This is a genomic window from Paeniglutamicibacter sp. NPDC012692 (assembly GCF_042901625.1).
Lineage (GTDB): Bacteria > Actinomycetota > Actinomycetes > Actinomycetales > Micrococcaceae > Paeniglutamicibacter.
This window is the reverse complement of record NZ_JBIBDE010000002.1, coordinates 752,551-810,221: the sequence shown is the minus strand read 5'-3', so window position 1 is coordinate 810,221 and position 57,671 is coordinate 752,551. Positions and strand designations below refer to the sequence as shown.

Below are 57,671 nucleotides of genomic sequence, written 5' to 3'. Positions count from 1 at the left end.
GGCAAGATCATGCAGCCAAACCTGATCAAGCGGGTGATCGGCCCGGACTTGAAGGTCCTCTCGGAGACCAAGCCCAAGGAATTCGCCACCGCCACCAGCAAGGACGTTGCCGACCAGGTCACCGACCTGATGCGCGGCCCGGTCAAGAGCGGAACCGCCGTCAGGGCGCAGGTGCCTGGCCTGGACATTGCGGCCAAGACCGGAACTTCGCAGATCGGCGGATCCGATCTGGTGAATTCCTGGATCACCGGGTTCGCGCCGGCGGACGATCCGCAAGTAGCTGTGACAATTGTGTTTGAAAAAATTGATTTTAAGACTGGATCCTCGTTGACCAGTCCCAACCTGAAGAAGATCCTAGAGGCGGTGTTCAACCAGTGAGGCCAATTTCCGGTATCACCCTGGGCGGTCGATACAAGCTGACCGACCGTATTGCCATTGGCGGTATGGGTGAGGTGTGGAGGGCCCGGGACCAGGTTCTCGGTCGCCTGGTGGCTATCAAGATCCTCAAGGAGGAGTACACCGGCGATCCGGGCTTCCTCCAGCGGTTCCGCGTTGAGGCCCGCCACACGGCTCTCCTGAACCACAACGGCATCGCCAGCGTCTTTGACTACGGAGAAGAAGAGGGATCCGCCTACCTGGTCATGGAACTGGTTCCCGGCCAGCCGCTGTCCACCATCATCGAGCGCGAACGCGTGCTGTCTCCGGACCGTGCGCTCTCGATCATTTCCCAAACCGCCAAGGCACTTGCCGCGGCGCATGTCCAGGGACTTGTCCACCGCGACGTTAAGCCGGGCAACATCCTGATGCTGCCCGACGGCCGCGTGAAGATCACCGACTTCGGCATTGCACGCATCGCCGACCAGGTTCCCCTGACTGCCACAGGCCAGGTCATGGGCACCGCCCAGTACCTGGCCCCCGAACAGGCCACGGGCCAGCAGGCCACCGGCAGCTCGGACATCTACGCGCTTGGCGTCATCGGCTACGAGCTTTTGGCCGGCCGCCGCCCGTTCACCGGGGAGTCGCAGATTGCCATTGCCCTCGCGCAGGTCAACGACACCCCTCCGCCGCTGCCCGAATCCATTCCGGTTCCGGTTCGCTCCCTGATCATGTCGATGCTGGCCAAGGATCCCGCGGATCGCCCGGCAGACGCCGAGGCATTGGCCGTTGCGGCCGATGCCATTCGTGCCGGCAACCCGGAGACCGCGACGATGGCCGTACCCGGGATGTTGCTCTTCTCCGGTTCGGATATGGCTACCCAGGCACTGGGGCAGACGCCGATTACGCAGGGCAATGAGACCGTTGCCCTCGAACCCGTCGATGAAACGATTTCCGCTGCGGCCCCGGCCACCAATGCGATGCCCCAGATTCCCGCGCCCGGCTCCGATCAGGCCGCGCCCGAGAACTTCGATTCGCTTCTGGGCGCCTCCCAGCCCTGGGAACCGGAAGAGGAGCCTGCCTACGAGCCGGCCTACCAGCAGGCATACGAGCAGGCCGACAGCCGCACGCCGGTCAAGAAGGGGCGCAGTCCTTGGACCACGCCGCTGATTGCGCTGATCATCTTGGTTGTCTTTGCCGTGATTGGCGCCTTGTTGCTGCCGATGCTGACCGGCGGGAACAAACCCGTGGAATCTTCCGCGAACACCAGCGCATCCGTTTCGGAGACCACCAAGAGCAGCGAACCCACGACCGAACCTACAACCGAGTCGCCTTCCAAGTCGCCCACGGAGTCCCCGACGGCCCAGAAGGTTGGTACGCCCAGGCTCTCCGGACTGACAGTCGAAGAAGCCGAAAACAAGCTCAAGAATCTCGGTCTTGTACCGAAGTCCCTTGATCCCGTCAACGATCGGCGCCCGTTCGGCACTGTCATTGAGCAGTTTCCTGCAGCCGGCGTCAAGGTGGAGCCGGGAACCGTAGTTTCCTATAGGTGGTCATTGGGTCCGGCCGAGACAGTAGAGCCGGAACCAACCGAGACGCCAACGTCGGAACCGACGGACACGTCAGAGACCCCGGAGCCAACCGACGAGTCAGCGACCACGGAAGCACCGGAGACAAGTGCGCCGCCATCGAAGACGTCCGAGTCGCCCAAGGCGAAAGGGGCTGTCGGGGGCATCCTGGGCAAGGACAAGACTCCCGCGCCGCCGGTGACCAACTAGATGATGATGGTGAATAGACGGTGACCGGTGAACGCATTCTGAACGGTCGCTACGTCGTTGGTGAGCTCATCGGCCGCGGCGGAATGGCCGATGTCCACTTGGGAACCGACCAGATCCTGGGCAGAAAGGTCGCAATCAAGCTTTTGCGACCCGAGATGGCGCGCGATCCGATGGTTCAGGCACGTTTTCGACGCGAGGCAAAGGCCGTCGCCGGCCTGAACCACCCCAACATCGTCTCCGTCTACGACACCGGCGAAGAAAACCGCGAAATCAACGGCTCCTTCGTCGATCTGCCCTTTATCGTGATGGAATACGTCTCCGGCCGCACGCTGCGCGACTTGCACCGGGCCGGTGAGATAACCGTCGATTTGGCAGTCGATTACGTCTTGGGTGTCCTTGAAGCGCTCCAACACTCCCACGCCATGGGAATTGTTCACCGCGACATCAAGCCCGCGAACATCATGGTTACGAGCCAAGGCGCACTCAAGGTCATGGACTTCGGCATTGCCCGTGCCTTGGCCGATTCCTCGAGCACCATGACCCAGACGCAAACCGTGGTGGGCACCGCACAATACCTGTCCCCGGAGCAGGCACGCGGAGAAACGGTCGACGCACGAACCGACCTTTACTCCACCGGTTGCCTCCTCTACGAACTGCTTACCGGCCGACCTCCGTTTACGGGGGACTCACCGGTAGCGGTGGCCTACCAGCACGTGGGGGAGCACGCTCCCGCTCCCAGCACCCTGAAGACGACGCTTCCGTTGATCTACGACGATGTGGTGCTCAAGGCTCTGGCAAAGGACCGCGAGGATCGCTTTGCGGATGCCCCTGCCTTTGCCGTGGCCTTACGCAACGCCCGCAACGGGATACCACTGCCTCCTGAAGAGCTCACGGCCGTCCTTCCGCAGGAACCTGCTCCCGCCACAAGCGCCTTTGCCGCGATCGCGGCGGAACCCGAACAGCCATTCCATACGGGTCACCTCGAGCCGGTGGGCGCGGAACACCACTGGGATGAAGAACCCATGTGGGAGCAGAGCCGTTCTGCGCCTGTCGATGACTACCGCGCCAAATCCAAAAAGGCGTGGACCGTGGTGCTCTCGATCATCATGGTTCTGGCCCTTGCCGTTGGCGGCTTGTTCTTCTACAACTGGATGCAGGCCGAAGCGGCACGCAATGCCTTGGTGACCATACCTTCCCTTGCCAATATGACTCAGGTGGAAGCCGAAGCGGCGCTCACCCGGCTGGAACTCACCCCCAAGCCCGAGGACGTCTTCAGCGACACTGTGAAGTCCGGTTCGGTGGTATCCAGCAACCCCGCCGCCCAGGCACAAGTCGTCAAGGGCACAGCAGTGACCCTGATGGTTTCCAAGGGCCCGGAAAGCCTAAAGATCCCAACCTCTCTTGCAGGGGCAACGGAGGTCACCGCCAGGGAAACCTTGAAGGATTTGGGCTTCACCATTGGTTCCGTAACCAGACAGAACGATCCAACGATTCCCGCGGGCTCTTTGGTGGGAACCGAGCCGTCTCTTGGCAGCCAGGTGAAGTCCGGAAGCAAGATCGACCTGATCCTGTCCACGGGTCTTGTCGTTGTTCCCCAACTGCTCAACCTGACTGAAGACGAAGCAAGGGAACTTCTGTCCGACCCCAAGTTTGGACTAAAAATCATCGTGCATGAGGAAGACGCGCCCCTCGGAGCCGAGGTTGGCGCCATCATCCACCAGGACCCCGACAGCGGTTCTACTTCGCCTCAAGGTGGAACGGTGACGGTCACGGTCGCCAAGGAGCCGGTGGTTGAAACCCCCACACCCACTGACGAACCTACGGACGAACCCACTGGCGAGCCGACCGACCAGCCCACTGACGAATCCACACAACCGGAGGATTCCACCGGAACGGATATCGTTCCCGGATCATTCGACGAATCCTCGAACAGGAGTTTCACCGGTACGGGAAATCAGGATAACTGGAGTCGCGGCCACGGGCTCTCGGACGACTAGGGTTCCTTAGCCGCGGTCTGTCAGACCCATCCATGCAGGTTGCAGAAGAACCCGCCAGAATCACTATTCTGGCGGGTTCTTCTGCAACTCGGGGGAGCGGGGCTTCTAGTGCCCGGTCTCCCTGATCAGCGGGCTGAGGGTCGCCGCGTGCGCTGCAGCACCAACGTGTCCCAGGGATTCCAGCCAGTTGCCGAGCATCTGGTAGCCGCCCTCGGTGAGCACGGATTCAGGGTGGAACTGCACGCCCCACAGCGGCGCGGTGCGGTGCGCCAGGCCCATGATGACGCCGTTTTCGGTCTCTGCCGTGATTTCCAGGCATTCAGGGATGCTTGAGCGCACGGCCGCAAGCGAGTGGTACCTGGTGGCGGTAAAGGGGCTCGGGATGTGGGCAAAGATCGGGTGTCCGGTGTGGAAAACCGGCGAGGTCTTGCCGTGCATGAGCTCCTCGGCATGGGTGACAATGCCGCCGTAGGCTTCGGCCAACGACTGGTGCCCAAGGCAGACACCGAGCATCGGCTTGAGTACGGTGCCGCACCACTTGATCATCTCTATGCACACGCCGGCTTCCGCGGGGTTGCCCGGACCCGGGGAAACCAACACGCCGTCGCGGGCCTCGGCCAGTTCAATGACCTCCGCCAGCGACAGGTCGTCGTTGCGCACAACAGTGGTTTCGGCGCCCAGCTCCTGGAGGTATCCCACCAGGGTGTAGACGAAGCTGTCATAGTTGTCGATCACAAGGATCTTGGGTGCGCTCACGGCAGCATCAGGCCAATCGTCGATTCGGTCCACGGGCTGTATTGGCTCAGCCACGGGAAAACAAAGTTCATCAGCAATAGTACGACTGCGACGAGCAATGCCGCTGCCAGGATGACTCGAAACCACAGCGGGCCCGGGAGGTGGTTAAAAATCCACGCATACATTCTTGGGTGCTTCCCTTCCTAGTTTTTCATCGTCTTGTGGACCAGATCGGCAATTTCCGCCGGGGGACCCGCATCGGACGGGCGCCACGATGTGAGTTCCGAATACGCAATGATTCGCATCCGGGTGGTGAACGGCGGATGGCAGCTGGTCATCGTCAGGATTGAGGTGGTTGGCTCCTGGCCGGGCTCGTGCGGAACGGGAAGCAGCACTTCACCCTGGGATGGGTGGACAATCTCCGTGTTGCGCCATTCATACGTATAGAAGCCTTCGCGCGTCTGCAGATAGATCTTGTCTCCGGCTTCGAACTTGTCGATGTCCCAGAACACCTGTCCGTGGGTCTGCCTGTGGGCGGCAACGGCGAAGTTTCCCGGTTCGCCGGGGGCTTGGGTCTCCGGGTAGTGGCCGATGCCGACGGAGTTCAAGACCTCGGGGCCGACCCCGTTGGTCACGGGATGGGCAAAGTCTTTACCGAAACGGGGGATGTAGAAGATTCCGAAGGTTTCGCCGTCCGGGATCTTGGCGATGGGTGCCGGACCGAAGTCCTGACCGCCGGAGTCACCGACCGTGAGCTCTTGGGCAAATTCAGAGGTGACTTCGCTTTGGGCACGGTTTGCGTCGAGGTTTGTCCACCACAGCTCCCAGGCAACAAAGAGGAGCGCGATGATTCCAAGAGTGATGAGAATTTCGCCGAACCCGCCAAGCAGGCGCTGGCCGACGGACGCTTTGGTCCGGAGCCTGGTCTCAGATCGTGTCATGGGGGCTCCCTCGTGCTTCCGCGGAGCAACCGTGAACCCGGAAACCTCCAGCTTGAGCAGATAGTATTAGCTATGGGTGGCACGGGATTCGCTTTCCATACCGCCTCTCTAGCCTACCGTTCGGACAACCACTCGTTGGATCGGTCCGAAGACTGAAGACTCAAGGAGATGCAGTGCCTGAATCCAAGACCCGTCGGAAGAACCGCAAGCCACAGGGCGGCGGCGAAGCCCGGACCTACGACAAGCCCCTGCCCAAGTGGTACAAGCCGGTGATGTTCGGCCTAATGCTCTTGGGCTTGGTGTGGATCATGGTCTACTACATTTCCCAGACGCTCTTCCCCATCCCCATGATTGGTGGATGGAATATCGTGATCGGGTTTGGCGTCGCCATGGTTGGTTTCTTCATGACAACCGGATGGCGTTAGTTAACTGCCTTTAGGCCGATGACGCAGCCGACCAGTCCAAGGATCAAGAGAATCTTGATGGGGCTGATCGATTCGTCACCGAAGATCATGCCGTAGGCCACCGCCAGGGATGCACCGATTCCCACCCACACCGCGTAGGCGGTTCCCGTGGGGATTTCTTTCATGGCCCACGCCAGGCCGACCATGCTGACGATGAGTCCACCGCCAAAGACGATGGAGGAACGAGCTTGGTGAAGCCTTCAGAAGCTCCCAGGGCTATGGCCCAGACTGCCTCAAATACACCAGAAATAATGAGTATGATCCACGACATTGCGCGTCACCGATTCCTTTCGGTGGCCGTCTTGTCGCTGTCCGGGTACGGCTCCATCGTCCGGGGAACGCTGAGGCGCTCCATCACACCAACAGTAGCAACTTCCGGGGTACTGAAATAATCCCGGCAAACTTCCAGAAAGGCAGCAATCACATGGTTCGCCCCGAGTCCACAGTGGATTCATCCCCCGTCCTCAAGCCGTCTCCTTCGAAGCTTTCGCCCAAGCGACTCTATGGCTTCCTTGCGGCTGCCGAGATGGTGACGTGGGCGCTTCTGATCTTCGCCATGATCATGAAGTACGGTGCCGACCAGCCGGAGTTTGTCAGGATTTTCGGAATGATGCACGGTGTGGTCTTCATCGCCTACGGTTTGGTGACCCTCTTTGTTTGGGCGAACGAGCGATGGAGCGTTTCCCGGGGCATTCTTGGATTGGCTACGGCGATCATCCCATTCGCCACTTTGCCATTCGAGCGTTCCGTCTTGCGCCGCGGATTGCTCAGCGATGCCTGGCGTTTGGCTCCAGGGCGCGACGAACCCCGTGGCTTCATTGAGAAGATCCAGGCCACAGCGCTACGCAGCCCGTGGATTGCGGCCGTCGCCGGAATCGTCTTGGTCGCTGCAATCACCACCGTGCTGTTGATCATCGGTCCTCCGGGCGGCAGCAAGTAGTCGCGCCTCACAAAACCCGGCTTCCTGGTCGCCTATTGCGAATCCGAGGCCGGGTTTTTTGTGCGCACATAGACTTCCTTGCGCACTGCTGCCACTACGCCGCCGGCTTCATCAAGGATCTCGACCTCGAACCACGTTGTAGCCTTGCCGCAGTCGGCAACTTCCTTCAGGAGTTCTTCAAGTTGGGCTTCTTCCAGTTCGAAACGACAGGTCAGGGTTCCATGGCCCGGTTTCAGGAACCTGATTTCCGCGGCCTTGTCCCAGACGATATGGCCGGGTCCGACATTGTGAAACACCATCATCATCCAAAACGGATCCGTCATGGAAAAGAGGGACCCGCCAAAGTGGGTTCCCACGTAGTTCATGTTCCACGGCCGTTGCCGCATCAGCACGGTCGCACTGCGCCAGTCTGCTGATATTTCCCGAACCTTGATACCTGCTCCCCAGAACGGTGGCCAGAGGGACATTCCGTGCTTAGCTAATCGCGGGTCGCCTGCAATTTTGGGAATGGACCTGCGGAAGAAATTCAGGATTGAGGCCTTTGGTTTCCGATTCGTGGCGTCCATGGGTTCAGCCTAGGTCCGCTTGTTACTAATAGGTAGATTATTGGTCGCTGTTACGTTGGTGCCATCAAACCGGCACTCCCTGCGGCAGCGATGACCAAGTCCGTCAACGTATCGAGCGCACGAGACGGAATTTTCCAACGTTGCCAATACAGCTGGATCCGGCTTTCCCATTCGGAGTTTATAGGAAGCAGGGAATCGTCCTTGGGGTCCTGGATCTCGGGGATCATGCCCCAGCCCAGCGAAGCGGCAACTGCAGCGACGTATTGCCGCGAATCCGGCACGAAGTGCTCCACCGGGACACCCTGGCGTGCACTTCCCGTCAGGGTCCTCAGCAAAGACAGCTGCAGGTCATCGTTCCTGTCGAAATTGACCATTGGTGCCGCGGCCAGTTCATCGACGGGATCAATTCCCGGGAGCCATTTCCGGATAAAGTCGGCCGAGGCCATCGCACGGTATGACATGGCCCCGAGTGGCTCCGACGAGCATCCCTGCACCGGTGTGGACTTAGTGGTGACCACGCCCATGACTTGGCCTGAGCGCAGCAATTCCGTGGAATGCGCTTCGTCGTGCCGCAAGATCTCACAGGCTACGAGGTCCTGATTCGCCAATCCGTGGAGCACAGGGGTGAACCAGCTCGCGAGGGAATCTGAGTTCACCGCAATGCTGACCTTCGAAGGCGGCAATGACAGTGATTCGTCCTGAGACATCCGAAGTTGTCGCCGGGCCTCGGCGGACAGGAGTTCGGTCTCACGGGCCAGACGCAGCAACACATCACCACTGGAAGTGGGTTTGATGGGCCGCGAGCGAATGAACAGCACGCTTCCCACCTGCTTTTCCAAGCCCTTCAAGCGCTGGCTCACTGCCGACGCGGTGACGTTGAGTTCGCGCGCGGCACGTTCCAGCGTGCCGGCCTCGAGGACCGTCTTGAAGGTTCGGAGTTGTTCGGCGGAGAAGTCCATACTAAGGAATTCTAATGAAGGATAAGAATAATTAGTTCGACATCCGATAGGTGCTCCCATAAATTCAATGGGTGACTCTATTTCCTTTGCTTACCGGTCTTGCCACTGGGCTCTCGCTGATTGTGGCCATCGGCGCACAAAACGCGTTCATCCTGCGGCAGGGCATACGCCGCGAACACGTGGGCGCCGCCGTGCTTATCTGCATGGTCTCGGACATCCTGCTCATTTTTGCCGGCATCGCGGGGCTCGGGGCACTGCTCGGCGTGGCGCCTTGGTTCATCACGGTGGCGCGACTCGGGGGAGCGGGATTCCTTGTTGTCTATGCAATCTTTGCTGCCCGGCGCGCACTCAATCCGCAGGCGCTGACCCCGGTCGCCGATGACTCAGGCAGCACGCTGCGCGCAGTCGTGCTCACAACACTTGCACTCACCTGGCTGAACCCCCATGTCTATCTCGACACGGTGGTTCTGTTGGGGTCTATCGCCGCAGCACAGGGTCCTTCGGGCCGCTGGCTGTTCGGCGCGGGCGCGGCGCTTGGCAGCATTGCATGGTTCAGCGCACTCGGGTACGGCGCCCGCTACCTGCGCGGGTTTTTTGCAAGCCCACTGTCGTGGCGCATCCTAGATGGCATCATCGCCGTCATCATGTTGGCCCTGGCAGTGACCTTGCTGCTTCCGGTATTCACATAGGCCCTAAGCTTGGGCACGATGTTTCAGCGGCCTGAAGGATGACCTTCCGGTACATGGTGCCCGTCCTCGTAACTGAGAAGCCCAGCCTTTCATATACGCTCACCGCCCCGGTTGGGCTCTGGGCGTCAACACTCAACCCAACCTCGGTAAAGCCATCAGCCAGGGCCGCGGCAATGACATCAGACATCAGCCATCCGGCGTATCCCCTCCCGCGGGACCCCCGTGCGGTGCCGACGCGGGCCACATACAACTTGTTTGGGACCCATTCCGAGCTAAGGACATAAGACAACACCGTCGGTCTAAGGCCGCCTGGTTGCTCCTCAACCAATATTCGGGAGCATTCCGCCCGGAACGTCCGGGCTGACGTCATTGCTTCCCATTCCTCAGCCGTCTTTGGTGTGGATCCCCAGTGGTCCGCAAATGCTTCGTTGTCGAGCAAGCGAATTTCCTCCGCCCATTCGGGGGAGTATGGAAACACGGCCAGGGAATCATTTACCCAAAGATCCGTGACTGATTTCCGAAAACCTTCTGCTTTGACGGTCATGTCTTGAAAAAACCGGGCCGGCGCATAGCCCCGGGCTTCGGCCAAGGCACCGGCGCCGTGTCCCGGGGTGTTTCCCCACATGTCGACTGCGGCTGGGGCGCCGGGATGTAGCTGTGCAGACTTTTGCCTGGCGCGGGACTCCATGATGTCCATCAGTCTTGTGCCCACGCCCTGGCGACGATAATCGAGATGGACACCACCGGTAATTGATACGCGGGAAAGTCCTTCGCGCAGCTGGTGCCCCACACGCAGCTGGGCATATCCCACGAGCCTGTTGGCATCCCACACCGCCACGGTGTCGAGTTCCGGCTCCATTCCCGGTTCGTGCAGCTCCTCGAGCAGATCCTCGGCTTCATAGAACTCGTCGGTGCGATCCACAACGGCGAGGTGGTTGGTTAGCTCAGCCCAGGCCTGAACATTCTCGTTTCGAATCCAGTCATAGAGCAGGTTCAACGCTGTTCCCTTTCAATGTCGTCCACCGTGGGATTTGCACCGCATGGAGTCGATTCAAGCTATCGCACCTTCCGCGTCCGCCAAAGAGGATTCCACGGAAACCTGAAGATCGATACCCTGACGAAAACAAGTACGCGTCGACGCACTGTGCACAGAAGTTATCCACAACTGGGGATAAGGCTGTGGGTTATGTCGCATGAAGGCCGAAATTTCCCGGAGCGGCGGCGAGTGCGCACTATCCAAACCCCTGGCCGCGAGTTATTAACACTGTGGACAAGGTGTGTGGAAAACGGATTGCACCAGGGTGGTGAGCGTTAATTTTCCGCGAGTTCTCGCGGACTAGGTCATACTTTCGAACATTCCGCCATGGATCGAGCTACATTCGGAACGCCGATCGATGCACAGGTTGTGCACTAAGTTATCCACAGCTGTGGATGAAATTGTGCATACTGGGGCGAATCTCTCATTGCACGCTCGGAATCTGCGTCATTGCGGCGCGATAACCCCCTGCTGGACACGTGAATTACACCGGTGTGAGTTATTAACAATGTGGATAACGCCTGTGGAAAGCTTTTCGAATCCGCCCCGCTACGACAGCGGCAGTCGAATGTTTGCAGCTCCCCAAAAAGTCATGGCAACTAGGAGCAATACCACGATTGAAAGTCCTGCCCATTGCATCAGCGAGCGATGCGCACCCTTGGGCGCGTATGCAAAGATCCCTGCGCAGGCCGCCCCGAGAACCAGACCGCCCACGTGGGCTTCCCAGGCTATGCCCGGGATGACGAATCCGATCACCAGGTTTATGGCAACCAGGACGGCAACTTGGACCACAGGGATTCCGCGCGATCTCAACAGAACGAACATGGCGGCAAAGAGGCCAAAGACCGCACCCGAGGCTCCAACAACGGAGACCAGAGGGTTTGCTATCAGCAGGACGGCGACTGATCCGCCCAGGGCCGATATCAAATAGAGCGCAAGGAATCTCGACCGGCCCAGCATCGGTTCGAGTACCCGGCCACATATATACAGGGCATACATGTTGAACGCGATGTGACCGATGAAATTGGGGGAGTGCGCGAATGCCGAGGTCAGCATGCGCCACGGTTCGGCAGGAGCATAGGGGCTGGTGAAAATACCCGCATACATGAGTTCGTTGGTCAGCCCGGAGATCAGCATCTGCAGGCCGAACACCACGACATTGATTCCGATGAGTACGTATGTCACCAATGGCCTGCCATCTGTGGCCTTGCCGCCAAACACTGTCCGTGTCGTCGGAATGTTGCGGTTCGCCTCTCGCACGCAATCCACACACTGTGTCCCCACTGCCGCAGTCACCTGGCATTCAGCGCAAACAGGGCGACCGCACCGTTGGCAGGTCACATAGGAGATGCGGTCCGTATGCCGGGGGCATACCGGGGGTGAGAGGGCCGGGTCTTGGTTGGAAAGTCCATACGACATGGAATGATTCTCCTGCTTGTTTACGGTCATCGGCCCTAAGAAGGGTCAATATCCATCCTGCCCCATGAAACTTGGAAGCTTGGTCTACTAAGCACCCATGGGGGGTGCCTCCCGGCGGCATGGGGCTAAGACAAAGCGGCTCCGCATACCCACACGCTGAAGCGAGATTGGTATGCGGAGCCGCCAGGAATCTTGACGCAGAAACCTCTACGTCAACATCGAATCTTTAGAGCTCGACAATGTCGATGCTGGAGATAACAACATCTTCCAGCGGCTTGTCGCGGCCATCGGTGGCGATGGCGTTGAGTGCGTCAACGACCTTGCGTGATTCGGCGTCGGTGACGTCGCCGAAAATGGTGTGCTTGCCCTGCAGCCAGGTGGTCGGTACCGAGGTGATGAAGAACTGGGAACCGTTGGTGCCCTTGCCCATCTGGATTCCGGCGTTGGCCATGGCCAGCTTGTACGGCTCGCGGAAGTCAAGGTCCGGGTTGATTTCGTCGTCGAAACGGTAGCCCGGGCCGCCGATGCCCTGGCCCAGCGGATCGCCGCCCTGGATCATGAAGTCAGCGATGATGCGGTGGAAGATCGTTCCGTTGTACAACGGGGTGTTGACCTTCTCTTCGCCGCTCTGCGGGTCGTTCCAGGTCTGCTCACCGGTGGAAAGTCCGATGAAGTTCTTGACGGTCTTCGGGGCGTGGTTGCCGAAGAGGTTGACGACGATGTCGCCCAAGTTGGTGTGGATGGTCGCGGTATGCGTAGGGATTGCAGTCATAAAGTCATTCTTCCACGAGCCCTGCAAGCCCGTAAACGAATGGCTACGCGCTCAGTGAACACCAGTACATGCCATGGATATATGCCTCGGCGGCAATGGCTGGATGCGTTCACACGTCGTAGGCTAGGACGAAGCTACCGAAACGATCAAAGGGGTTCACTATGAAGTCAGAACGTATCGCTCGAGACTTTGGTGAAAGCGTTGCAACAAGCGCCGAACATGCACTGGACTGGGCAGCGCCCAAGATAGACACCGCTGTTAAGTGGGCTGTTCCACGCATTGAGAAAGGCATCGAGACGGCCTCCCCAAAGATCCAGGAAGGCCTCAGCTGGGCCGCGCATGAACTCTCGGAAACAGTCGCAAAAGTAACCCCACTGTTGCAGGAGTCCCTTGAACGAGTGGGCCCCAAGATTACTGCCGCAATCGATGAAGCCACTCCACGGGTGCAAAAGGCTGTTGACCGCGCCACTCCCGCGTTGAGCGAAGCCATGGACAAAGCGGCCCCGGCCTTGAACCACGCCCGCGAAGTGGTTCTGAACGAGTACATTCCTGCGGCAAATGAAAAGATCAGCCAGGCCGCCCAGTTCACCGCCCGCAAGATTGAAGAGGCCCAGATTCCTGCCGCCTTGAACAGCCTTGCGGAGTCGCTGACCCCTGAGCCGGAAACCATTGAACGAGTGCAGCAGGCAGCGACAGTTGCCATTGAGACGACAGCCAAGGAGCTAGAAAACGTGCAGAAACCAGCCAAGAAGAAAAAAGGCCTGCTGATCTTCGCAATCATCGCTGCGGCCGGCACTGCCGCAGTAGCCGCATGGCGGGCCTCTAAGCCCATTGACGATCCTTGGAAGACTCCGGCTCCCGTGGAGCCGACGACCGTGCGCGCAAACGTCGCGACGGAGACGCCCGCCTCCGTCAATGAAGTTCGCGAACAGGTTGCAAAGTCTGCGGCCGAAGCCAAGGACAAGGCCGAAGACGCCATCAAGGAAGCAACGGACGAAGCAAAGGAAACCCTTGAATCCGTCAAGGAAGAACTGACCGAGGCGGCAAGCGCGGCTAAACACAAGGCCGAAGAAGCCGTCTCTGCCGTCGAGGAAAAGGTCACCGAGGTTGTTTCCGGTATCAAATCCGATACTCCCAAGCCCTCGCCGCGCCCGAAGAAATAGGCGTACAGACGGAAAATTGAAGCAGGGCGGTATGTTTGGCGAATTTCAGGGAGATTCGCGAAACATACCGCCCTGCTTCTTTCTCTGGCGGGCATTTTCTGGACAAGGAACCCGAAACAGCCCATTCAGGTATGTGCAGTCGCAGGCAATAGGGCCTGCGAGCCCTTCAAGGCCCCTTGGAGTGGCGCTAACGGGCCTTTGTGGGGGTCTTTGGCAGCATCCGTCCTTGGCCGCGTACAACCAATACCAAGCCTGCAAGGATGATGCCCAAGCCAAGTGCAGTTCCGGCGGGTAGGTTCTGGCCCAGGAAAAGGGCTGCCAGCAATGCGGCACCCGGGATTTCCAACAAGATGAGGGTCGAGACGGTCAATGGACCCAGGCTGGAAACCAGGTGGTTGAATGCCGAGTGCCCCAGCACCTGTGAGACCAGCGCCAACGCCAGGATCCCGATCCATCCCCTTACATCGAATCCCCAGACCGGGGCGCCGAATATCAGGCAGATGGCCAGGAGGACGATCGATGTCATGCCATAGCAAAGCGTCGTGTATGTGCTCGTGGTCATGGTTGCCCGGGCCTTTGCCCCCGCCAGGGTGTAGGCCGCGGCAAGAATGCCGCCGGCAAGCGCCAGCACATCGCCGATCAGCGCTTCACTGCCCGAACCAATATCGAATCCCGTCATGACCAACACCCCGGCGAAGGCTAGTAGGACCCCCGCGCCCACCTGCCAACCGTATTTCGTTCCCCGCAAGGACTGGAACAACGCGATCCAGGCGGCTTGCAGGCACACCAACGCGGTGGCTGCCGCAACGGTAGTCATTCGGATGGCTGTCATGAAGCAAACAAAATGCAGCGCCAGCGAGACGGCTGCAACCGCGCTCCATCCCCATTCTCGGCGCCTGAGGCGACCAAACGACCGTGGATCCGACGCCACGGCAGGGACGGCCATGACGGCCGTACCGATGGCGTTGCGCCACAAGGCCATGGAAAGGGCCGGAACGGTTGGGAAGGCTGCAATGATCGGCCCCGAAGCGGAAACTCCGAGGATGCCGACGATTGCAAGAAGAATACTCACGAGTCCCACTCTATGGATCCGGCGGCCGCTCTTGAACGCGGGCCCGGGGCGGATTGGTCCTGAACATGCAAAAGGCCCGGAACATTTGTTCCGGGCCTTTTGTTGCTGTGGAGACTAGGGGGGTCGAACCCCTGACCTGAAGCTTGCAAAGCTACCGCTCTACCAACTGAGCTAAGTCCCCGTATGAATTCATAATACCTTATCGGTACCATGTCTCCAGCTGGCCTTATCGGCCGATGATTCCTTCAGTTTACGATAGCCTATTATGCCAGCGGCTATTGCCACCAACACCAGAAGTTTCCGCATGGGACACTTCCTTTCACCTACCGTACGGATGAGGGAATCCGTGGGCGTACCTGGACTTGAACCAGGGACCTCTTCGTTATCAGCGAAGCGCTCTAACCGCCTGAGCTATACGCCCTCTTTGTTCCCGCTGGGAACGAGATAAAACTTTACATGAGGAATGGCCAAAGAAACAAATCGGCCCCCGGGTCGACTTCAACGAAGTGTCCCGAGGGCCGGATTCTAGGCATTTTTGACGATTAATCGTCGGTCAAAGTCACGCCAATTCCGCCAACAAGCGTCGACGAGAGGTTGTAAAGCACTGCCGCAAGCATCGAAAGCACTGTGAGTAATACCACATTCACCACGGCGATGATGGTGGCGAAGGAGGCAACCTGGCCCAATGATGCGATCTTCGTGAGGTCGAAGTCCGATTCGGTTCCGATGACCTCGCGCAGCAAGCCGTTGATGCTGTTGAAGATGCCGGTCAGGTCCAGGACGGACCAGAAGACGACCGATGCGACAACGGTAACGATGCCAAGTGCCACCGAAAGCAGGAACGCCATCTTCAGGACCGACCAGGGGTCGACCTTGGAGATCAGCAGGCGGGCCTTGCGGACCTTGGCCTTCGGTGCGGGACGCACCAGCTGCTGCGGCTGCGGGCGGGCACCCGACGCTCCGGCGGGGCGCTGCCCTGCGGGACGCGGGGCGGAGCCGGCAGGGCGCGGGGCGCCGGCCGGACGCTGTGCCGTTCCGGGACGCGGTGCTCCGCCTGCCGGACGGGGTGCGCCTACTGGGGTCTGTCGTGGCGCTGCGGGACGGGTGCCACCAGTGCCGCCCGCCGGGCGGGGGGTATTCGGGGTGCTCACGCGTTACCTCCGTCGTTGGTGGCCTCGTCGTTTTGCTCAAGGTTTTCCTGATTTTCCGCCGGGTTATCTTCGCCCGATGGAGCCTCGGAGGCCGTTTCTTGTGTCTTTTCCGCGTTCAACGGTACTGCATCTTCCTCGGTGTTCTCTCCGAGTCCGCGTTCGGTGTTCTTTGCCACCGCGATGATGCGGTCCTTCTTGTCGGGCTTGGCAAAGATGACGCCCATGGTGTCGCGGCCCTTGGCCGGAACCTGGTTCACGTCGGAACGGACGACCTTGCCGCCCTCCATGACGACGAGAACTTCGTCCTCGTCGTGCACGATCAGCGCGCCGACCAAATCGCCGCGTTCCTCGGCCAGCTTGGCGACCTTGATGCCGATGCCGCCGCGGGACTGGACCCGGTATTCCTCGACGCTGGTGCGCTTGGCGTAGCCGCCCTCCGTGACGACAAACACATAGGAATCCTCGGTGACGACGTCGGCCGCCAGCAATTCGTCCTCGTCGCGGAACTTCATGCCGGTCACGCCGGAGGTGGCGCGGCCCATCGGGCGCAGCGCCTCGTCGGTGGCCGTGAAGCGCACCGACTGGCCCTTGCGGGAAACCAGCATCAGGTCGTCGGTCTCGGAAATCAGCTGTGCGGAGACGAGCTCGTCGCCCTCGCGCAGGTTGATGGCGATGACGCCGGCCGAACGGTTGGTGTCGTAGTCCGCCAGGCGGGTCTTCTTCACCAGGCCGTTGCGGGTGGCCAGCACCAGGTACGGGGCCTGCTCATAGTCGCGCAGGTCCAGCACCTGGGCGATGTGCTCGTCCGGCTGGAAGGCCATCACGTTTGCCACGTGCTGGCCCTTGGCGTCGCGGCCTGCCTCGGCAAGCTCGTAGCACTTGGTGCGGTACACGCGGCCGTGGTTGGTGAAGAACAACAGCCAGTTGTGCGTGGTGGTGACGAAGAAATGCTCGACGACGTCGTCCCCGCGCAGCGCGGCGCCCTTGATGCCCTTGCCGCCGCGGTGCTGCGAGCGGTAGTTGTCCGAGCGGGTGCGCTTGACGTAGCCGCCGCGGGTGATCGTGACGACCATTTCCTCTTCGGGGATCAGGTCCTCGACGCTCATGTCGCCGTCGTAGCCCATGAGCACCTTGGTGCGGCGGTCGTCGCCGTGCTTCTCGACGATCTCGGCGAGTTCCTCGGAGATGATGGTGCGCTGGCGCTGCGGGTCGGCGATGATCGTCTTGAATTCGGCGATCATGCCCTCGAGCTCGGCGTGGCGGTCCTGGATCTTCTGGCGTTCCAGGGCTGCCAGGCGGCGCAGCTGCATGTCGAGGATGGCGCGGGCCTGGAGCTCATCGATCGACAGCAGTTCCATCAGCCCGTCGCGTGCCGCGTCGGTGGTGGGGGAACGGCGGATCAGCGCGATGACCTCGTCGAGCGCATCCAGCGCCTTGAGCAGGCCGCGCAGGATGTGCGCCTCCTCCTCTGCCTTGCGCAGGCGGAAGGCGGTGCGGCGGATGATGACTTCCATCTGGTGGGTCACCCAGTGGCGGATGAACGCATCCAGCGAGAGCGTGCGCGGCACGCCGTCGACGATCGCGAGCATGTTCGCGGAGAAGTTGTCCTGCAGCTGCGTGTGCTTGTACAGGTTGTTCAGCACGACCTTGGCCACGGCGTCGCGCTTGAGCACGATCACCAGGCGCTGGCCGGTGCGGCCGGAGGTCTCGTCGCGCAGGTCGGCGATGCCGGTGATCTTGCCGTCCTTGACCAGCTCGGCGATCTTCACGGCGAGGTTGTCCGGGTTGGCCTGGTAGGGCAGCTCGGTGACCACCAGGCAGGTGCGGCCCTGGAGTTCCTCGACAGAAACCACGGCGCGCATGGTGATGGAACCGCGGCCGGTGCGGTAGGCGTCGGCGATGCCCTTGGTGCCCAGGATCATGGCGCCGGTCGGGAAGTCGGGACCCTTGATGCGCAGCATCAGTTCCTCGAGCAGCTCCTCGCGGCCGGCCTCCGGGTTCTCCAGGTACCACTGGACGCCGGAGGCGACCTCGCGCAGGTTGTGCGGCGGGATGTTGGTGGCCATGCCCACGGCGATGCCGGAGGAGCCGTTGACCAGGAGGTTCGGGAAACGCGCCGGCAGGATCGTCGGTTCCTGGTTCTTGCCGTCGTAGTTGTCCTGGAAGTCGACGGTGTCCTCGTTGATGTCGCGGACCATTTCCATGGCCAGCTGCGACATCTTGGTTTCCGTGTAACGCGGGGCGGCGGCGCCGTCGTTGCCGGGGGAGCCGAAGTTGCCCTGGCCCAGCGCCAGCGGGTAGCGCATGGTCCAGTCCTGGATCAGGCGCACCAGCGCATCGTAGATGGCGGTGTCGCCGTGCGGGTGGTACTGGCCCATGACCTCGCCGACCACGCGGGCGCACTTGTTGTAGGAGCGCTCCGGGCGGTAGCCGCCGTCGTACATCGCGTAGATCACGCGGCGGTGCACGGGCTTCAGGCCGTCGCGCACGTCCGGCAGCGCGCGGCCCACGATGACCGCCATGGCGTAGTCAAGGTAGGAGCGCTGCATCTCGGTCTGCAGGTCGATCTGGTCGATCTTGTCGTGGCCGGCGGGAACGGCCACGGCGTCGTCGATCACCGCGCCCTCAACGATTTCCTCGTTGGCGCCGGCGCCGTCCTGCGGGTTTTCGGGAGTCTGATCGCTCATCGATTTCTTCCTCTAGTCAAAAGTCTGTGTGTGAACGCGGGGGAGTGGCGGGATCCGGACTAGATGTCCAGGAAGCGCACGTCCTTGGCGTTCTGCTGGATGAAGTTTCGACGCGATTCGACGTCCTCGCCCATCAGCACGGAGAAGATCTGGTCCGCGGCGGCGGCGTCGTCCACGGTGATCTGGCGCAGCGTGCGGTGCTCGGGGTCCATGGTGGTGTCCCAGAGTTCCGAGTAGTCCATCTCGCCCAGGCCCTTGTAGCGCTGGATGCCGTTGTCCTTGGGCAGGCGCTTGTTCTTCGCCGCGCCGGTGGTCAGCGCGTGGTCGCGCTCCTTGTCCGAGTACACGTACTCGTGCGGGGAGTTGGACCACTTGATGCGGTACAGCGGCGGCATGGCCAGGTACACGTAGCCGTTTTCGATCAGCGGGCGCATGAAGCGGAAGAGCAGGGTCAGCAGCAGCGTGGTGATGTGCTGGCCGTCGACGTCGGCATCGGCCATCAAGACGATCTTGTGGTAGCGCAGCTTGGCCATGTCGAATTCCTCGCCGATGCCCGTGCCGAACGCGGTGATCATCGACTGGACCTCGCTGTTGCCCAGTGCGCGGTCCAGGCGGGCGCGCTCGACGTTCAGGATCTTGCCGCGCAGCGGCAGGATGGCCTGGGTGTGCGGGTTGCGTCCGCGCTTGGCCGAGCCGCCTGCGGAGTCGCCCTCCACGATGAAGACCTCGCACTCGGAGGGGTTCTTCGAGGAGCAGTCCGACAGCTTGCCGGGCATGCCGAAGGATTCCAGCGGGGACTTGCGGCGGGCGTTGTCGCGGGCCTTGCGCGCGGCCAGGCGTGCCTGGGAGGCGAGCTGGGCCTTGCGGATGATGTCGCGCGCGGTGTTCGGGTTGCGCTCGAGCCAGTCGCCGAGTTCCTCGTTGACCACGCCCTGGACGAAGCCCTTGGCGATCGAGTTGCCGAGCTTGGTCTTGGTCTGGCCCTCGAACTGCGGCTCGGAAAGCTTGACGGAGATGACGGCGGTCAGGCCCTCGCGGATGTCGTCGCCGGTGAGGTTCTCGTCCTTTTCGCGCAGGATGGTCTTCTCGCGGGCGTAGCGATTGATCAGCGAGGTCATCGCGGCGCGGAAGCCCTCTTCGTGGGTGCCGCCCTCGTGGGTGTTGATGGTGTTCGCGTAGGTGTGGACCGACTCCGAGTAGGCGTTGGTCCACTGCATGGCGACCTCGACGCTGATGCCCTTGGTGGTGTCCTCGGATTCGAAGGCGATGACGTCCTCGTGGACGAGTTCGACCTTCTTGGAGGAGTTCAGGTGCTTGACGTAGTCGAGCAGGCCGTCCTTGTAGAGGTAGTCGACGACGCGGTGCTTCGGGGTGGCGTCGTTGATCTCGTCTTCTTCGGTGGCGATCTCGTCGGCGTCGACGGCAAGCGTGCGCTCGTCGGTGAGCGTGATGCGCAGGCCCTTGTTCAGGAAGGCCATCTGCTGGAAGCGGGCGCGCAGCGTCTCGAAGTCGAACTCGACGGTCTCGAAGATGGAGGCGTCCGGGTAGAACGTCTGCGTGGTGCCGGTGGCTTCGGTGGCTTCGCCCTTGACCAAGGTGCCCTGCGGCTTGCCGCCGTCGGCGAAGGACATGTGCCAGGCGCTGCCCTGGCGGCGGATCTCGGTCTCGACGCGCGAGGACAGCGCGTTCACGACGGAGATGCCCACGCCGTGCAGGCCGCCCGAAACGGCGTAGCCGCCGCCGCCGAACTTGCCGCCGGCGTGCAGGATGGTCATGACGACCTCGACCGTGGGCTTGCCCTCGGTGGGGTGGATGTCCACGGGGATGCCGCGGCCGTTGTCCTCGACACGGACACCGCCGTCGGCCTGCATGTTGATCTTGATGTGGTCGCAGTGGCCGGCTAGGGCCTCGTCGACCGAGTTGTCCACGACTTCGTAGACAAGGTGGTGAAGCCCGCGCGGTCCGGTGGAACCGATGTACATGCCCGGGCGCTTGCGAACAGCCTCGAGCCCCTCAAGGACCGTGATGTCTTGGGCGCCGTAGGTGTGTTCCACCCGTCCACTGACGCTATCTTCAGGTTGCTCGGCCGCGGGTGCTGCGCTGCCTTCGACGGAATCGATTGGTTCCTGGGGTGTGGTGTTATCGGTAGACACAGGTGCTACAGACTCCTCAAACAGTGGAAGGCCGAACACCGGAGGTGCCCGATCGTGAACCAGCGTCTCGCCCGCGCGGGGAAACGCTCTGCTCTCGATTCTACCGTGTGGCACCAAATTTTCCGGGCATTGACCACCCACAACATGCTGTAAATGGCCACCAAATGCGCATAGGAACGATCATTTCATCCTTAAACGGGTGGGTATGTACCCCGAGGCCTCCCGGAGCGCCAGTGAGCCAGCTACGCGCTTCGGGTTTTAGCCGTAGGTGTCGCGCGGACCGCGGCCCTTGACGCTGCGTCCGCCGTGGCGCCAGCTCGGTGCGGTGGGGCCGATGACCCGGATGACCGTGATCACGCCCTGCCCGAGTTCCTTGTCGAAGTGCTTGAGCAGTTCGTGGGAGAGCAGGCGCATCTGGGTGGCCCAGGTCGTCGAGTCGCAGCGCACCACCACGGTGGAATCCTCGAAGGACTCCGGGGTGCAATGCTCGGCGATCTGCGGGCCGACGAGCTCGGCCCAGCGCGAGAGCACCGAACCGACGGCGACCGGGGCGCTCCACCCGCGGTCGCGCACGATCTTGCCAAACAGGTTTCCGATTTCCTGCGGATCGCGCCCGTCCGAGTACTTTGCGGGTGCGCTGCTGGCCTTGCGGCGTTGCTTTCGCGCGGCGGCGTTTTCCTCGAACTTTGCGGCCTTGGCTGCATCGATCCGCGCTTCGCCGCGGCTCTGCGCCGCCTCGCGCATCCTGTTGAGGATGGCGCGCGATGCGTCGAGGGCCTCAGGCTTGTGCGGATCTTGCTCGCTCACGAGTGGACCTGGCCCGGGCTGACCTTCAGGAAGGTTCCGCCGAGTTCCTCGGGAACGTCCCCGGCGACCGCGGCGGTGACGATGACCTGTTCGGCCCCGGCGACGATCGATGCCAGGCGGCTTCGGCGGGTGGCGTCCAGCTCGGCAAACACGTCGTCGAGGATCAGGATCGGTCCGGCACCGGGGCGCGGATCGTCCTGGCCGAACACCTTGTAGGCGGCCAGCCGCAGGGCAAGGCACAACGACCAGGTCTCGCCGTGCGATGCGTAGCCCTTGGCGGGTGCGGAACCCAAACGCAAAAGGACGTCGTCGCGGTGGGGGCCGACCAGGGTGATTCCGCGTTCCAGTTCCTTGCCGCGCTTCTTGAGCAGCGCCGCAATGAACATTTCCTCGAGTTCGGGCTGGGTCGCATCCAACAGCGCGGACGGGGCAACCAGGTTCGGATCTGTTTCGGCAACGGTGTCCGGGTTTGGCGCGGATTCCTCGTCGAAATCGTCGACGATCGTCGATTGGTAGAACGCAGATGCGGTCTTGTTGGCGTCGGCGAGGGATGCGTACGCGGCGGCCATGTAGGGGGACAGCAATTCCAGCATGTCCAACCGCCCGCGCAACAGCCTTGCCCCGGTCTGGGCCAGGTGGGTATCCCACACGTCGAGGGTCGATTCGTGTGCGGTGGAGAGTTTTCCGCCGGCACGTGCCGATTTCAGCAAGGCGTTGCGTTGCTTGAGCACCCGTTCGTAGTCGCCGCGAGTTGCGGCCTCTCCAGGGCGCAGCGCAACCAGCAATTCGTCGAGGAACCTGCGGCGGTTCGAGGGATCTCCCTTGACGAGTGCAAGGTCTTCCGGGGCGAAAAGGACGGTGCGGACGATGCCGAGGATTTCGCGGGCACGGACCGGATTCGCCCGGTTGATGCGTGCCCTGTTGGTCTTGCCGGCGGTGATTTCGACTTCGAGCGTGGTGACCTGCTTTGCCCGATGAATGCGTGCCCGGACAAGGGCCCTTTCGGTCCCGAAACGCAGCAGCGGGCCGTCGTTCGTGACGCGGTGCGAGGACAGGGAAGCCAGGTAGCCGATGGCCTCGACGATGTTTGTTTTCCCGACACCGTTGGAACCGACCAGGACATTGGTGCCGGGCCCCAGCTCTACATCGGCTTGCGCATACGAGCGAAAGTCGGTGAGAGAGACATGTGAGATGTACACCTGGACGTCCTGCTATGAGATCGCACACCCCAGCGGGGATGGTCGGATGATGAAACGTGAATTGTCACTAAAAAGTGTGTTCGACCGCCCCGGTTGGAGCGATCGTGGAGCGGTCGAACACGTGACCACGTGGCGGGAAGATTCCCGCGAGGTGATCTAGTTGGGCAAGTTTGGAAGGCGAACCGGCATGACCAGGTAGCGGTATTCGTCGCTGTCAGATCCGTCGAGGGAAGACTGTGCGGTCATCATCGCCGGCTTGGGTGCGCTGGTGAACGAGAAACGAACGAATTCGCTGTTGAATGCGTTCAGGCCCTCACTCAAGTATGCGGGATTGAACGCGACGGTGATTTCTTCGCCGTCGATCTGCGCCTCGATCGATTCCTCAGCCTGGGCGTCTTCGCCGGTTCCTGCGTCCAGCGAGAGCTGTCCGCCGGTGAAGGATAGCCGAACGGGTGTGTTGCGTTCTGCAACGACTGCGACACGACGAACGGCTTCAACCAAGTCAGAGGTGCGTACGGTTGCGTGGATCGGAGTATTTTCGGGGAAGAGCGAACGAATCTTTGGGTAGTCGCCATCCACCAACAGGGAGGTGGTGCGGCGGTTTCCGCTTTCGAACCCAATAAGTTCGTTACCTTCGCCCAAGGCGATTTTCAATTCACCAGCCGCGCCCAGAGTCTTGGCAACTTCGTTCAGGGTCTTTGCCTTGACCAGCGCGGAGGTGGAAATTCCGGCCTGTGCCGGCTTCCAGCGAACTTCGCGCATGGCCAGACGGTAGCGGTCGGTTGCAAGGAAAGTGATCAGGTCATCTTCGATTTCCATCTTCACGCCGGTGAGGATGGGAAGGGTGTCATCCTTCGAGGCAGCGACGATGACCTGGTTGATTGCGTGGGCAAAGGCTTCGCCGTCGACAACGCCAGTGACTTCCGGGAGAACAGGAAGTTCCGGGTATTCGGTCACTGGCATGGTTGCCAAGTGGAAGCGGCTTCGGCCACACGACAGCGTGACTTTGGTGCCGTCGGTTTCAAGAGTTGCAGTCGACTGCGGCAAGCTACGGCAAATTTCTGCCAGCAACTTTCCCGAAACGAGGATCGTACCTTCCTCGGCGACGTCGGCTGCGATCTCGAGGTGCGCGGAGATCTCGTAGTCAAAACCAGCCAGTGACACCGTGCCGTTGGCAGCCGTGATCAAGATTCCGGAAAGCACCGGAGAAGGCGGACGTTGGGAGAGTGAACGGGCGGTCCAGGATACGGCTTCGGCCAATACATCCTTTTCAACGCTGAACTTCACGAAGTGGTCCGCCTTTCACGACGAAGTCGACAGTACTTGAAAGCAAGCTTAGCGGTTCCCTTGGGACAGGAATAACGAACCGCGGAGCTCTCAAAGTGGTGGGGTGATGCGTTGTCTCACGTTTTCGGGCAACGAATCTTGTGCCCGAACGACAACATGGAGTTTGAGCTTACCGGCTTTTAAGTCTCGACGCTCTTGGATGCGCAGTTTTTTGGATTGTGAGCATAACGTCCTCCGCGAAGGGAGTCGGAGCTCACTATCGAGGGTTCTCCGGATTCCCCGTAGACAGCGCTTGGGGCGAAGCCTCGAATGTTGTGAACCGATTCATTTCACGACGAAAGCTTGTTGGGTCCAGGGCAGGAAACCAGTGGACCAAATTTTCCGTTTGGAATCCGATCCAAAAACTAGGCCCGAGATTTGTTCAGCATCGGCTGTCGGATCTTTCGCCTTCGCTTCGCCGGCATTCCGGTTGAGGTCCTCCGGCGAAGTTCCAATTTTCGTCCCAAAAAGTCCTTTGGGCGTCGTTTCGTCGGATGGGGGCAAAACAGGTCTTGTTATTTGGATGAAGTAGAAATTTGGGGTTAGTAGTGTTAATAACCCCTGTGGATACTGTGGATAAGCCCGCTAGCCCGCGAGGGTGCACCGATTATGCATGTGCACAACATGTGATTGGGCGTGACACTGAGTCTCACAACCCCGTGGACAACTTTCCGCGTGATTTAAGGGATCCACAGCTTGGGAGGTAGTTATCCGCAGGCTTGACGGGGTAGTCCACTTAATGATCCACAGCTTTATCCACACCTGTGGTTAAAGACTTTTCGGTTGGTTAGCCCTCGCGCTGCCGTTGCTTGATGCGGTTGGTCAATTCGGTGACCTGGTTGAAAATGGCGCGGCGTTCGGCCATGAGTTCGCGAATCTTGCGGTCCGCATGGATCACCGTGGTGTGGTCGCGCCCGCCCAGTTCCTGCCCGATCTTCGGCAGGGACATGTCAGTCAGTTCGCGAAGCAGATACATTGCAATCTGTCGGGCGGTCACCAGGGTTCGCGTCCGGGATTTGCTGTTGAGCTCTTCGATCGTGAGGTTAAAGTACTCGGCGGTCTGCGCAACGATGGTCGCCGGGGTGATCTCTTGGGCGCCTTCATCGGTGATCAAGTCCTTGAGCACAGTTTCGGCCAGGCTCATGTCGACGGACTGGTTGTTCAGCGATGCAAAGGCCGTCACTCGAATCAGTGCGCCTTCAAGCTCACGGATATTCGTGGAGATTTTTGACGCGATGTATTCCATGACCTCGTCCGGAGCCGAGAGATTCTCCGCATTGGCCTTCTTACGCAGAATGGCAATGCGGGTTTCAAGCTCTGGCGGCTGAATATCGGTCAGCAGACCCCACTCGAAACGTGAACGCATGCGGTCTTCAAAGCCGGCCAATTGCTTGGGCGGCAGGTCCGAAGTAATCACAACCTGCTTGTTGTGATTGTGCAGCGCATTGAACGTGTGGAAGAACTCTTCCTGGGTGGCGTCCTTGTTGGCCAAGAACTGAATGTCGTCAATAAGCAAGATATCCACGTTGCGGTAGGTCTGCTTGAAGCTGGCACCTTCATCGTCGCGGATGGAGTTGATGAAGTCGTTGGTGAACTCTTCAGAATTTACGTAGCGGACGCGAATTCCGTTGTAGAGGTGCCGGGCGTAGTGGCCGATTGCGTGCAACAGGTGGGTCTTGCCAAGTCCGGAATCACCATAGATGAACAGCGGGTTGTATGCCTTCGCCGGCGCTTCGGCAACGGCAACGGCTGCTGCATGGGCAAAACGGTTCGATGAGCCGATGACAAAGGTGTCAAAAATGTATTTGGGGTTCAGCCGGCCGAATTCCTGGGAATTCGACGGGGGAGCTGGCTGTGGCAACGCGTCGCTGATGCGGGCCTTGGGAACAGGAGGCTGTTCGACAGGCGGAACGACCACTTCTTCGGGGATCAGATCTGAGTCAATGCTGAATGCGCATCGAATGTCGGATTGGAAGACCAACTTCAGCGATTCTTCCAACGGCTCCTTGAGCTGGGTCTGGAGAACATCGCGGGTCAATTCGTTGGGAACTGCCAGCAAGAGGGTAGAACCAATGAGCCCCTGTGGCTGAGCCAGAGCGGCGAAGGCACGCTGCATAGGAGTAACGCGGTCATCCTGTTCGATGTGGCGTACTACCTGGCGCCAGGAACTACCGACGCTATTCGACTCGTCCGTGCTCATATTTTGGCCCCTTCAATCAAATTCGACGACCAAACGGTCGACGAATGGGGACTATAACTACGGAACCCCAACGAATAGATTCTAACGGTCATCCACAGCGTTATGCACAGTCGGTGGATAACTTGTGGTGGATAACGCATGGGAGCTTGCAAATCTGCGGATTTATAAGTAAATATTGAGTCCTAAGATGCGCGTGTCAGGTCTGCTTTTGATGCCGGAACGGTGATTATCAACCGCTGTATCCACAATTAAGATCACATTGTGCACAGGGTGTGTCAGGGCCGGCTTTGGCCCCAATTTGACGTACCTTCTCCGGCTCCCCTATCGTTGTGTAGTCCTATGTGTGCACTTTTGGCTCTGTTGACGCCTTCGAAATTCTTCTGAATCGCGAAAGCTCCCAACAATCCATGAGGCGCCACCGAATACGAGCGTCGGCCTGTTCTTCCCTTTTTAGTAGCAACGGGTAAGGCGCATCACATGATCGTCTTGGAGTTACTACCGTGAGCAAGCGGACTTTTCAGCCGAATAACCGTCGTCGTGCCAAGAAGCACGGTTTCCGACTTCGTATGCGTACCCGTGCAGGCCGCGCCATCCTGGCAGCCCGCCGTGGCAAGGGCCGTACCGAACTTTCTGCATAACCATTAAGCACTACAGTCCTGAAATAGCGCAGGTTTTCGTGGGTTCTTTGTTTATCAGACACGACGCGTGACGTCGTGTTGCCAAAGAATCAACGACTGCGCCTTTCGCAGGACTTTACAGCCACTGTACGTTCCGGCGCCCGCACTGGGCGCCGGAACGTAGTGCTATATGCACGGGTTCGTACTGACGAACCCCAGGGCGATAACCGTTTTGGTTTCATCGTTTCCAAGGCCGTTGGCAATGCCGTGCACCGCAACCTCGTCAAGCGACGAATGCGTGCATTGGCCGCGCAGATTCCTGCGAACGCCAGCGGTCTCGATTTCGTGTTCCGGGCTTTGCCTGGCTCCTCCGAAATCGACTGGAACGAATTAAGCCAGCAGGTCTCTTCCGGACTTGAATCGGTTGTTCGCAAGGCAGGTGCCAAGCATGAAAAAGGACTCTAAACCCCGCACCGGGATTGTTTGGTTCCTGATCGATATCCCCAGGAACCTTCTCATTGGGTTCATCATGGTTTATCGAAAGATCATTTCGCCCGTCTACGGCGATGTTTGTCGATACTTTCCCAGCTGCTCGGCCTACGGCCTCGAAGCAGTGACGGTACACGGCGCTATCAAAGGCATCGGGCTAACGGTCTGGCGTGTCTTAAGATGTAATCCGTTTAGTCATGGCGGGATCGATTACGTTCCCGAAGGCAGACGGATTTGGCCAGAGGGCAAGACCCCAAAGATCATGGTGTTGAATCATCCTCCGATTCCCGCCGACGAAGACGCCGCAGATGCGGCCTGAGGAGCATGACCGGTAATGACAAACTTCTTTGACCTGATACTGAGCCCGTTTCGGTACGTAGTCTCGTGGATCCTGTGGGCCTTCCACGAACTGTTCTCCAAGATTGGCCTTGATCCGAATTCCGGTTGGACTTGGACGCTGTCCATCATCTTCCTGGTGCTGTTGATCCGTACCGCTTTGATCCCCGTCTTCGTCAAGCAGATCAAGGCGCAGCGTGCGATGCAGGCCCTGCAGCCTGACCTGCGCAAGCTTCAGGCCAAGTACAAGGGCAAGAAGGACCAGCTCTCGCAGCAGGCCATGATTGCCGAGCAGCGAGCGTTGTTCAAGAAGCACAAGACCAACCCGCTGTCTTCGTGCTTGCCGATGCTGATCCAGATGCCGTTCTTCTTCGCGTTGTTCACCGTATTGAACAACGCTTCCAAAGCCAGCGGCTCCAACCAGGGCATTGGTGCGCTTTCGGCCGATCACATCAAAAGCTTCGACCAGTCTTCGATTTTTGGCGCGCGTCTTTCTGACACCTTCCTGAATACGATCAACTCCGGCTCCCCGAGTGCCGCAGTGATCATTGTTGCCCTCATCATGATTCTGGCCATGACCGCTTCGCAGTTCATCACCCAGAAGCAGATCATGTCGAAGAACATGACCAAGGAGGCCCTCGAAGGCCCCTTCATGCAGCAGCAGAAGATCATGCTGTACATCCTTCCCCTCGTCTTCGGCGTCGGTGGCATCAACTTCCCGATCGGTGTCCTGATCTACTGGACCGCGACCAACCTGTGGACCTTGGGCCAGCAGTTCTACGTCATTCGGAACAACCCGACCCCGGGATCCCAGGCAGAGCGCGAACTCAACGAGCGCCGCGCCGCCAAGGGACTGCCCCCGCTGGGCCAGAAGAAGAGCGACGAAGCTGCCGCAGCCGCAATCGTCGAAGAACCCAAGGTGCAGCGCGTACAGCCACAGCGTAAGAACAGGAAGAAGAAGTAGCCATGAGCGATATTGATCAGAGCGTAGTTTCAGAGCCTGCAGGTACCGAAGTTGAAGAGCTTGAAGATGCTGTGAGCAGCATTGAAGAGGAAGGCGACATCGCCGCCGACTACCTCGAAGAACTACTTGATATTGCTGATCTCGATGGCGACATCGACATCGAAGTTCGTGGCGGACGCACTTACATTTCCATCGTCGGCGAAGCCGAGGACGAGAAGGCTCTTCAGCGGCTTGTCGGCTCCAACGGAGAGATCCTGGACTCCCTTCAGGAACTGACCCGCCTGGCCGTACTGACCGCCACGGGCAACCGTTCACGTCTTGTGCTGGACATTACCGGCTACCGTCAGGGCCGCGCCGGCGAACTCAAGAGCATCGCCGAAGCTGCAGTCCAGAAGGTCCGCGAGACGGGCGAGGAAGTACCTCTCGAACCGATGAGCGCGTACGAGCGCAAGCTGGTGCACGACTGCGTTGCGGCGCTTGGAATGCACAGCGAGTCCGATGGCGAAGGAAGCCGTCGCCACATCGTCGTTTCAAACGACGACGCCTAAGCACAGAATCAAGGAACTCTCTTTATGAGCAACGAAGTAGAACTTACAGCCGAGGAACGCCAGGCGGCCGAGACCGTATTTGGCGACCGACTGAGCCTTGCGGAGCGATACGTTCAGCACTTGGCGACTTCGGGCATGGAACGCGGCCTTCTGGGCCCGCGTGAAGTCCCACGGCTGTGGTCCCGCCATGTCTTGAACTGCGCGGTCGTTGCCAACCTGATTGACAAGGATGCCCACGTTGCAGACGTGGGCAGCGGCGCCGGTCTGCCAGGGCTCACTTTTGCCCTGGCCCGCGCCGACCTTGAGCTGACCCTTATCGAGCCGCTTGAACGTCGCTGCATCTGGCTGCACGAAGTCGTTGAAGATCTCGGCCTCGACAACGTCACGATCATGCGTGGCCGCGCCGAACAGGTTGTCGATCACGTGAACGCTGACTTTGCTACGGCCCGCGCGGTTTCGGCGCTGACAAATTTGGCCGGCCTGACAATTCCCCTGCTTCATGGCAAGGGCACCGTATTGGCAATCAAGGGTCGCTCGGCGGCCGAAGAAGTAGAAAAAGCCTCAAAGGTCATTCGCCGCTTGGGCGGCAAGAAGACCGAAGTTGTCACCGTCGGCGAAGACATTCTTGCCGAGCCGACCACCGTGGTACGTATCCACGTCGCCTAGCGCTTTAGCGATAGGCTGTATCAGGTGGCATAACGCCACCTACTGGGTTAGTAGAAAGAACCGTTTTGAAGCGAAGCGTCAACAAGATTCCACCGTTTGCAGCCCTTTTCGCTTCATTCAGTTCATCTGACAACAAAGAACAACCAGAAGAGATTGTTTTGTCTAAGGCAAGGCATGTTTCACGTGAAACAATTTTTTCAACGCATCTGGAACTGGATGCGGATGAAGCGGTTGAACTGACCGATTCCGATGGAGAGGACACAGTGGTGACGAGGGAACCTGCGCCAGCACCAAACGTTTTCGATACCACTGACGACAGCTCACCGCTTGCCAGCCAGCTGGCCAGTGAACACAAGCGCCGCGAGCGCTTGAGCAGCCGCAAGTTGCCCAAGCCGCCAACAACTCGGTACATGACTGTCAGTAACCAGAAGGGCGGCGTCGGAAAAACGACGACCACCGTCAATATCGCGGCAGCACTGGCAATCGCCGGACTGAACGTACTGGTGATTGATATCGACCCGCAGGGCAACGCCTCTACGGCCCTTGGCGTTGAACACCACGCTGATGTGGACAGCATCTACGATGTCCTGATCAATGATCTCCCGCTGTCGGATGTCGTTGCCCCATGCCCGGACATCGAGCACCTGACCGTCGCACCTGCGACCATCCACCTGGCCGGCGCGGAGATCGAACTGGTCTCTCTCGTGGCCCGTGAGCAGCGTCTGCGCAGGGCTTTGGACCAGTATGCCAAGTACCGCGAGACCAACGACATGGAACGTCTCGACTACGTTTTCATTGACTGCCCGCCAAGCCTCGGCCTACTCACCGTGAACGCCTTTGTTGCCGCGCGAGAAGTCCTGATTCCGATCCAGTGCGAGTACTACGCGCTGGAAGGCCTGAGCCAGCTTCTCAAGAACATCGAGATGATTCAGAAGCACTTGAATTCGGATCTGACGGTTTCGACGATCCTGTTGACGATGTACGACGGCCGCACCAACTTGGCAGCTCAAGTTGCCAGCGAAGTGCGCGAACATTTCCCGAACCAGGTCCTCCAAGCCTTGATTCCGCGAAGTGTGCGAATTTCGGAAGCTCCGAGCTACCAGCAAACCGTCATTACATATGACTCGAGTTCAACCGGCGCGCTTTCGTACTTGGAAGCAGCTGCTGAAATCGCGGAGCGCGCCAACCACTAATCTTTCACGAGGTCGTGCGGTCAAGTTTGTTGACTGCACGACCTCGAATTTTCTGAATGAGACGTGGATTTTACATAAACACTCAAGCCACGTTGTTTTGTTCAAGATTCTGACGAATCTTGATTCTAAGCACGTGTGGAGCTGCCCCTACCTGGGGTAGGGGCCCAAAGGCCACATTCGGGTGGTCCAAAAGGCCACACCCAAGAGCCGCGTCCAAAACTATCTATCGCTTACAAGTAGAATTGCCTTGAGTTCAAGGTAGCAATGGTGTTGAAAGGGAGATGCATCCAATGTCGGAGAAGCGACGTGGTTTAGGACGAGGTCTTGGTGCGTTGATTTCCAGCAGCCCTGTCGCAGGATCCGAGGAGGAAACTCCCCAAAGTGTTTCACGTGAAACATCAAAGCTGACGGCTGCGAGCAAAACAGCCGCTGTCGGTACCGAAGCTCCGAAACGCAAGGTTTCAAGCGCTTCCGCATCCGGCAAAAAGGTTCGTCCCGTTGACATGTTCTTCGTTCCGGGGAAGACCGAGGAAGAAGCCGCGGCAGAGAAAAACGGCGGATCGTCCAACGGTTCCGCGCAATCCGCCACTGCCAAGAAGCGTCGCGCGCAGATGCCCGGCCTCATTGCCGCCTCGGGTGGACGCGCAGGGGAGAGCGAAAACGAACTGGATCTCAACGATCTAGTTGCTGTTCCGGGTGCCACCTTTGCGGAACTTTCCGTCGATCAGATCCACCCGAACCGCAAGCAGCCGCGTTCCTACTTCGACGAAGAACACATGGACGAGCTCGTCCATTCCATTCGCGAAGTCGGACTCCTGCAACCGATCGTTGTTCGGCCATCCCGTGAAGATGACAAAGAGCCCTATGAAATCGTCATGGGTGAACGCCGTTGGCGGGCAACCCAGGCCGCCGGTCTCACGAAGATCCCCGCGATCGTTCGCGAGACCCAGGACGTGGATCTGCTCCGCGATGCGTTGCTGGAGAACCTGCATCGTTCGCAGCTGAATCCACTCGAAGAGGCCGCTGCTTACCAGCAGCTGCTGAGCGAGTTCGAGTGCACGCAGGAAGTCCTGTCCGAGCGGATCGGTCGTTCACGCTCCCAGATTTCCAACACCATCCGTCTCATGAAACTGCCGGCGTTGGTCCAACGCCGCGTGGCCGCCGGAGTCATTTCCGCGGGCCATGCTCGAGCGCTCCTGGGTCTGGCTGATGCCATCGCAATCGAACAGCTGGCCCAGAGAATTGTCAACGAGGGCATGTCGGTGCGCGCAACGGAAGAGGCCGTCGCTCTCAGCGCAGGGCAGGAAAAGGCAAACAAGACTGCGCCGCCAAAGCAAAGCCCCCGTCATGAGCGTCTCGACTTCTTGGCCAACTCGCTTTCGGATCGTCTAGATACGAACGTGAAGATTACCCTTGGAGCCCGCAAGGGCAAGGTGAGCATCGAGTTCGCGAGTGTTGACGACCTGAACCGAATCATGAGTGTTCTGACCCCGGAAGGCGCAGAGAAGTAGCCGCACTCCATACGCAAATGGTGTGATTGTTTCACGTGAAACAATCACACCATTTGCGTATGGAGGGGCAACCCCGGACTGGCCGGACAAACAGGACCAGGCAATGGAACTCCCCGTAGCATTCCGGACCGGCTCTAGAAAGGGGGCCCAAAAGGATCGGCCGCGACTCCATCGGTGGCGGTTGGAACAACGCGGTGTGACGCACTTTTGAAGAACCACGGGCCGTGCGATATTGGGCAACAACAAGGACGAGTCAGGCTGGAGCTGAGGTCCTTCCGAGTGAATCACCAGCCGTGAATCCATGACCCCGCACATGCTTAGTGGCGACCATTTCCAGATGCCCACACGCGTCTTGCCAGGGAAATAGACAGCCGTGCACACACGTCCCCGGTAATGGAGCAACTGGCGACATCCTCCCTCTTCTGGTCGCGATACACACCGGACCACGACGGGTCGAAGGTTGCATGGCAAGGTCTGACCGCCAACGGGTGAGCGGCCTAAAGAACGGGGTTGGCCGCCTCGCACTTGAAGCGCATGGGTTCGGCACTCGGGGATCTGGACTCGATATCCTTTGCAGACCTCACGCGGCGGAACAGCAAAGAGACCGCAGTCGAAACAAGTACGCGGAGCCTTCGCCGGTTGCGATAGTGCCAGGCATCGTTGCTTAGGAACAGCAAGAAGCCGGATCGAAGCGAATGGCTAAAATGCAGGTGGTGAGAAAAATGTGCCTGTTGCTCGGACGAACCGGGCGGACTTGCGCGAATGTTTCACGTGAAACACGTGTGCGAGAACGCTTCGTTGAGCATCGAGAATGAGCGCTGGGACGGTCGTCGCGGACCCTGCCAAAGAGCAATGAAATGTCCTGAGGAAGCCGTGCAATGGGAACCGTGCATGGAAGCGGCCCACCTAAATGTAGTCGTTGCCCGCCAGAAGATCTCCTGACGTCGTTGCCGGGCATGTCTTCGCAGCCACGCTCGATGGATGTGAAACAGGGCGCAAGGCAGCGTGCAGGACCCCTCAGCATGAGGAGAGGGCGATATGCCACGAGCGACTCGCGAACGCTGCTGCTGGCTCATGTCAGGCAGGACCCGCTTGCGCCACTCTTTCTATACTGTTTTCGCAGCGGGCGTGAGGATCGGACTCTTCATTTTGGAGATGAGAACATGAAACGGCGCAAGACCAGTCTGAGGATCCTGCCGGCCGTGGAGGAGGGATCGGAGCTGGGAGCGCCGCCGATATCCACGCCGCCAGAGCCACGCGGTCCGAAACACTGGATGCACGTCAACGACCTCGCCCATGAAAGCGGCGAGGATCCCGGCAGTGTGCAGTGAAAGGGCCCCGCCATTGGGGTCAACAGCTCATGCCCGGGATGGCCCTCGCCAATGGGCGCGATCGATTGCAGGATCGCTGAAGCATGGAGATCACCTGACACCGCAGGGGCGGTCAGGAATCTTCACGAACAGCTTCGCTGCGTACATTTGAGCGGACTTCAACAGGAACGCCGTCGTTCGGCGAAAGGCCACGATCGTGTCTGGAAGGCTCAGACGCGAGGGGCGGCTTTGTAGGCCCGCTCATGCGGCCGGTTCGAATCGTGAGGGATTGAGGGGCCGGGCCTACGCCACGTCCTTGTTGTGGGCCTCGCAGAAGGGTTCAGTGCCCGGACCATGGGACGCCTGTCAGCCCAGGGCGTCGCCTCGATGCAAAGTCTTGAACGACCCAGGCCGGCGGGGAGGATCAGTCGCCATTAAATGCACTCCTATGGTTGGGTGCACATGACGCCACTGCCTCCACGCTTTGGTTGGAAGGTCCTGAACCGAGCGGCTCAAGGAAAAGTCCGGTTCTCGTGCATGCACCGCTTGGCCCGGCGAGTTCGAACTTCTTCAGCCGTATGTTTCCTGCCGGAGGAGCCAAACTTCCAAGATTCATCCTGCGCCGGCTCGCGACCCGATCCACGACCTTCGGGGTTCCCTGGTGGGCACTACGGCACCGCAAGCCCGACTTTGCCCTTCCCTGCGCCCTCAACGACAGCCGCGATACCTCGAGGTTCCAGAGCCAAAAGCAGCAATCATTCGTGGAGATGACTGTCCTTCCGGTCGTCGATGAAGGGCCATCTTGAGAGTGTCGCAGCGCCCAGGACCGCCAAAGTTTCATGATCGTCTACCACTGTCCTTGAAGGGCGCGCCGACGAAAATGCCCCGGCGCGACCGTCCACGCCAAAACCGCGGCACGGCTCAAATCCTGATTTTGAACCTGCACCTGGGCCGAATCAGGGGAAGCTGTACAACGGTTCGTGGAAATCAACGTGGTCGGTCGCGAAGACGGAATCGGCAACCGAGCGCGTTCCCTGCGCCTTGCCGTCAACGACTGCTGCCAGCTGCAGGGGAGACCTGTCGTTGCGGAGCAAGGTCCTGTCCTGGGTGTTTGGTAGGTGGCCCGCGTACCGCCTGCCATTTGATGGCTGGGTCCGAGACGAGGTTCGGTTGCTAGTCGTGCCGGCGACGGAGCCGGCGTCGCGTGGTGTTCCCGAGGAAGTTCGAAGGCTCCCGACCCTGAACAACAACATGAACGCGGCATCCGACGAAACGTATCGCGGTGCGCGCTGACAGGGAAGATGAACCCGGCCGGTCGCCGTCAGCAGCAGAGGATTGACAGGGAACCCTGCCGATAGCTGTTCGGCCTGGTGTGCAGGCTGTGGCGCATTCTGCTTCCGCCGGTCTTCTACCGCGGTGATGGGCTTGGCAGGACCGATTGATTTTCGCGGAGGGGCCGCAATGACCTCCTCGGTGCCAGGTGTCCTCCACGGGTCAATTTCGACCACGGTGGGATCATGCCTGTTGGAGCCGGGGCGGGAGGTTCATCGTGGGACAGCAGCCTATTCCTCTGCGAGGAAGACTGTCCTTTGGTGGTTCCGGCGGATCCATCCAATGGCGCGTTTCATTCCCGCGGTGGTGGCGGGAAAGGACCGCAGCCGGCGCAGCTGCCGCGTATGGTGCTGATGATGGCATGGGTGTCCGCATCGGGGGAGTGGGCGTACTTCTTGCGATGATGATCAGGGCAACGATCATCCACTACGAGGTGTTGATGTCCGACATGGGCGGCATCGACCTGGAGTAGGAACATTGCAAGACAGGTTTCCGGCGCGGCACGCTTTGTTGGGTTACCCGTCCCTTGATCCAGCTATAGCCAATGGTCCGACCGAACCGACGATCCGTCGTGACGGAGACTTTCGGGTTGGGACCCGCCGGTGTTACCGAAGGTCCGAAACACGCGAGGGACATGCCACAGCAGCTCAGGAACGAGCATGCCGTCGGGCACCAAGCGTGCAGAAGCATCAGAGAAATACGTCGGCGGGATGGCTTCGACCACGATCGTCAGTGGAACACTCAAACGCCTTGGCGAAGGATGGCTTAGCGCCCTCATCCGACCCCGCCCTGCAAACAAGAACGGCAAGGCCCGCGAGGAGCACAAACGCAGGCAAGGGATTGTGGCACCGGGGGTGCCCCTATCTGGTTCGTCAAGGGTTTCAAGGGTTCCAGAAAATCTCTTGGTGTTCCAGCGGGCGTTGTTGAGTGGTCCGGTTCGCATGTTGAATCGGACCACTTGGCGTTTGACGGGTGTTGCCTGGGCGGGCTGGACTTCGGTCGGATCGTAGAGTGCCCCGTCGCGCAGCATCGCAAACAGGACGTTGCAGCGGCGCCGGGCCAGCGCGATGACGGCCTGGTTGTTTCTTGCGTTCGGCCCGCTTGCTGTCGCAATGGGCCCGCGAACTTAGGTCCTTGCATTTGAGTGCCGCGAAGGCCGAAAGGAACAACGCGCGCTTGAGGACCTTGTTGCCCTTCGTGGTCCCCGCGGATGGAGGTCCCTGACCGCCACGTGACCGGGGCCAGCCCGGCGTAGGACCCGAGGTGCCCTGCGGTCTTGAAGTCCTTGCCGACGACCTCGGTGAGAATGCGGGCTTCGGTCCTGGCACCGACCGCTGGCATGGATGTCAGGAGTTGGTGAAGAGGGCGGGCCTCCACGAGTTCTTCTTTCCTGCGCCAGCACCTCGGCGCGGGCGGCCCTCGTTTGGGCCGGGCCGATGACCCGTTCCAGGGCCGGGTGCACCTGGGTCAGCAGCCCGCGGATCCGGTTGGACGTTGCCTTGGCCTGCGTGGCCAGGTCGTCGTCGAAGCCGCAGAGCATCGACAGTTCGGCGACCTGCTCGTCGGCCACCTGAACCGAGCGCAGGGTCTGGGGGAGGGCACAGCCGCGTTGGCGATGATGAAGGCGTCGCGGGCATCGGTCTTCGCCTCGCCCGGATGCAGGTCCGCGACCCTGCGCATCGACAGCCCCGGCAGCTATCCGACCGGGATGCCCTCGGACTGTTCGACGGCGACCGGCAGGGCGCCGATGGTCGCCGGCTGGGCCACCACGAACAGCAGCCGCCCGTGCCGGGCCAGGGAACGGATGATGTCCCGAAGCTTGGTTTCGTCTTGCGGCAGGGCCTTGTCCAGGAGCTTCTTCCCGGCCCGCTTCAGGGCCACTGCGTGGTGGTTGGTCTTGCCGACATCGACGCCGATGAAGACGCCGATGGACTCATGGTCGTGGATCAAGATGCGCCCTCCGGAAACTTGCCACGTGCCTACGGGTGAAACGAATGCTCGTTTGCCCCTGTGGCGCCAAGGCGCGACATCCACGTTACGACCGACCTGGACGGGTGGTGCCTTGTCCTGGCCCGGCCCCTATTGGCGACATCCCTGGTGCCCATCGATTCCCGGTGAAAGCATCCCGGGACCATCGATGACTGGGGGACTGAATGATGCCGGGCCCGACAGGCCAGCGATCCCATCCTCTCGCACGGTTCTTGATTCCGGGATCACTAAAAAATAACGGGGGAAGAGCAGCAGGTTCCGCCCGCGCCAGCGGGCCTTCTCATAGCGACACGGGAAACGCTATGGTCGTCCGAATGCGAACGACACTAGAAGAGGCGTCGGAGCCACGGCTCCCTCACACCGGTTCCTCGAACCGGCCGGGGCCTGCAAACCTTTCATCGAACAGGGGACAGCATGGCGCCAACCCCGGGGAGACGAACGAACAGAGCGACTACGTCCCGGCGACAACGCAACGGAGCCACATGGTGGCGACAGCGGCAGGTCCCCTCGATCAACAACGTCTGCCCAAACGACGCCAGCTGGGTTGGCCATTCGAGAGCGAATCGTTGGCTTTGTCCGTGACTGGAAAAGGGAATGCCCGGGAGGTTCCGCACAGCATCGGCCACGCGTGGTCGGCCACCGGCGGCTTCCAACGTCACCCCATGCGGCATGTCCCGTCATGCGCACCACCAGGGCCAGGACGGAGTGGGCATGACCGGGTACGGAGTCGAGAGTCAACGTCACGTCACAGGCACCAGCCGTAGCCCCGAGCCGTCTTTGGAGGAGTGCGAGATCGTATCGATTGGGCACTGGCGTCGACTGCCCAACGGCCGGGCGATGCCTTGGCGTGCACACGGAGTCTCCAGAGCATCGCCGGAACCGGCAGGGGAGGAGCCGGGCGTATTCGTGGTGGCGAAGCGGAATCCCACAGGCGTCACGGTCGAAGCCGAGCCCAACTGCTCGGACGGCAGCATGGGCACTTGTTGCTCGACGGCGCTCCGGTCTTGGATCAATCCAGCCGTCCAGCACAGTGGGTCGAGGCTGTCGCTGAGCACAGCGACAGCCTCGACCACCGAACCGCACCGCGTCCAGACCAACGATCTCCGTGCCGACACCTCGGGTCCCATCCTGAAGCGTCGGTGTCTACTGCTTGTGCGCCGGCAGCCGACGGTACTGATCCAGTTGGTTGGGGCGCCGTCGGCTGTGGTGCGATGGCCTCGGACCCGGCCGTGTTTTCCCGGCGGCGCCACAGGGCGGTCTTCGGCCGCATTCCCGCGGAGCGTGTTCCCGGAGGGCCAGAGGCAAACGGATGGCCCACGAGGGTTCTGGGGAATCTGGCCGCTCATCGGATCCAGGACTCAAGACGTACGCCGGAAGCGACGGAGGGGGGCATATACGCCCGTTTTGAGGGGAAGCTGGTGTTGGCCTCTTGCCCGCTCCGAGCGGCCGTTGGTGGCGATCGGAGCGCGCCGCACTACGCGCCGCCTCTACTGTCGCGAGGTAGCCACCCCGCGCGTGAGGTCGAACTCTGACAAACCCGACAGTTCAAACGGCGGAAGGCCCGGGACATTGCCTCTGGCCCTTGACGATCCTGCAAGCGTGGATGTGAGAGCCCCACCCTGCCTCCGGGTTGTCACGTTCGATGTCGATGAATTGCCCTGGCTATGGGATCAACTCCCTGAGCGTGAAGAGTTCCCGGGGCACGCCGTTGATGTTGGCCGTGATCTCTGAACGTGGCTCGAAAACACTGATGGCTCTTTGGGTGCTGCAACCCGTTGCAGCACCCATCGGTCTAGGCGGCGTGGAAATCAGGTTCGACGATGTGGGCGTGTCCGACAACCGGGACTTAGTTTTCGAATGACACGTCGGGCAAGGGACTTGCCGATGGACCACGGCGAAGTGTTCCCATGCCGCAATCTTAGGAGGTCGCTGGGAACAGACATGACACCGGAACCGAGTTCTTAGGTGGCTGGCGCATCGGCATCTCAAGCATTTGATTGGCCCTATGCAGGCGGTGCGGGCATCACCGGCGTAGGCCCTCGAGGTTTCTCCGCCCGGGCCTACCTTTACGTCGGGGAAACCCAGTTGTGGGATGGCACGCGGGCTAAGCTGAAGCTGACCCGAACCACCGCCATGGTGGAAGGTGAATTTTCGGTTCGCCGAAAATTCGCGAGAAGGCCCCGCCACGGTTGGGGGAGTGGACAACACCGCGAACGGTGGGCCTGGTATGCCGATGGGATCATCTGGCAAACCATGGAAAGTGCGTGATTCAGGGGCACCCCCGTGTACCTTCACGGGGCCAACCAGCGGCAGTGCAGGGTGCTCCGCGGAGTGGGTTGAAGCAAGCACGAAGACCAGCAATCCGAAACCGTTCTGCGGACCGCATGCGCGGTGGGCTGTAAGCCGCCGACGCTGAACGACCGTTTGAAGATCGAGGGGTAGCAATGAAACTGATGGATCTACGCGGCTGGAATAGCTCCGTTCCTGCGGCCGCGCTCCAGTCGCCCGAATCAGACAGATGCGGCGTCCGCTGAGAATCCCTCCACCACTCTCAAACACAAGCCGGGGCGGCAGCGTTGCATCCGGCGGTTAAGGGTGAGACACCACCACCGGAGTCATTTGAGAACCAGACGCCGTACCAACTTCGAGGAAGGGAACGTAGCAGCTCGGCAGTCTCGAACGACGTGTCTGCAATCGGATCGACCTTCCGCCCGTCCGGATTACAGCCGGTGACCCAGTCGAACAGAATATGTTCAGGGAACTGGGCAGCCGCCACCAAGAGGTCTTCGTTCCAAAAGAACCTGGGTAGACACTCACTTTGTCGACAGACTATTCGGCGGTGGCCGATCTCGTCTCCCAAACTGTCCGGTGTACGTCGACCTCAACAATCCATCGGAACCAAGAGTTGACCCCGGGGGTCCAAAGAGAAACCTCCAGCAACTGGCCAGCCAACGAAAAACCGGCTGCTCAGATCAGATCCCAGCTGATCATCGTGACCCTGAACGGGAATGGCATAAGCAACTACCAATCCTTCGGCTTGTAAGCCTGGGGCGTCTCCGAGTCCGGCTGCACCGACCAGAGATGTCCCACACGGATCGAAGGGGGAGTGGCCGTTTAGGTTGGTTAGTGAACTGCGTAGCGGACTCCCGTCTCGAGTTTCGTTGAAGTGTAGGTCAGTTATCGTTGACTTCTGGCGCGCTCAGTTCAGCCAGGCAAGACGGTATCCGGAGTCGCCGCCCCTTCTGAAATAGCGGTGCTGGGCATTCCCAAGTTGTTCCGGAGAGAGACTAAAGCAACTTGGTGCGAGCGATGATTCTCGCTGAAGGACGTGGTCGCGGCTGGACGGAGTCCCATGGACACCTCCTCGGCTTGCCACTATTCGTTGTAAAGCAGAATTCTTCAATGCGATGTCTGGCCAGCGCCACCAGCATGAACTTCTCGCACGGATTCCAACGGGGGACCTATGACGACACACTACGTTTGGCGCACACCACGAGCGACGATGAAGCGACTGTCTTGGTGAGCACGAGATGGTGCGACGACGAGCCTTAGGATGTTCACTGGGGGCTGTTGGCGGAGGCAAGCAGCGGGAAAGCAGCGGGCATCCATGCGCCACCGGAGGTATGTGTTCGCCGAAACGTCCCTTCCGTGGATTGGTCGATCCCCAACCATTTGATACATAGCCGACGCAATGGGAATCGACTAGCCATCGGGGTCGTTCGACCGAGGCTACCTTTCGACGGGACAAGCCCCGAGGAGCATCGACCACCTAAAGTTTGTACCCGCATCCATTGGAACGGGAAGCCTGGAAACCTAGCCGCCGGGACGTCGCAGAGCGGCACTCGTCCTGAAGGTAAAAACACTTAACCGACATTCGACGCAGCCATCTCTTCGTGAACCGTGGACCTTCTCAAACCCGTTGCTAAACATGAGCTGCGGCTTGCAACTGGCAACCAAGACCACAGCACGTGGCAGTCGATCAGGTGCCTGTCCTACCGACTTAGTCCATGCCACAGGGAGGGGAACTAGAGGGTCGGAGCGACTTCACGGCCCGGATCGAATCCATTTTGAGGCCGGCATCGACCTAGCGAATGCGAGCAAATCCGAACGAGGAGTGTCGTGTGAGCCAAGGAAAACCATAGAGGTGGGGAGCAGCATTGGATGGTCATGTTTCACGTGAAACACCAAAAACAACGACATCAAGGGATCCACGTGCACAACTTCCAATGTAGCGAAATCGCATGTTTCACGTGAAACATGACAGGCTCAACTTGGCCTTGGATGGTGTCGCCCTTCTCTGCACTTCCATCGCCCCGGGGCCAAAAAGATATGGAATCAGCAAGCCGGCAGCGGGGCGGCTGCGGGCGCAGGAGATCACGCATGACACCAGCACCCAAGAGCCAGCAGTCGACCATGCAGCTCACGAGATCACCCGGAGGGAATCGTGGCGCCGGCATCCGGGAGGCCATCAAGTACTGCGGCGATTGCCTTCGGACTGGACTCGAACATTTTGCGGGCGGGCTTCGCTGTGCAGACACGGACTGTTCCGAGGTTTCGTGAGAGCTTTCCGTTCCTAGGGTCCGCGACCCCAGAACGTTGCGGCGGCGCCGGGCCAGTACGCCCCCGGTGCGGTTGCGCTTGTTCTCTTGGTCCGACTCTCGTCGACGCAGATTCTGACTGGCGGTGCCTTGCAGTTCTTTGACGCACAGGCGGAGAAGGACAAGGCGCGCCACGGGGGCTTGTTCCTCTCCGGGGGAGTGGTCGCCAAGGACCGAGAGTCGGGGGCTCCGAGCGACAGGGGGCAAGTCCTCCGCAGGTGGTCGGACGGCATGCGAATGCGACCCCATGTAGGATGTCGCGGTGAGGATTCTGGCTGCGGCCTTGAACGGAATCCGGGCATCGACGCAACGGGAACAGTCCCCGCCACTTGCGGGCATCGACCACTACATTGATCATTTCCTGGAAGCTGTCCTGTCTGCGGGGGCTTGCGTCGGGGAGCTGCGACGCATGCGTCCGGCACCACGAATGGCCACGAGCCACCCGCCCAGATCACCGAAGAATTCAAGGGCCGGGATCCAGCGTTTCGAGGATGCGCCGCGGAGGTCGTGCCGCCCCGGCACAAGCCATGGTCTCTGGCCCCGGTTTCAGATTCGGAGGGGAGCACACGTCCACGATGCAGCGCATCGCCAACCCCGGCCCGCCTACAACATGGATGTCCCTCGCCGGTGACACCATGACCGGCGAGGGCGTCGATGCCGGCCAGCCGTTCCCGGGCGAACAGGACATCCATAGGTTGACGGTGCGGTGAGCCCCCCTGGGAGAGGTTCCGCCCAACGGCGGGGTCATGAAGAATCGCTTCTTGCCGCGTCGATTCGGACGAAGAGATTGACGAGTTCGTGGTCCCTAATCATCTCGGGCATCCTCTCAACAACCGGGCTCTCGGAAAAACCGGTGCCGTCTTATCCGGAGGTTCCACGGCTCGACCTCCACGTTGCTGCCGACCGCGGAAGGATCGTACTTCGATCGGACTGGCGCATGAGCGGTGCCTTTGGTGCCCATCGAACTCCAGTGGCAGCACGCACCGGATCATGTGGCATGCCCTAGGACGAGGCACGCCGGGATCGAGAAGCCAATCACGCCGACCCGTGTTCAAGCAACCTGGCCACAGAGCCATCAAAAGATAATTCGGATCAAAAACGTGGAGCTTTGGAACCCTCAAGTGCTGGGCAGGAGAGCAACGAATCCATAGACAGCAAGACCGTCGAGCGCTTATCGCCAAGACCATGCAGCCACGTGGGGGACTCTGAAGTACGAGCTTGGGGCCTCCCATGTTGGTTGCAGAGAGGAGCAAGTTCTCGGCTGGGATGCCTCGGCCGACCAAGGTATCAGGAGAATCTTGGAGGGGTCTGGCGCCCGCCGCGAGTACGAGGGGAGTTTCTGGTCTGTAAGGCAGTAGACCCGCGCAAGCCTCAGTAGAATCCTGTGCGGGGCAAAAACGCTCCTCGGGATATGGCAATGAATCGGGCATGGGGGCTTGGGAAGCCTCCGAACCAAGTGCGCCACGAACAGTTCAACGCATAGGCGCTATTGCGACGTATCGGCGCAAACACGGGAATTGGTGTATCTGGGGAGTATCGCTACGGAGCACGAAGAATCAAATAATGCCTTCAGGGGGAATCTCGAAACAGGTCGGTTGCTCTGCAGCGGGCCATCGATGGTGCCATGTGGAATGAAACAAGGTGTCCACTACAGGCGGGCCACAGGCTTTGGCGCACTAGGCAGGCTACGGTTCCGAGCCGCGTAGGGCCTCTCTAAGGCAACAAGAGACGGTGTCGCTCACCGTGCCCGCCTTCATCTAATTCCATGGCCGAGAGTCGCGCTGGCGGCCTGACAGTCGGTTCAAGGCTGCCTTGTCGGAGCATGGGACCCATAAACCGCGCTTAACAATCCATCGACTGGACGAGCGCGAAGTGTCCTGAACCAGACATGAAGAAACGTCGCATTGGCTCATAGCCGGTCACTGCTGCGTTTGCTCGAAGGGCCACTAATCAGCCTCGACGCACTCCTACCGCACAGCCCACGATTCAACGTTGGCCGTGATGACTACCAACGAGACACCGGACAATATCGAGTGCTGGTTGCACGCAGGCCATGTTCCTAAGGCCATGACAGCCGATTCCTGGGGACCATCGAGACAGTCTTCTTGTCGGATGATCCCCCGGAAGGAGAAAGGCGAGACAAAGCTCTGCCTCGAAAGAAAAGCGACTGCAAGCAATAGCAGTGCCTTGGATCCTAATTTCGAAGGGCCACCTTGAATGGCAGCTGGCACGGGGGACACGGCCCCGAGAAGGGTGCTCACCCATAGCGGTGAGCCATGGATGGTTCCGTTTAGAAGTTACTTGTGCCAGCGGGGTGCCCAAGGACCGGCCGGGGGAGGACCTGTCTCGGGCGAAAGACCGGAAGTGTGCAGCCTTGGGAGGCCAACGAAATCCAATTCCAGCAAACGGATCAAGAAAGTGAGACGCGGTATCAGCAGGAAGGGAGATCGCGTGGGACTCGGTGTCAGCCCGGCTCGGGGGAGGAGGGCACTCAGTTCCAGGTCAGTGCATCTAGGGGGCAGCAAGAAGTGGCATCGGGTGTCAAAGACTCATGCAATGCTCCGGATGCCAGTGCTCTTGCCAGGGATGTACCTTGTAAGAACCCCCAAAACCACAATCGACAAGAAATCTAACAGAGCCGGGATTTGCTGTCGAGGATTTTTTGAGAGCCGGCAACTGGTTGACTCCGTCGGCAAAGGATCCTGACGCGCGGAAAAACTCAAAGAACCCGAATCTTCGGGTTGATCCAAGGTAAAAATTTGTCGTTGCGGAATCGAATTCGGATCAAATTGAAAAACAACAGTTATCAGCTGTTTATGATCATCACTTGCGGCAGATTCTTTGTACCTGGCCGAGTTCCGCCAATGGGTCCGAGGTAGGGACAAAAAAGTGTGGAGTGCTTCCTTTTGGAAGCACTCCACACTTTCTAAGGCCGTCGGGGTCAGCTTAGAGGTAAGCCGCAAATTCCTTTTCCAAAACCGGCTTCGGCTTTGCACCGATCGAGGTGGCAACGTGTTCGCCATCCTTGAAGACGTACACGGCAGGGATGCTCGTGATACCGAACTTGGCAGCGATGGCCGGGTTGTCATCAACATTGATCTTGACGACGTCAACCTTCTCTGCGTGCTCGGCAGCGATCTGCTCAAGGATCGGAGTCAGCTGGCGGCATGGGCCGCACCATTCTGCCCAGAAGTCCACGATGACCGGCTTGGAGGCCTCGAGGACCTCAGCCTGGAAAGTAGCGTCAGTTACATCTTTGGTCTGGCTCATGGCCTGCACCTTTCGTTTTGAATGTTTTCCTCCGGAGAGGGAAATGAGATTAGTTGGAAACAGCGAGCGGTTCCGTCGAAGCCGCAGCTTCTACATCCGCCAAGTAGTGCTCAACATCAATGGCTGCTGCACAGCCCGAGCCGGCAGCCGTGATTGCCTGACGGTAGGAGGCATCGATGACATCGCCGGCGGCGAATACGCCTGGCAGGCTGGTCTTCGAAGTGCGGCCTTCGACCGCAATGGTGCCCTCGGAGGTCAGCTCAAGCTGGCCCTTCACTAGGTCGATGCGCGGATCGTTGCCGATGGCGACGAAGATGCCCGTGACGGCCACTACCTGCTCTTCGGCGGTCTTCAGGTTACGCAGGCGCATCCCGGTGACCTTGGCTTCGCCATCGATACCAACGACCTCGGAATCCCAGATGAATTCGATCTTCGGGTGTGCCAATGCGCGATCGGCCATGATCTTCGAGGCACGCAGGGAATCGCGGCGGTGGACGACCGTGACCTTGGATGCGAACTTGGTCAGGAAGAGCGCCTCTTCCATGGCGGAGTCGCCGCCGCCGATGACGGCGATTTCCTGCTCGCGGAAGAAGAAGCCATCGCAGGTTGCGCACCAGGATACACCGTGGCCGGAAAGTCGCTTTTCATCCTCAAGCCCGAGTTCGCGGTATGCGGAACCGGTGGAAACGATGACCGCGTGCGCACGGTAGGTCGTGCCGTCGCCGAGAGTAACTACCTTGATGTCGCCGGTCAGATCTACGGCCGTGACGTCGTCAAAGAGGATCTCGGCGCCGAAGCGCTCGGCCTGCTGCTGCATGTTGTCCATCAGGTCCGGACCCATGATGCCCTGCGGGAAACCGGGGAAGTTCTCCACATCGGTCGTGTTCATGAGCTCACCGCCGGCGGTAACCGAACCGGCGATGACCAGCGGCTGCAGGTTGGCGCGGGCGGTGTAGATCGCGGAGGTGTAGCCCGATGGGCCCGAACCAATGATGATGACGTTACGGACGACGTCGTTTACTTCTGTGGCCACGAGGGAGCGAACCTTTCGTAAATGCGGGCTCGATTTCCAAGACCGCGAGTAAGTGGGATCTATGTGGCATAACAGCCGATCCAGTGGGAGTATTCCCGGCGGGAAACCGCTAGGAAACGCGGAATTCACCGATCTGCAGGCCATAGGGGCGTGATCCATTGGCGCCGGAGGCGCGGCGTGGAAGCTCGGTGACGTTCAGGAATACGTATTGGCCCCGGAGCGCCTCGCCGTTTTCCCCGCTTACTGGAACGGTAACGGTTGGTCCGGTGAAGGAGCCACTGCTGAGAACTTTTGCGTCGGCCAGATCGGTGCTGTCACCGACACGAATTTCAAATGCGCCGCCGGTCCCGTTCAAACCATCGAGCTGTATTTCCGAAATATCGGAAGGCTCTTTCAGTTCGATAACAAAAACCATATTTGATGCAAGTCCACCGAATTGCGGAGACGTGTATGAATATGACTTGTACAAGCTGGCAGGGTTTCCATCAATGGCCTTGGACAATGTGTTATCGGTTTCGGCATTCAATGATGGATTGCCTGGCACCAAACGTGAAATGTCTGCGATTTTTGGCTTGGTCAGCTCAACGTTGGGAGATTCCGAACTGCCGCCCGGCGCTGATTCACTGGACTGGGCCGATGAAGTCGAAGCCACTGGCGTTGCGGGTCCGCCACCGAGAGCGTTGTAGGCAAAGACCACGGCGGCGACGAGCACCGCGCACAGGATGGCACCGACCAGCAGACGCGTGGTCTTCTTGCCGCCTTCCTGCGGCTCTTCTTCCTCATAGTCGTCGTAGGCAGGCTCGGTGTAGCTTTGGGCGGCTGCCGGGAAACTGGAGGCAACGCGCTGTCCTGCATTGTCCACGGAGATACCGCGCGACTTCTGCGCGGCAGCCAAGGCAGCGGCAGAGGTAACGGCAGGCTCAGCGGCCGAATCCGCAGGCGTGAAGCGAGTGACCTTCGGTGCGGGCGCAGCAGGGGCTGCTGGTGCTGCGATCGGGGCTGCGGCAGTGGGAACACCGGGGGACACCGCGGGTGCCTGTTCGGTGGTGGAACCCACGGTTGCCGGCGGTACTACCGGAGCCGCAGGGGCCGGTGCGGATTTGGCGCGGCCAAAACGATCCTTGAGACCGGAGAACTTGTCGCCGAGGTTGATTTCGGGAAGCTTGCCCAGCACAGCGGGTCGGCTTTCTTCCTGGGAACGCAGGTCTTCGTAGTACTCGGCGTCGTCCTCGTAAGTGACGGGCTCCTTGGAACGGGAAACGCCAAAGATTTCGGTGCCGAGCGTGTCCGTGTAGAACGGCTCGACGTAGGGGGCGTCCGACTGGATCACGAGATCCAGAAGATCGGCGGATTCGGCGAGGTTGGTCACCAGGTAGGACCTGCCTTCGGTGATGCCCAAATCAAGCACCTGCACGGCCGCGTATCGCTCGCCCGTGGCAATTTCCCGCGCGCTCATGGACAGCTGTTCGGAATTGGCCGGTGACCCGACAAGCACGCTCACCGGGCGGTTGAGTACCTGATCGATGCCCTGGAGGACCTCGTCTCCATCGGCGGAGGTCATAACCAAATCTGTGACCTGGTAGCGGCCGCCAATAACGGCTCCAGCTTCGATGGGCTGCGACACGGTTCCCTCCCGGGATTGCTTTGTGATGCCGGCACCCTCATGGATGCCCCATTCCATCGTACCGGGGCGGGAGAAGTTTTATTGAGAAGTGTCCCCGGCGCGGGGGCTCGTCACCTGCCGGAGGCGGGCGTTAGCGACGTAGTTTTGGGATGCGCCGGGCCAGCGGACCCAGGAAGTTGTCCAGTTCCTCCGAGCGGGTAAAGCGAAGCAACACCACGTAGACCAAGGCCATGACGCTTCCCACGACAACGATGGTCACGATGGCACCTGTGATGGAATTCCAAGCAAATCCCCAGCTGTAGCCACCCATGAGCCACAGTACCGCGGCACCCACCAGGCCGGACAATACGGCCATTACACCGATGCGGATGTAGGTGTCGATGACCTTTGCGCTGCCGTAGTCCCCGTAGCGGCGGACGACCAGGAAGTGGGCGATCACTGCCGAAAGGATGTTGGTGACCCCGTAGATCAGGGCCACTGCCCGGGCGATGTCCGTTGGCGGGAGCACCTGCACCGCACCGAACGCCAGGACGACGCACAGGACGGCAATCACTGTCTGGATGAGCATGGGGGTCTTGGTGTCCTCCTCGGCGAAGAAGACCCGGATCATGAAGAAGTGGATGGACTTGAACGGCAAGCCAAGCGTGGTCAGCAGCAGAAGCTGGCCGATGGCAGCGCCCTGCAGCATGGCAGTGGATGAGCTGCCGGCAAAGAGGCGCCCCAAGGGCCCTGCGAGAACAATGAAGGCAACCGAGGCGAAGACGATCGGCACCGCCGTGGTGCGCAGGCCACGGGAGAGCAAGGGAGCGATGTCGTTCCGGCGGTTCTCGTGGAAGGCCTTGGTGAACTCGTTGAACAGCATCGTCGCCAGCGTGAGGGCAAAGATCGAGTGCGGCAGGACGGTGATCAGCTGCGAGGTGTTCAGTGCGTATTCGCCCGGGATGTTGGCCCCGCCGTTGGGCAACGACAGGCGGGCCGCGGCTGCGGAGGAAACGAACTTGGAGTTCACCAGCGAGGCGATGTTGCCGACCATCATGGAGCCCAGGGTCCAGGCGGCCAGCTTGCCCACATGGCGCAGGCCCATGCCGCGCCAGGCGAAGTCCGGGCGCAGCTTCAGCCCGAGCCGGCGCAGCGGCCAGAACAGGACGACTGCCTGGACCACGATGCCCAGGGTGGAGCCGCCGGCCAACAGGATGGTTTGCGAGTCGGTCCAGGTTGCGAGCTGGTCGGTGCTGCTGCGGTAGGCGCCGAAGTACGCGATGAAGGTGCCGATGGTGAGGATCTGCACGACGTTGTTCGCGACCGGGGCCCACATGTAGGCGGCGAAGCGGCCGTGGGCGTTCAGGACCTGCCCGAAGACCGCGTACACCCCGTAGAAGAAGACCTGAGGCAGACACCAGTACGCAAACGCGGTACCCATGGCCAGCATGGGAGCCGTCCAGTTCAACGTCAGCGTCTTGATCAGCGGACCGGCCAACAGGGTCAGCAACACAGTGGCCAGGCCCATCACCACGACGGTGAGGGTCACCAGCTTGGAGGTGTAGGCGGAACCGCGGTCACTGGCCTTGGAGGCCTTGATCAGCTGGGGAACCAATATGACGTTGAAGATGCCGCCGGCCAGGAGCATGAAGATGATCGTCGGGATGACGTTCGCCTTCTCGAAGATGTCGGCCATGGTCGTGCTCGCGCCGATGGCAACCGCCAGCAGTGCGGTACGGATGAATCCGAGCACTCGCGAGACCATGGTGCCGGAGGCCATGAGGGCGTAGGCCTTCGACTGGCCACGCGACTGCTGTTCGCTTGGCGACGGCGGCACCTTGGGAGGGCTGCTGGGCTTTGCGGGGTGTTTAGATACCTGGGACATAATTCGGGAGCACTTCGCGCGCTAGATCGGCAATGCGCCGTTCATTGGGGAAGGACAGGCGCTTGCCCAGATCAAGCAGGGGAACCCAGGCCACGTCAACGGCCTCGTGATCTGGATCGTTTTCGATGGTGAGTTCGCCGCCGGTGGAGCGCAGCAGGAAGTGGTGCACGGTCTTGTGGACGCGGTAGTTGGTGACGGTGAACCAATAGTCGACCGAACCCAGCGGGGCAAGGATTCGCCCGGCGATGCCGGTCTCTTCCTCGATCTCGCGCATGGCGGCTTCTTCGTTGCTTTCGACGCCCTCGGGGTGTCCCTTGGGCAGGCACCACTCAAGGCGTCCGCCGCGGTTGTAGCGGGCGATGATGGCGACCGGCAGCGACGGCAGTGACGTATCGATGACCACGCCACCTGCGGAAACTTCCTCCACGGTGGGCAGCGGATGGTGGCCGGAACCCGGTTGCGCCTGCGCATGCGCCATTGACGCGGTCAACGGCGTGCGCTTCGGGGCGCTGGGAACTGGATGGGCCATGGAAACCACTCTATCTATCTTTTGGCACCCATAGTGGCTTGCCCCGCCCGTTGAAGGCACCCGAGTCGCGCATATCGCACCTATTTCAGAGCGTGTCGGAGCTAACTGCGGATTGGGGCGTCTTCGAACGTGGCACTATCGGGAAAATCTGGCACCCTTAAAGAACTATGCAGCAGCTTCCCACCCGCCAGGTCCTGTCCGAGATTTTGCCCGCCGTCGTCTTCGAACTGGGGCAGCGTTTCGTTGACGCCGGATTCGAACTCTCCCTGGTCGGCGGACCGGTGCGTGATCTCTTCCTGGGCCGGGTGTCGCCCGACCTTGATTTCACCACAAGCGCCAGCCCGGACCAGACCCTCGCCACCGTCGCCGGATGGGCGGACGCCACCTGGGAAGTGGGACGCGACTTCGGCACCATTGCGTTGCGCAAGGGCGAGCACACCATCGAGGTGACGACCTACCGCGCCGACGCCTACGACCCGTCCTCGCGCAAGCCGATCGTTGCCTTCGGCGACAAGCTCGAGGACGACCTGTACCGCCGGGACTTCACCATGAACGCCATGGCGCTGCGCCTGCCGAGCCTCGAGCTCGTGGACCCGTACAACGGCGCGCGGGACCTGGCGGAGGGCGAGGTCCGCACCCCCGGCGCCCCGTCGATGTCCTTCTCCGACGACCCGCTGCGCATGATGCGCGCTGCCCGCTTTGCCTCCCAGCTGGGAATCACCGTGGCCAAGGAAGTCCTCGAGGCCATGACCGAGATGTCGGGGCGCATCGAGATCATCTCCGCCGAACGCGTGCGCGACGAACTGGTCAAACTGATCAACGGCATCGACCCCCGCGCCGGAATCGACCTGCTGGTGGAAACCGGGCTTGCCGACCTGGTGCTGCCGGAGGTCTCCGCGCTGCGCCTGGAGATCGACGAGCACCACCGACACAAGGACGTCTACCAGCACTCGCTGACGGTCCTGGAACAGGCCATGGGACACGAGACGGACGCCGACGGCCCGGTCCCCGGACCGGACTTCGTGCTGCGTTTCGCCGCCCTGATGCACGACATCGGCAAGCCTGCCACCCGAAAATTCGAACCCAGCGGCGCCGTGAGCTTCAGGCACCACGACGTTGTCGGCGCCAAGCAGGTCAAGGCACGCATGCGCGCCCTGCGCTTCGACAACGACACCATCAAGGCCGTTGCCCGCCTGGTGGAGCTGCACATGCGCTTCTACGGATACGGCGATGCAGGCTGGAGCGATTCGGCGGTGCGCCGCTACGTCCACGACGCAGGCGACCTGCTGGAGCGCCTGCACAGGCTCACCCGGTCGGATGTCACAACACGCAACCGCAAGAAGGCGGACAGGCTGTCCTTCGCCTACGACGACCTCGAGGCGCGGATCACGGAGATCAGCGAAAAAGAGGAAATGGCCGCGGTGCGTCCGGACCTCAACGGACAGCAGATCATGGAGCTCTTGGGCATCAAGCCCGGTCCCGTGGTCGGACGCGCCTACAACTTCATGCTCGAACGCCGCCTCGACGAAGGGCCAACGGAGCCCGAGGTTGCCGTCGAGGCACTCCGCCTGTGGTGGGCCGAACAGCCGGAATCGGCACAGGAGTAATCCGGGCCCAATCCGCCCCTGAAACGTACGTGAGAGCTTCCGCTGTCCGCCGCATTGTCCGTGCTTGCGGTTCAGTTGAGATTTAGGCCGTCACGGATTTTCACGGGCTCGCCCGGTCGAAGGCCGTGCACCGATTGGCCAGGGCGTTTGGCATGCCCCCAAAATGTTCACGCCAAACTCCCCGGTAAATCGGTACACGGTCCTTGCAGGGTTCCTGTGTAGTGCCCCGTCGCTTTCCCATCGTTGTTCCCACGCAACAACGGGCAAGGCCAGACGCGGACCCAAATCTCCCGGCCATAACCCGTGACCATTCCCCGCGAGGAATGTTGAACCCCGCGACGACATCCGGGGCCCCGGCCTGCACCCAAAACGATGAGACGTTTTCCCGCGGGTTCACGGGCCGTGCATGGACGCCCCCCCATTCGTCCATGGCAAGGCTTGCAAGCCGTTCCTTGCAAGCCCCTCGTACGACGCTAGGTGGTCCGGTCGTGGGATGCCACGGATTTCTCGTGTTCCGAACAACCCCGAACGCGTCCGGCCGATTCCCGACGACCGCTTAGAAAACGCCAAATAAGGGGTCTGAATAGCTATAATCTGGAGAGTTCCGTGTGCCGCCAGGGTGCATTCCTACTGGAACTTGTCTACTGGAAGAGGTTGGCGATGTCGGAGCAAGAACAGGACCCTGCCTTGCGGAATGAATCTTATGACGCGATCGCCAAGGACCTGCAGCGGCTCCGATTTGATGCCGGAGATATTCCCTATGCGGAAATAGTTCGTCGTATCGCGGAGCACCGTGAGCAGAGCGGTGTTCCGGCCTCGGCGTCACGTCCAGCGCGGACAACTGTCTATGACGCGTTTCGTCTGGGCCGGAGTCGTGTCAACCCAACATTGGTCGGCGAAATTGCCCGCGCCCTCGACGTTTCCGAGGAGGACGTGGCAATGTGGGAGGCCCGCTGTCTGCAGGCACGCAGGCAGCTTGAGCCGGAACCTCCAGCGGAGACGCCGGTTCCCGGAGTGGAGCTGATCGAAACCGGGCAAAAACCGAAACGTTCCACGCTTCGGGCTTCGCTGATTCTCATGGTGGCGTGTGTCGTAATCAACGTCGCGGGATTCTCAATCGTTCCGTGGCTATCTCTGCCCCTGTATCTGGACATGGTGGGCACGGCAATTGCCGCCCTCGTATTGGGTCCGTGGCATGGCGTTGCCGTCGGGCTCGCAACAAACGCGATTGGACTATCGATAACCGATTCCTCGTCGATCGCCTTTGCCCTGGTCAACATCGTTGGCGCCTTGATTTGGGGCTACGGCGCGCGGCGGTTTCGGCTGTGCCAGTCATTTTCCCGCTACGTCCTGCTCAATGCCATCGTCGCCGTTGCGTGCACCCTTGTTGCGACCACGCTACTGGTTCTACTTTTCAATGGCGGCACAGGGCACGCCGCAGAGCAGACCACTGATGCACTCGTTGACATGGGAGAGCCCCTCACCCTGGCCGTGTTCATCTCGAACCTGGTGCATTCCCTGACTGACAAAGGCCTCACGGCATTTGCTTCCCTGGGAGCCATGGGTTTCGTGAGTCGTTGGTTCGAAGTGCCTTTTTACGTGTCCTTGGTGGAAACCAGGCCCAACGGTCTGCTTAGGCTGGCGGACAGGCTTGATGTTCGGAAAGCAATGGCATCAAGGGCGAGTTCCCGGGCGGTGGAAGATGCGCTCTAGCCGGAAAAATTCTCAAATGGTCCGTTGATGAGGAGGCCCCCCAACCGTTGGTTGGGGGGCCTCCGGACTACTGGCGGCACGGTTGGTCCAGGTTGCAATGGGCTGACGCATTTGCCCTGGCCGGCGACGAATGATTGTTCATTCGCGCGTCCCCGATCTGTCCCTGCCGTCGAACCGGGGAGCCGCAGAAGCCTTGTCTGATTGCCTTCGACCGGTGAATTCAATGGGAATCAATTTCCGGGAAGAGTGGCATGGTGGCACCGGCTTCATTCGGCGATCTTAATAATTCTTCGGCAAAAGCTAGCGCATTTGCCGGGGGGTGTGTATCGTGGAACCTGTGATTGAGAAGTCTCAATGAGACATCGCGATCGACAAGACAATATTGGCGCCGGATTCGTCTGGCAAGTTCTTCCAGAAAAGGAGGTGGGAATGATGAATATTTCAATGAATTTCGCGGGCTTCTACGTGCCCCGTCATGGCTTCGGCGGCTCTAGCGTCCGAGCAACTTCCCCCGCCTCCGGAATGGCGCCCTGCTAGCAAAAAACTAGCGATACAAAGTTCCCGAGGCTGATGAGTCACTAATCGACCAAATCCTTGAGGAACTTTCATCATGTCTACCCCGATCACCTCGATCAACTCCCCGGCTGTCCGCTCCGCTGAATTCATTTTCACCGGGCCAGAAGTGTTGCATGCTCGCACCGCGAAGGCAGTGGAACAGGTCTCCTTCCGCACCTCGAAAAAGGTTGAAGGGAGGGAAACGCCGTGAACGCAAAAAACCGCAAGCCAAAGAGTCAGCTCTGGCTTCAGACGCAGTTCAACCCCGCACCGCGGGATCGAGAACTACGCAACCACTTACCGATGGACATGCAATTTCGAATTCGATGAGTGAATTAAGATCACGCTGCTGATGCGGCGGATCCTGAATTCAAATCACTCATTCAATTTGGAGATGCAACGTGACATATATTGATTCCCGAAGTGCAAAGCCCGCCGGCTTCACCGGCGGGCTTTGCCGCTTAAGGGATCACGTTGCTGCGTTCCCGCAGCACTCAACGTAGTTGGCTAGCTAGCCAAGCAGCGAGCGCCAATGGCGCAGGAAAGCGAGTCCCGCGCGGTCGTGGATGACCTCGCTGCCGAGACCCAGGTCCTTGGCCGTGAGAACCGGATACGGCTTGCCGGCCGGAATGCCGTCACCCGGGCGAACATCCACATGGCTTACCGTGTGGCCGTTCTCTGCCAGCCAATCGGCCATCGCATAGTCGGTGCGGGAATCCCCGACGGTAAACCATGCCGCCGGTTCGATGCCATCGGCGGACAGCAATTCAATGGTTCGCCGAGCGCCCAGATCCTTGCCCAGCTCGACTGATTCAATGTCCGTGGAGATGATGGTCGGATCAACACGGTAGTCGACGGACTCGCCGCTATCCGGTTGGCGGACGTCAAGGCGTTCCACTCCGAGGTCGAGGCGACCCATGGCCTGCATTGCGGCCGTGTCGAAGTCCTGCTGTGCGTCGCGGTATTCGAGGTTGTCGGCATCGATGTGTTGCTCAACGGAGACCATGGCACGCTTCGTTTCGTCAAAGAACATGTGCCCGTCAAAGTTGGTTTCCACCAACTCGCGAATCTCATCGGCGTAGTGGGCAGGGACGGCAAGCTCGTGGTCCACGTGAACACCCCCGGCACCGTTGGCGTCGAAGGTAAACCAAGTGGCTCCCTTTTCGCAGATTGCGTGAATCCTTAGATTCGAAGGCATGCCGGCTGCAATCATCGGCGCCATCACCTGGCGCTTGATGAACTCGTCCGAGCGCCCGGTGTTGAAAACCACCGGAATTCCCGCGCCGGCGAGTTCCAACAGGAGCGAGATGATTTCCGGGGCTACGTCGCGGGTCTCCGGGGAAGCAATGGGTCCGTCGACATCAAGCAGCAAGGCAAAAGCGGGGCGTGTGGGCATGATACCCATTCTCCCATTGTGAAACCGCGACACAGAATCCATGGCCCTCCGCGCATGTAAGAACCAGGCCCAGGGCGCAAGGATCGCATGAGTTCACGAAACTGTGGGTATTCCTGACGGCGGCGGCCCTGCAAACGGGGAACACGGAGATGGTGCGCATATCTGACATGACCCAGTCGGACGGTGGTAGCTTGAAGACTGTATTGGGGAAGACCGCAAACATCGGCCGATCCCAACTTCAGAACACCGGGAATCCAGACAGGGGACACCTAGGATGACAACGACGTCAGCAGCCGACACGAGCGACCTTGCCATCGCCTCACGGGCAGTACTCGAACCAATTGCCGCCATCGCCCGACGCGCCGGAATCCCGGAGGAAGCGCTCGAGCCGTACGGCAAGTACAAGGCGAAGATCGACACGACCCTGCTGCCCGCCACCGGGACGAAACCCGGAAAGGTCGTTCTGGTGAGCGCGATGTCGCCGACGCCGGCCGGCGAAGGAAAATCCACGCTCACGGTGGGGCTGGGTGATGCCATCGCGGCCACCGGAACCAAGACGATGATCGCACTGCGCGAGCCGTCGCTGGGCCCGATCTTCGGCATGAAGGGCGGGGCAACGGGCGGCGGATACTCGCAGGTCCTCCCCATGGACGAAATCAACATGCACTTCACCGGAGACTTCCACGCGATCACCAGCGCCAACAACCTGCTGATGGCGCTGGTCGACAACCACCTGCACCAGGGCAACGCGCTGGGCATCGACCCGCGCCGGATCACCTTTAGGCGCGTCATCGACATGAACGACCGCGCGTTGCGCAACATCATCATCGGGCTGGGCGGCCCGACCGAGGGCGTCCCGCGTGAGACCGGATTCGACATCACGGTCGCGTCGGAGGTCATGGCGGTCTTTTGCCTGGCCACGGGGCTCGCGGACCTGCGGGCCCGACTGGCCAGGATGACCATCGGATACACCTATGACAGGGTCCCCGTCACGGTCGGCGACCTGGGGGCGGAGGGCGCCATGACGATGCTGCTGAAGGAGGCCGTGAAGCCCAATCTGGTCCAAACCATGGCGGGCACCCCGGCGCTCATCCACGGCGGCCCGTTCGCGAACATCGCCCACGGGTGCAACTCGGTCATCGCCACCAACACCGCGCGCTCGCTGGCGGACGTCGTGGTCACCGAGGCGGGCTTCGGCGCGGACCTCGGGGCCGAAAAGTTCATGGACATCAAGGCCCGCTTCTCCGGCGCCCACCCCGACGCCGTGGTGCTGGTGGCCACCGTCCGCGCCCTGAAGATGCACGGCGGGGTGCCGAAGGACGAACTGAAGACGCCGAACGTGCAGGCCGTCCGCGAGGGCCTGGCCAACCTGTCGCGCCATGCACGGAACATCAGGAAGTTCGGGATCCAGCCCGTCGTCGCGATCAACAGGTTCACCCTGGACACCGACGCCGAACTTGCCGTCGTCACCTCCTGGGCGGCGGCCAACGGCATCGAGTGCGCGGTGGCCGACGTCTGGGGGCAGGGCGCGGCCGGCGGGGCCGATCTGGCGCAGGCGGTGCTGCGGGCCATCGAGGCGCCCGGCAACTTCGCCCCGCTTTACGAGCTGGAGGTGGGCATCGAGGGAAAGATCCTCACGGTGGTCCGCGAGATCTACGGCGGCGCCGACGTGGAGTACTCCGCGGCAGCCAAGCGCATGCTCAAGCAGATCCACGAGAACGGCTGGGACAACCTGCCGGTCTGCATGGCCAAGACCCAGTACTCCTTCTCCGACGACCCGACGTTGCTGGGCGCCCCGGAGGGCTTCACGCTGCAGGTCCGCGACCTCATCCCCAAGACCGGGGCCGGCTTCATCGTGGCGGTGACCGGCGCGATCATGACCATGCCGGGGCTGCCCAAGGTCCCCGCGGCGATGCGCATGGATGTCGACGAAAACGGGCAGGCCGTCGGGCTTTTCTAGGAACGGCCTCCGGTTAAAGACTTGTGGCGGGGCCCCCCCCCCCCGGGGGGGGGGGGCCCCCCCCCGGGGTAGGGGGGGGGGGGGGGGGGGGGGGGGGGGGGCCCGGGGGGGGGGCCCCAAAAAAATTGGGGTTGGGTG

At 60.6% G+C, this 57,671-nt stretch carries 44 protein-coding genes, 2 tRNA genes, 2 pseudogenes and 1 riboswitch (1 of these 49 running past the window's edge); of the genes and pseudogenes, 21 read left to right on the top strand and 27 right to left on the bottom strand.

What is annotated here, in order from left to right:
- The 3 genes in view from ACFY5D_RS11830 to pknB are tightly spaced (at most 20 nt apart) and all read left to right on the top strand, a layout consistent with a single transcriptional unit that may run on beyond the window.
- Positions 1-378, top strand: the end of a protein-coding gene (locus tag ACFY5D_RS11830; RefSeq protein WP_387529590.1) for a penicillin-binding transpeptidase domain-containing protein. It extends 1,068 nt beyond the left edge of the window; only the last 378 of its 1,446 coding nucleotides appear in the window; its start codon lies beyond the left edge, outside the window; it ends in the stop codon at positions 376-378.
- Positions 375-2,153: a protein kinase gene (locus ACFY5D_RS11825; RefSeq protein ID WP_387529587.1), complete on the top strand. Its 1,779-nt coding sequence runs from the start codon at positions 375-377 to the stop codon at positions 2,151-2,153. The genes ACFY5D_RS11830 and ACFY5D_RS11825 overlap by 4 nt, the downstream gene beginning before the upstream one ends.
- A gap of 20 nt (positions 2,154-2,173) precedes the next feature.
- The gene (gene pknB / locus ACFY5D_RS11820; protein WP_387529584.1) at positions 2,174-4,150 is read left to right on the top strand and encodes a Stk1 family PASTA domain-containing Ser/Thr kinase; all 1,977 of its coding nucleotides are present in this window, start codon (positions 2,174-2,176) and stop codon (positions 4,148-4,150) included.
- Positions 4,151-4,255: 105 nt separating this feature from the next.
- On the opposite strand, the gene ACFY5D_RS11815 is transcribed toward pknB, so the two are convergent.
- On the bottom strand, positions 4,256-4,906 hold the full coding sequence (locus ACFY5D_RS11815) for an anthranilate synthase component II (protein WP_387529581.1): 651 nt from the start codon (positions 4,904-4,906) through the stop codon (positions 4,256-4,258).
- A 182-nt stretch (positions 4,907-5,088) separates the two neighbouring features.
- Positions 5,089-5,826, bottom strand: coding sequence for a class E sortase (locus tag ACFY5D_RS11810; RefSeq protein ID WP_387529578.1), 738 nt, complete (start codon positions 5,824-5,826; stop codon positions 5,089-5,091).
- 173 nt (positions 5,827-5,999) lie between these two features.
- Here ACFY5D_RS11810 and ACFY5D_RS11805 point away from each other — a divergent pair, with 173 nt between their 5' ends.
- Positions 6,000-6,251 carry a cell division protein CrgA gene (locus ACFY5D_RS11805; RefSeq protein WP_387529575.1) on the top strand — a complete coding sequence of 84 codons (252 nt, stop codon included), beginning with the start codon at positions 6,000-6,002 and terminating at the stop codon, positions 6,249-6,251.
- Here ACFY5D_RS11805 and ACFY5D_RS11800 read toward each other — a convergent pair.
- A pseudogene (locus tag ACFY5D_RS11800) lies at positions 6,248-6,561 on the bottom strand (DMT family transporter). The gene ACFY5D_RS11805 and the pseudogene ACFY5D_RS11800 overlap by 4 nt on opposite strands.
- 21 nt (positions 6,562-6,582) lie before the next feature.
- A riboswitch (guanidine-III (ykkC-III) riboswitch) is annotated at positions 6,583-6,646 on the bottom strand.
- Positions 6,647-6,714: 68 nt separating this feature from the next.
- Between ACFY5D_RS11800 and ACFY5D_RS11795 the strand changes: the two are divergent.
- Positions 6,715-7,230 (top strand): DUF3817 domain-containing protein, encoded by a 516-nt coding sequence (locus tag ACFY5D_RS11795; RefSeq protein WP_387529572.1) that lies wholly within the window; start codon positions 6,715-6,717, stop codon positions 7,228-7,230.
- A 32-nt stretch (positions 7,231-7,262) separates the two neighbouring features.
- Here ACFY5D_RS11795 and ACFY5D_RS11790 read toward each other — a convergent pair whose 3' ends face one another.
- Both ACFY5D_RS11790 and ACFY5D_RS11785 read right to left on the bottom strand, forming a co-directional pair.
- Positions 7,263-7,796 carry a YiiD C-terminal domain-containing protein gene (locus tag ACFY5D_RS11790; protein WP_387529569.1) on the bottom strand — a complete coding sequence of 178 codons (534 nt, stop codon included), beginning with the start codon at positions 7,794-7,796 and terminating at the stop codon, positions 7,263-7,265.
- A 50-nt stretch (positions 7,797-7,846) separates the two neighbouring features.
- Positions 7,847-8,755 carry a LysR family transcriptional regulator ArgP gene (locus ACFY5D_RS11785; protein ID WP_387529566.1) on the bottom strand — a complete coding sequence of 303 codons (909 nt, stop codon included), beginning with the start codon at positions 8,753-8,755 and terminating at the stop codon, positions 7,847-7,849.
- Between the two features lie 71 nt (positions 8,756-8,826).
- On the opposite strand from ACFY5D_RS11785, the gene ACFY5D_RS11780 reads away from it, so the two are divergent.
- Complete coding sequence (locus tag ACFY5D_RS11780; protein ID WP_387529563.1) at positions 8,827-9,444, top strand: LysE/ArgO family amino acid transporter; 618 nt, start codon at positions 8,827-8,829, stop codon at positions 9,442-9,444.
- On the opposite strand, the gene ACFY5D_RS11775 is transcribed toward ACFY5D_RS11780, so the two are convergent.
- The 3 genes from ACFY5D_RS11775 to ACFY5D_RS11765 form a co-directional block, all read right to left on the bottom strand.
- Positions 9,437-10,441, bottom strand: coding sequence for a GNAT family N-acetyltransferase (locus ACFY5D_RS11775; protein ID WP_387529560.1), 1,005 nt, complete (start codon positions 10,439-10,441; stop codon positions 9,437-9,439). The genes ACFY5D_RS11780 and ACFY5D_RS11775 overlap by 8 nt on opposite strands.
- Positions 10,442-11,029: 588 nt before the next feature.
- The gene (locus tag ACFY5D_RS11770; protein WP_387529557.1) at positions 11,030-11,665 is read right to left on the bottom strand and encodes a rhomboid family intramembrane serine protease; all 636 of its coding nucleotides are present in this window, start codon (positions 11,663-11,665) and stop codon (positions 11,030-11,032) included.
- A 460-nt stretch (positions 11,666-12,125) separates the two neighbouring features.
- The gene (locus tag ACFY5D_RS11765) at positions 12,126-12,671 is read right to left on the bottom strand and encodes a peptidylprolyl isomerase (protein WP_387529554.1); all 546 of its coding nucleotides are present in this window, start codon (positions 12,669-12,671) and stop codon (positions 12,126-12,128) included.
- Between the two features lie 161 nt (positions 12,672-12,832).
- On the opposite strand from ACFY5D_RS11765, the gene ACFY5D_RS11760 reads away from it, so the two are divergent.
- Positions 12,833-13,834: a hypothetical protein gene (locus ACFY5D_RS11760; protein ID WP_387529552.1), complete on the top strand. Its 1,002-nt coding sequence runs from the start codon at positions 12,833-12,835 to the stop codon at positions 13,832-13,834.
- 187 nt (positions 13,835-14,021) lie between these two features.
- Here the strand turns inward: ACFY5D_RS11760 and ACFY5D_RS11755 are convergent, their stop codons facing one another.
- From ACFY5D_RS11755 to dnaA, 11 genes are all read right to left on the bottom strand, one after another.
- The gene (locus ACFY5D_RS11755; RefSeq protein WP_387529549.1) at positions 14,022-14,906 is read right to left on the bottom strand and encodes a DMT family transporter; all 885 of its coding nucleotides are present in this window, start codon (positions 14,904-14,906) and stop codon (positions 14,022-14,024) included.
- Between the two features lie 108 nt (positions 14,907-15,014).
- Positions 15,015-15,087: transfer RNA gene (locus ACFY5D_RS11750), tRNA-Ala, on the bottom strand.
- Positions 15,088-15,095: 8 nt separating this feature from the next.
- Positions 15,096-15,212, bottom strand: a complete 117-nt coding sequence (locus ACFY5D_RS11745; protein WP_387529546.1) for a DLW-39 family protein — start codon at positions 15,210-15,212, stop codon at positions 15,096-15,098.
- A gap of 41 nt (positions 15,213-15,253) precedes the next feature.
- Positions 15,254-15,327 (bottom strand) — tRNA-Ile (locus ACFY5D_RS11740).
- A 121-nt stretch (positions 15,328-15,448) separates the two neighbouring features.
- Entirely contained in the window at positions 15,449-16,057 is a 609-nt protein-coding gene (locus ACFY5D_RS11735) for a DUF3566 domain-containing protein (protein ID WP_387529543.1), read from the bottom strand.
- Positions 16,054-18,744, bottom strand: a complete 2,691-nt coding sequence (gyrA, locus tag ACFY5D_RS11730) for a DNA gyrase subunit A (protein WP_387529540.1) — start codon at positions 18,742-18,744, stop codon at positions 16,054-16,056. The genes ACFY5D_RS11735 and gyrA overlap by 4 nt, the downstream gene beginning before the upstream one ends.
- Positions 18,745-18,803: 59 nt before the next feature.
- Positions 18,804-20,897 carry a DNA topoisomerase (ATP-hydrolyzing) subunit B gene (gene gyrB, locus ACFY5D_RS11725; RefSeq protein ID WP_387529537.1) on the bottom strand — a complete coding sequence of 698 codons (2,094 nt, stop codon included), beginning with the start codon at positions 20,895-20,897 and terminating at the stop codon, positions 18,804-18,806.
- Positions 20,898-21,155: 258 nt separating this feature from the next.
- On the bottom strand, positions 21,156-21,641 hold the full coding sequence (locus ACFY5D_RS11720) for a DciA family protein (RefSeq protein WP_210001863.1): 486 nt from the start codon (positions 21,639-21,641) through the stop codon (positions 21,156-21,158).
- A gap of 59 nt (positions 21,642-21,700) precedes the next feature.
- Complete coding sequence (gene recF, locus ACFY5D_RS11715; RefSeq protein ID WP_387529534.1) at positions 21,701-22,903, bottom strand: DNA replication/repair protein RecF; 1,203 nt, start codon at positions 22,901-22,903, stop codon at positions 21,701-21,703.
- Positions 22,904-23,059: 156 nt separating this feature from the next.
- Complete coding sequence (gene dnaN / locus ACFY5D_RS11710; RefSeq protein WP_387529531.1) at positions 23,060-24,190, bottom strand: DNA polymerase III subunit beta; 1,131 nt, start codon at positions 24,188-24,190, stop codon at positions 23,060-23,062.
- Positions 24,191-25,016: 826 nt separating this feature from the next.
- Entirely contained in the window at positions 25,017-26,429 is a 1,413-nt protein-coding gene (gene dnaA / locus ACFY5D_RS11705) for a chromosomal replication initiator protein DnaA (RefSeq protein WP_387529528.1), read from the bottom strand.
- Positions 26,430-26,929: 500 nt separating this feature from the next.
- Between dnaA and rpmH the strand changes: the two genes are divergently transcribed.
- From rpmH to ACFY5D_RS11660, 9 genes are all read left to right on the top strand, one after another.
- Positions 26,930-27,067, top strand: coding sequence for a 50S ribosomal protein L34 (gene rpmH, locus ACFY5D_RS11700; RefSeq protein WP_003800212.1), 138 nt, complete (start codon positions 26,930-26,932; stop codon positions 27,065-27,067).
- Positions 27,068-27,142: 75 nt separating this feature from the next.
- On the top strand, positions 27,143-27,511 hold the full coding sequence (gene rnpA / locus ACFY5D_RS11695) for a ribonuclease P protein component (RefSeq protein WP_387529525.1): 369 nt from the start codon (positions 27,143-27,145) through the stop codon (positions 27,509-27,511).
- A complete protein-coding gene (gene yidD / locus ACFY5D_RS11690; protein ID WP_387529522.1) occupies positions 27,495-27,854 on the top strand; it encodes a membrane protein insertion efficiency factor YidD in 360 nt (119 codons plus the stop codon). The genes rnpA and yidD overlap by 17 nt, the downstream gene beginning before the upstream one ends.
- 15 nt (positions 27,855-27,869) lie before the next feature.
- Positions 27,870-28,835, top strand: a complete 966-nt coding sequence (gene yidC / locus ACFY5D_RS11685) for a membrane protein insertase YidC (RefSeq protein WP_387529519.1) — start codon at positions 27,870-27,872, stop codon at positions 28,833-28,835.
- A 2-nt stretch (positions 28,836-28,837) separates the two neighbouring features.
- Entirely contained in the window at positions 28,838-29,383 is a 546-nt protein-coding gene (locus ACFY5D_RS11680; RefSeq protein WP_387529516.1) for a protein jag, read from the top strand.
- Between the two features lie 24 nt (positions 29,384-29,407).
- On the top strand, positions 29,408-30,049 hold the full coding sequence (rsmG, locus tag ACFY5D_RS11675) for a 16S rRNA (guanine(527)-N(7))-methyltransferase RsmG (protein WP_387529513.1): 642 nt from the start codon (positions 29,408-29,410) through the stop codon (positions 30,047-30,049).
- Between the two features lie 65 nt (positions 30,050-30,114).
- Positions 30,115-31,242 carry a ParA family protein gene (locus ACFY5D_RS11670; RefSeq protein WP_387529510.1) on the top strand — a complete coding sequence of 376 codons (1,128 nt, stop codon included), beginning with the start codon at positions 30,115-30,117 and terminating at the stop codon, positions 31,240-31,242.
- A 290-nt stretch (positions 31,243-31,532) separates the two neighbouring features.
- Positions 31,533-32,753: a ParB/RepB/Spo0J family partition protein gene (locus ACFY5D_RS11665; RefSeq protein WP_387529507.1), complete on the top strand. Its 1,221-nt coding sequence runs from the start codon at positions 31,533-31,535 to the stop codon at positions 32,751-32,753.
- Positions 32,754-33,916: 1,163 nt separating this feature from the next.
- On the top strand, positions 33,917-34,084 hold the full coding sequence (locus ACFY5D_RS11660; protein WP_387529504.1) for a hypothetical protein: 168 nt from the start codon (positions 33,917-33,919) through the stop codon (positions 34,082-34,084).
- Positions 34,085-35,019: 935 nt separating this feature from the next.
- Here the strand turns inward: ACFY5D_RS11660 and ACFY5D_RS11655 are convergent.
- The gene (locus ACFY5D_RS11655) at positions 35,020-35,157 is read right to left on the bottom strand and encodes a hypothetical protein (protein ID WP_387529501.1); all 138 of its coding nucleotides are present in this window, start codon (positions 35,155-35,157) and stop codon (positions 35,020-35,022) included.
- A gap of 1,238 nt (positions 35,158-36,395) precedes the next feature.
- Positions 36,396-37,348, bottom strand: a pseudogene (locus tag ACFY5D_RS11650) (IS110 family transposase); the annotation flags it as partial.
- A gap of 5,209 nt (positions 37,349-42,557) precedes the next feature.
- On the opposite strand from ACFY5D_RS11650, the gene ACFY5D_RS11645 reads away from it, so the two are divergent.
- Positions 42,558-42,692 carry a hypothetical protein gene (locus tag ACFY5D_RS11645; RefSeq protein WP_387529499.1) on the top strand — a complete coding sequence of 45 codons (135 nt, stop codon included), beginning with the start codon at positions 42,558-42,560 and terminating at the stop codon, positions 42,690-42,692.
- Between the two features lie 2,236 nt (positions 42,693-44,928).
- Here ACFY5D_RS11645 and trxA read toward each other — a convergent pair.
- The 5 genes from trxA to ACFY5D_RS11620 all read right to left on the bottom strand — a co-directional run bounded on the left by trxA (position 44,929) and on the right by ACFY5D_RS11620 (position 50,302).
- On the bottom strand, positions 44,929-45,261 hold the full coding sequence (gene trxA, locus ACFY5D_RS11640) for a thioredoxin (protein WP_387529496.1): 333 nt from the start codon (positions 45,259-45,261) through the stop codon (positions 44,929-44,931).
- A 40-nt stretch (positions 45,262-45,301) separates the two neighbouring features.
- Positions 45,302-46,285 carry a thioredoxin-disulfide reductase gene (gene trxB / locus ACFY5D_RS11635; protein WP_387529493.1) on the bottom strand — a complete coding sequence of 328 codons (984 nt, stop codon included), beginning with the start codon at positions 46,283-46,285 and terminating at the stop codon, positions 45,302-45,304.
- Between the two features lie 109 nt (positions 46,286-46,394).
- Positions 46,395-47,966 (bottom strand): hypothetical protein, encoded by a 1,572-nt coding sequence (locus ACFY5D_RS11630; protein ID WP_387529490.1) that lies wholly within the window; start codon positions 47,964-47,966, stop codon positions 46,395-46,397.
- Between the two features lie 73 nt (positions 47,967-48,039).
- On the bottom strand, positions 48,040-49,725 hold the full coding sequence (gene murJ, locus ACFY5D_RS11625) for a murein biosynthesis integral membrane protein MurJ (RefSeq protein WP_387529487.1): 1,686 nt from the start codon (positions 49,723-49,725) through the stop codon (positions 48,040-48,042).
- A gap of 31 nt (positions 49,726-49,756) precedes the next feature.
- Positions 49,757-50,302 (bottom strand): NUDIX hydrolase, encoded by a 546-nt coding sequence (locus ACFY5D_RS11620; protein WP_387529485.1) that lies wholly within the window; start codon positions 50,300-50,302, stop codon positions 49,757-49,759.
- Between the two features lie 167 nt (positions 50,303-50,469).
- On the opposite strand from ACFY5D_RS11620, the gene ACFY5D_RS11615 reads away from it, so the two are divergent.
- The 3 genes from ACFY5D_RS11615 to ACFY5D_RS11605 all read left to right on the top strand — a co-directional run bounded on the left by ACFY5D_RS11615 (position 50,470) and on the right by ACFY5D_RS11605 (position 54,388).
- Positions 50,470-51,909, top strand: coding sequence for a CCA tRNA nucleotidyltransferase (locus ACFY5D_RS11615; RefSeq protein WP_387529483.1), 1,440 nt, complete (start codon positions 50,470-50,472; stop codon positions 51,907-51,909).
- Between the two features lie 660 nt (positions 51,910-52,569).
- A complete protein-coding gene (locus ACFY5D_RS11610) occupies positions 52,570-53,622 on the top strand; it encodes a LytS/YhcK type 5TM receptor domain-containing protein (RefSeq protein ID WP_387529481.1) in 1,053 nt (350 codons plus the stop codon).
- A 610-nt stretch (positions 53,623-54,232) separates the two neighbouring features.
- Entirely contained in the window at positions 54,233-54,388 is a 156-nt protein-coding gene (locus tag ACFY5D_RS11605; protein ID WP_387529479.1) for a hypothetical protein, read from the top strand.
- 300 nt (positions 54,389-54,688) lie between these two features.
- Here the strand turns inward: ACFY5D_RS11605 and ACFY5D_RS11600 are convergent, their stop codons facing one another.
- On the bottom strand, positions 54,689-55,573 hold the full coding sequence (locus ACFY5D_RS11600) for a hypothetical protein (RefSeq protein WP_387529476.1): 885 nt from the start codon (positions 55,571-55,573) through the stop codon (positions 54,689-54,691).
- Positions 55,574-55,847: 274 nt separating this feature from the next.
- On the opposite strand from ACFY5D_RS11600, the gene ACFY5D_RS11595 reads away from it, so the two are divergent.
- Positions 55,848-57,533: a formate--tetrahydrofolate ligase gene (locus ACFY5D_RS11595; protein ID WP_387529473.1), complete on the top strand. Its 1,686-nt coding sequence runs from the start codon at positions 55,848-55,850 to the stop codon at positions 57,531-57,533.
- Positions 57,534-57,671 lie beyond the last annotated feature (138 nt).

What these genes read in the sequence shown, in the direction of transcription:
- ACFY5D_RS11810 (WP_387529578.1), bottom strand. Translation starts at nt 5,826, where the DNA reads ATGACACGATCTGAGACCAGGCTCCGGACCAAAGCGTCCGTCGGCCAG.
- ACFY5D_RS11795 (WP_387529572.1), top strand. Translation starts at nt 6,715, where the DNA reads ATGGTTCGCCCCGAGTCCACAGTGGATTCATCCCCCGTCCTCAAGCCG.
- ACFY5D_RS11790 (WP_387529569.1), bottom strand. Translation starts at nt 7,796, where the DNA reads ATGGACGCCACGAATCGGAAACCAAAGGCCTCAATCCTGAATTTCTTC.
- ACFY5D_RS11785 (WP_387529566.1), bottom strand. Translation starts at nt 8,755, where the DNA reads ATGGACTTCTCCGCCGAACAACTCCGAACCTTCAAGACGGTCCTCGAG.
- ACFY5D_RS11765 (WP_387529554.1), bottom strand. Translation starts at nt 12,671, where the DNA reads ATGACTGCAATCCCTACGCATACCGCGACCATCCACACCAACTTGGGC.
- ACFY5D_RS11760 (WP_387529552.1), top strand. Translation starts at nt 12,833, where the DNA reads ATGAAGTCAGAACGTATCGCTCGAGACTTTGGTGAAAGCGTTGCAACA.
- ACFY5D_RS11745 (WP_387529546.1), bottom strand. Translation starts at nt 15,212, where the DNA reads ATGCGGAAACTTCTGGTGTTGGTGGCAATAGCCGCTGGCATAATAGGC.
- gyrA (WP_387529540.1), bottom strand. Translation starts at nt 18,744, where the DNA reads ATGAGCGATCAGACTCCCGAAAACCCGCAGGACGGCGCCGGCGCCAAC.
- ACFY5D_RS11720 (WP_210001863.1), bottom strand. Translation starts at nt 21,641, where the DNA reads ATGCGCGAGGCGGCGCAGAGCCGCGGCGAAGCGCGGATCGATGCAGCC.
- dnaA (WP_387529528.1), bottom strand. Translation starts at nt 26,429, where the DNA reads ATGAGCACGGACGAGTCGAATAGCGTCGGTAGTTCCTGGCGCCAGGTA.
- yidD (WP_387529522.1), top strand. Translation starts at nt 27,495, where the DNA reads ATGAAAAAGGACTCTAAACCCCGCACCGGGATTGTTTGGTTCCTGATC.
- yidC (WP_387529519.1), top strand. Translation starts at nt 27,870, where the DNA reads ATGACAAACTTCTTTGACCTGATACTGAGCCCGTTTCGGTACGTAGTC.
- ACFY5D_RS11680 (WP_387529516.1), top strand. Translation starts at nt 28,838, where the DNA reads ATGAGCGATATTGATCAGAGCGTAGTTTCAGAGCCTGCAGGTACCGAA.
- rsmG (WP_387529513.1), top strand. Translation starts at nt 29,408, where the DNA reads ATGAGCAACGAAGTAGAACTTACAGCCGAGGAACGCCAGGCGGCCGAG.
- ACFY5D_RS11665 (WP_387529507.1), top strand. Translation starts at nt 31,533, where the DNA reads ATGTCGGAGAAGCGACGTGGTTTAGGACGAGGTCTTGGTGCGTTGATT.
- ACFY5D_RS11660 (WP_387529504.1), top strand. Translation starts at nt 33,917, where the DNA reads ATGAAACGGCGCAAGACCAGTCTGAGGATCCTGCCGGCCGTGGAGGAG.
- ACFY5D_RS11645 (WP_387529499.1), top strand. Translation starts at nt 42,558, where the DNA reads ATGCAGCGCATCGCCAACCCCGGCCCGCCTACAACATGGATGTCCCTC.
- ACFY5D_RS11630 (WP_387529490.1), bottom strand. Translation starts at nt 47,966, where the DNA reads ATGGAATGGGGCATCCATGAGGGTGCCGGCATCACAAAGCAATCCCGG.
- ACFY5D_RS11620 (WP_387529485.1), bottom strand. Translation starts at nt 50,302, where the DNA reads ATGGCCCATCCAGTTCCCAGCGCCCCGAAGCGCACGCCGTTGACCGCG.
- ACFY5D_RS11615 (WP_387529483.1), top strand. Translation starts at nt 50,470, where the DNA reads ATGCAGCAGCTTCCCACCCGCCAGGTCCTGTCCGAGATTTTGCCCGCC.
- ACFY5D_RS11610 (WP_387529481.1), top strand. Translation starts at nt 52,570, where the DNA reads ATGTCGGAGCAAGAACAGGACCCTGCCTTGCGGAATGAATCTTATGAC.
- ACFY5D_RS11605 (WP_387529479.1), top strand. Translation starts at nt 54,233, where the DNA reads ATGTCTACCCCGATCACCTCGATCAACTCCCCGGCTGTCCGCTCCGCT.
- ACFY5D_RS11600 (WP_387529476.1), bottom strand. Translation starts at nt 55,573, where the DNA reads ATGCCCACACGCCCCGCTTTTGCCTTGCTGCTTGATGTCGACGGACCC.
- ACFY5D_RS11595 (WP_387529473.1), top strand. Translation starts at nt 55,848, where the DNA reads ATGACAACGACGTCAGCAGCCGACACGAGCGACCTTGCCATCGCCTCA.